Genomic DNA, 57386 nt, shown 5'->3' on the forward strand with positions numbered 1-57386 from the left:
GTCGTTAGCTCAGTTGGTAGAGCAGTTGACTTTTAATCAATTGGTCGCAGGTTCGAATCCTGCACGACCCACCAGTTTTAAAGGTGGTTACTGGTAGAGAACGTGAAGGATAACGTTGCGTCAGCAACGGCCCGAAGGGCGAGGCGAAGCCGAGTCATCCTGCACGACCCACCATCCTGAATGATTAAGCAGTAAAATCCCGCAAGGGGTCGTTAGCTCAGTTGGTAGAGCAGTTGACTTTTAATCAATTGGTCGCAGGTTCGAATCCTGCACGACCCACCAATTTTAACATCGCTCTCAGGTGTTAAACGTGAAGGATAACGTTGCGTCAGCAACGGCCCGAAGGGCGAGGCGAAGCCGAGTCATCCTGCACGACCCACCAATGTAAAAAGGCGCCCTAAAGGCGCCTTTTTGCTATGCGCAGAATTTGTGCCTGATGGCGCTGCGCTTATCAGGCCTACAGCGATACACTCGTTCAGGTCGGATAAGACGTCAGTCGGCGACCCGTAGGCCGGATAAGGCGCTTGCGCCGCCATCCGGCATTATCAAGCGCAATTGTTGTGACTTTTGCCAGCCAATCGGCTATCTTGTTTAGCATATAAAACAAATTTAACCGATTGTGGCGTGGGTTACGCTTTATATCGGTTATTTCGTTAAGCCAGTAAAACGAGAAAGCATGATGAGCGTAATGTTTGACCCGGAAGCCGCAATCTATCCGTTTCCGCCGAAACCGACCCCGCTAAGCGTGGATGAAAAGCAATTCTACCGCGAGAAAATCAAACGTCTGCTGAAAGCGCGCGATGCCGTCATGGTGGCGCACTATTACACCGATCCCGAAATCCAGCAACTGGCTGAAGAAACCGGAGGATGCATTTCCGACTCGCTGGAGATGGCGCGATTTGGCGCGAAACATCCTGCCTCCACGTTGCTGGTCGCTGGCGTCCGTTTTATGGGCGAGACGGCCAAAATTCTCAGCCCGGAAAAAACCATCCTGATGCCGACTCTACAGGCGGAATGCTCGCTGGATCTGGGCTGTCCGATTGACGAATTTAGCGCGTTTTGCGACGCCCACCCGGACCGCACAGTAGTGGTTTACGCCAACACGTCTGCTGCCGTCAAAGCCCGCGCTGACTGGGTTGTTACCTCCAGTATCGCCGTTGAACTGATTGAACATCTGGACAGTCTGGGTGAGAAAATTATCTGGGCGCCGGATCGTCACCTGGGACATTACGTGCAAAAGCAGACCGGCGCGGATGTGCTCTGCTGGCAGGGAGCCTGTATCGTTCATGATGAATTTAAAACCCAGGCGTTGACCCGGATGAAAGGTTTGTACCCGGATGCCGCCGTGCTGGTGCATCCTGAGTCGCCACAATCGATTGTCGATATGGCGGATGCCGTCGGGTCTACCAGCCAGCTGATTAATGCCGCCCGCACGCTGCCGCATAAGCAGCTTATTGTGGCGACCGACCGGGGCATTTTCTATAAAATGCAGCAGGCGGTGCCTGATAAAGAGTTGCTTGAAGCGCCGACAGCCGGAGAAGGGGCGACCTGCCGTAGCTGCGCGCATTGTCCGTGGATGGCGATGAACGGCCTTAAGGCAATTGCTGAGGGGTTAGAGCAGGGCGGGCAGGCCCATGAGATTCACGTTGACCAGGCGTTGCGAGAAGGGGCGCTGCTGCCGCTCAACCGTATGCTGGAATTTGCGGCTACACTACGAGCGTAAAACATAAAACGCTCTGGGGGAAAGATGGATTTTTTTAGCACACAGAACATTCTGGTTCATATTCCAATTGGCGCTGGCGGTTACGACCTGTCATGGATTGAAGCTGTTGGCACTGTTGCGGGTTTGCTGTGTATCGGGCTTGCCAGCCTGGAAAAGATCAGCAACTATTTTTTCGGCCTGATTAACGTGACGCTATTCGCGATCATCTTTTTTCAGATCCAACTCTACGCCAGCCTGTTGCTTCAGGTATTTTTCTTTGCCGCCAATATTTACGGCTGGTATGCCTGGTCCCGCAAAACAAGCCAGCATGAGATTGAATTGAAAATTCGCTGGCTGCCGCTGCCAAAAGCGCTGGCCTGGCTGGCGGTATGCGTGGTGGCGATAGGCCTGATGACCGCGTATATCGATCCGATATTTGCTTTCCTGACTCGCGTCGCCGTCAACCTGATGCAGGCGCTGGGATTGTCGGTCGCCGTACCGGAATTGCAGCCTGATGCCTTCCCGTTCTGGGACTCCTGCATGATGGTGCTGTCGATTGTGGCGATGATCCTGATGACGCGCAAGTATGTCGAAAACTGGCTGCTGTGGGTGATTATCAACGTGATAAGCGTGGTGATCTTCGCACTGCAAGGCGTCTATGCGATGTCGCTGGAGTATCTGATCCTGACCTTCATCGCCCTGAATGGCAGCCGGATGTGGATCAACAGCGCGCGCGAACGAGGCTCACACGCGCTTTCCAGTTAGTGGTGATGGTGCGAATGGCCGGATAGCCCCTGATTCAGGTGGCAGTCCGGCCCGTTGCACGGCTGATATTCCATCTGAATGGTGGCGTGCTCAATCTGGTAATGGTGAATCAGGAAATGCTGGATGCGCGCCAGCAACGCGTCATGATCGTGCGGCGGGATCACCTGCACATGCAGCGTCATCACGGGTTTTTCTCCTATCATCCAGACATGGACGTGATGCACATTGCGTACTTCGGGAATATCCCGGCTGAGATGGCGACGCAACGCCGCGATATCCAGCGAAACCGGCGCGCCTTCCAGTAATTCATTTACGCTGTCTTTTAACAGACGCCAGGCGCTGCGTAACACCAGTATGGAAACCAGGATCGAGAGAATCGGGTCCGCTGGCGTCCAGCCTGTCCAGATGATAATCAGTGCGGCAAAAATGGCGCCGACCGATCCCAGTAAATCCCCCATCACATGCAGCGCGGCGGCACGCACATTGAGGTTTTTTTCTTCATTCCCCCGGTGCAGGAGCCAGAACGCGAACACGTTGGCGAGCAAGCCCGCCACTGCGATAGTCATCATCATGCCACCTGCGACAGGTCGTGGCGTATAGAAGCGCTGAATGGCTTCCCAGACGATTAAAAGGGTAATCACCACTAATGCGATGGCGTTAACAAACGCGGCCAGCGTTGTCAGTCTCAGCCAGCCGAAAGTGTGGCGAATGGTTGGAGGACGACGGGAAAACTGTACGGCCATCAGAGCGAACAACAGGGCTGCGGCATCGGTAAGCATATGCCCGGCATCGGCCAGCAGCGCCAGCGATCCTGAAAGAATGCCGCCCACCACTTCAACCAGCATAAATCCGGCGGTGACACAAAATGCGAACAGCAACCGACGGGCGTTCTTATCTTCCGGCAGATGCGAAGCAGTATGAGAGTGTGAATGTGCCATCGTGTCATCCCTTTGTTATTTTCATTATTACTGTATGACATCATACAAGTTTTGGGCTGACAAAATAAAAAGGAGAGCGTCAGCTCTCCCGTTACCTGGCCTTTTTTCAGGCTTACTGTGTGGTGCCATCGGTTTTAGTATCAACGTCGTTGTTGATGCCGTCGCCGGTCTCCACTTTCTTATTCACGTCCGGGCAGCGGCCGTCCTTACACATGGTGTTTTTATGCACTTCATCGGAGGTCATGCCGTCGTGGTTCATTGATGAGCCATCCGGGTGAAGCATGGTGCCGCCGGAATTAATTTGGCTGTTGTCCACATTGTTTGGCGCGACGTTTTCGCGGGCGTCAGGGGCGACCTGTCCGGCATCCGCCGAAGAGTTTGCCTGTCCGTTGTTGGACTGCGTATTCGCGTCAGCGGCCAACGCTGCGCCACTGGCAAGGCTGAGTATGGCAGTAAGAAAAAGTGTGGCCAGTTTTGTCATTTTCATAAGATGCTCCTGTTATGGTCGATATGTCGGATAACTCTTCCAACAGTGCATGTGCCAGTAAAATCTCAGAGAGGGGTTAAAGATCCCGCACTGGCGATTTAGCCCAGCAGAGAATCTTGAAAAAACTCACAAAAAGAGTGTTTGCAGTTAAAAATTGTAGGTTAGATCTCGTTTTTCGCTACTTTCTGGCGTTTTTTTTCCTAATTCCAGGATTAGTCCGTTCGAAGTGTAAAAGTCAGTTTACACTTTTTAGCCAAAGAGATAGATTGAAGGGATTGCATTTAATTAGATAAGTATGGCAACACTGGAATAATCATGAATTATCAGAACGACGATTTACGTATTAAAGAGATCAACGAGTTATTACCGCCAGTCGCACTCCTTGAAAAATTTCCCGCTACAGAGAATGCAGCAAACACCGTTGCCCATGCCCGCAAAGCGATTCATAAAATCCTGAAAGGGAATGACGATCGCCTGCTGGTGGTGATTGGGCCGTGCTCAATTCATGATCCGGTTGCCGCCAAAGAGTATGCCGCTCGTTTAATGACGTTGCGTGAAGAGTTAAAAGGCGAGCTTGAAATTGTCATGCGCGTCTATTTTGAAAAACCGCGCACCACGGTGGGCTGGAAAGGGCTGATCAACGATCCGCATATGGATAACAGCTTCCAGATTAACGATGGTCTGCGTATTGCCCGCAAGCTATTGCTCGACATTAACGACAGCGGATTACCCGCTGCGGGTGAGTTCCTTGATATGATCACCCCGCAATATCTGGCGGATCTGATGAGCTGGGGCGCGATTGGCGCACGTACCACGGAGTCTCAGGTACACCGCGAGCTGGCCTCCGGTCTTTCCTGCCCGGTCGGCTTTAAAAATGGCACCGACGGCACCATCAAAGTGGCGATTGACGCCATCAATGCCGCCGGTGCGCCTCACTGCTTCCTCTCCGTCACTAAGTGGGGGCACTCCGCCATTGTGAATACCAGCGGCAACGGCGACTGCCACATTATTCTGCGTGGAGGCAAAGAGCCAAACTACAGCGCGCAACATGTGGCAGAAGTAAAAGAAGGTCTTGCTAAAGCGGGGCTTGCGCCGCAGGTTATGATCGATTTCAGCCATGCGAACTCCTCCAAACAGTTTAAAAAGCAGATGGACGTTTGTGCGGATGTTTGCCAGCAGATTGCGCGTGGCGAAAACGCGATCATTGGCGTGATGGTGGAAAGCCATCTGGTGGAAGGTAATCAGAGCCTGGAAAGCGGCGAACCGCTGACCTACGGTAAGAGCGTTACCGACGCCTGCATCGGCTGGGAAGATACGGATGCGCTGCTGCGTCAGTTGTCGAATGCGGTGAAAGCCCGTCGCGGATAATTTCTCCTGCCAACGCACGTTGCGCAATTGAAAAACCGGCAAATCAGGCCGGTTTTTTTCTACTAACTGTTTGTAATCCAAAAGAGTTAGTTCTTTGTTTAAAAGTTTTGATGTGATCGTGATCAACTTTTTACACTTATATCGGTCGTAATATAAATTTTTACATAACGATTGATAATACAAATGAATAAGCCCACTCAACTGGCAACGCTGTTGCCTCTTCTCATTTCCCTGGCGCCGCACAGCGCACATGCGGCAAACACCTCTGAAGATGAAATTATCGTCACCAGCCAGCCTTCTGCCGATACCACGCATGCCGCTTCCGGCGCTGGATTCAAAACCAATGATATCGATGTCGGGCCGCTGGGCAATAAAGCCTGGGTTGATACACCGTATTCGACCACGACCGTCACCAAAGAGATGATTGAGAACCAGCAGGCGCAAAGCGTGAGCGAACTGCTGAAATACTCGCCCAGTACACAAATGCAGGCGCGCGGCGGCATGGATGTCGGCAGACCGCAAAGCCGGGGGATGCAGGGCAGCGTGGTTGCCAACAGCCGCCTGGATGGGTTGAACATCGTCTCAACCACCGCTTTCCCCGTTGAGATGCTGGAACGCCTGGATGTGCTCAACAGCCTGACTGGCGCGCTGTACGGCCCGGCAAGTCCGGCCGGGCAGTTTAATTTTGTCGCCAAACGCCCAACGGAAGAGACGCTGCGCAAAGTCACTCTGGGTTATCAAAGTCGGAGCGCCTTCACCGGGCATGTTGATTTGGGCGGACACATTGATGATGACAACCGTTTTGGCTATCGCGTGAATGTGCTGAATCAGGAAGGTGAAGGGAATCTGGATGACAGTACGCTGCGCCGTAAGTTGCTTTCCGTGGCGCTGGACTGGAATATTCAGCCAGGCACGCAATTGCAGCTGGATGTCAGTCACTATGAGTTTATTCAAAAAGGCTATCCGGGAAGCTTCAGCTATGGCCCGAACATTAAATTGCCTTCCGCACCCGATCCCAAAGATAAAAATCTGGCGCTCAGCACGGCCGGGAACGATCTGACAACCGACACGGTGAGCACGCGTCTTATTCATTATCTCAATGATGACTGGTCCGTAACGGCGGGCGTTGGCTGGCAGCAGGCGGATCGTGCGATGCGTAACGTATCCAGCAAAATTATCAATAACCAGGGCGATATCAGCCGTTCGCTGAAAGACTCTACTGCCGCAGGACGTTTTCGCGTACTGAGCAATACCGCCACGCTTAACGGTCATGTTGATACCGGTTCTGTCGGGCATGATATTGCGCTCTCGACCACCGGTTATGTCTGGTCGCTGTACAGTGCGAAAGGGACGGGGCCGTCTTATAGCTGGGACACCACCAATATGTACCACCCCTCTGAGATGTACGAAAAGGGCGATGGCAAAATCATAACCGGTGGGGATCGTTATAAATCCAGCGTCAACACGCAACAGAGCATTACCCTTGGGGATACCGTGACTTTCACGCCGAAATGGTCGGCGATGTTCTACTTGAGCCAGAGCTGGATTCAGTCGCAGAACTACAATAAAAGCGGTCATAAAACCGGCCAGATTGATGAGAACGGTTTAAGCCCGAATGCGGCGTTGATGTATAAAATCACCCCGAATGTGATGGCCTACGTCAGCTATGCGGAGTCGCTGGAACAGGGCGGGACGGCGCCAACCAATAGCGACGTGAAAAATGCCGGGCAAACCCTCGACCCGTATCGCAGCAAACAATATGAGATGGGGCTAAAAGCCGATGTCTCCGGGATGAATCTGGGGGCGGCGCTGTTCCGTCTTGAGCGTCCATTTGCCTATGTCGATCCCGGCGACAATGTCTATAAGGAACAGGGGAACCAGGTCAATAACGGTCTGGAATTGACGGCCTCCGGTAATGTCTGGCAAGGGCTGAATATCTACAGCGGCGTGACGCTCCTCGATCCGAAACTGAAAGATACGGTGAGCGATACCACCAGCGATAAACGGGTGGTAGGCGTACCGAAAGTACAGGCGAACGTGCTGGCGGAGTACAGCTTACCGTCGATGCCGGAATGGGTATACAGCGCTAACGTTCACTATACCGGCAAGCGTGCCGCCAACGATACCAACACCGCATGGGCCAGCAGCTACACCACCTGGGACCTGGGCACCCGCTACACCACGAAAATCAGCAACGTGCCGACCACCTTCCGCGTGGTGGTTAACAACGTGTTCGATAAACACTACTGGGCATCAATCTTCCCGTCAGGCACCGATGGCGATAACGGTTCACCCAGCGCCTTTATCGGCAGCGGGCGTGAAGTTCGCGCCTCCGTCACGTTTGATTTTTAAAGGATGGAGTCATGACGCTAACCCGCATTTTCCCCGCGCTGGCCTGGCTGGTGGCGGGGAGCCTGTTTGCCGCGCAGCCGCACAACGATGTGCGCATCGCTTCGCCGTGGCCGGCGCAAAACACCATCATCACCATGCTGGGGTATGGCGATAATATTGTTGGCACGTCGATGATTGCAAAGACGATTCCGCTTTTTCGCCAGAGTCTGCCGCGTATTGAGAATGTCGCCGTTGTCAGCGTCAACAGCGGTCACGAACTGGACCCGGAGCAGATCATCTCGCTCGGTACGCAACTGCTGTTTGTGCCAAAATCGATGACGGTGCCGAGGGCGTCGCTGCTCCAGCAGGCGGGGGTGCGCGTACTGGCGTTTGAGGCGAACTCCATGCAGGCGCTGACCGCCCGGGTGCATAAAACAGCGGAGGTGCTGGGGCCGGATGCGCAGGATAAAGCGCAGCGGTATCAGCAGTATTTTGATCGCAATGTGGAGCGGGTAAAGGCGCGCTTAAGCGATCTTCCTGAAGATCAGCGAATGACCCTCTATCACAGCATGGGCAATCCGCTGACCACTTCCGGCAGGCCGTCGCTTAATCAGGACTGGATGGATCTGGCCGGTGCAAAAAACGTCGCCGAGCGCTGGTTTAGCCACAAGCAAAACCGGACGGGGGAAGTTGCTCTTGAGCAGATTGTCGCGGCAAATCCGGCGGTGATTGTCGCCATGAATAAGCGGGATGCGGATGCCATCCTGACTTCTCCCCAGTGGGCGCAGGTGGATGCCGTGATTCATCATCGCGTGTATGTGAACCCGAAAGGGATGTTCTGGTGGTGTCGGGAGACCAGCGAAGAGGCGTTACAATTCCTCTGGCTGGCAAAAACGCTCTACCCGCAGCGCTTTGCCGATATGGATATGCGCAAGGAGACCCGCCGCTTTTACCAGGACTTCTTTGGCATTACACTCAGCGACGCGCAGATTAGCGATGTGCTCAATCCGCCGAAATGACTCTACAGGTAAGGAACGTTATGTCGCTATCCGCTAATGCTCCGTCGATCGACGATCGCTACCGTCTTGTGGTACGCAAGCGGTTGATGCTGGCGCTGCTGATTATTGCGGCGATAGTCGCCTCGCTGGTGCTGGACTCTACGCTTGGCCCGTCTGGTCTGTCGCTCGGCGAGCTCTGGCAAACGCTGCTGCACCCGGCAAGCGTTAATGCGGGGACGCGCGTTATCGTCTGGGATATCCGTTTACCCTATGCGCTGATGGCGTTACTGGTGGGAATGGCTTTGGGGCTGGCGGGCGCCGAAATGCAGACAATCCTGAACAACCCGCTGGCGAGTCCGTTCACGCTGGGCGTTTCTTCCGCTGCGGCCTTTGGCGCTGCGCTGGCGATCGTGTTGGGTATCGGCATTCCCGGCGTTCCTGCCGCCTGGTTTATTCCCGCGAATGCCTTTGCTTTTGCGCTGCTGTCTGCCCTGCTGCTGGACGGGATTACTCGCTGGACGCGCGTGGCGACCTCTGGCGTGGTGCTGTTCGGTATCGCGCTGGTGTTTACTTTTAATGCGCTGGTGTCGATGATGCAGTTCGTTGCCGATGAGGACACGCTACAGGGGCTGGTGTTCTGGACGATGGGCAGCCTGGCGCGCGCGTCGTGGGAAAAGCTCGGCGTGCTGGCGTTGGTGTTTGCCATTGTGCTGCCGTGGTCGATGCGTAGTGCCTGGCAATTGACGGCGCTGCGGTTGGGGGAAGATCGGGCGATGAGTTTTGGCATTGACGTGCGGCGCCTGCGCCTGTCATCGCTGCTGCGCATCAGCCTGCTATCGGCGCTGTCGGTGGCGTTTGTCGGGCCAATCGGTTTTATCGGTCTGGTCGCGCCGCACATTGCGCGAATGCTGTTTGGTGAAGATCACCGGTTCTATCTGCCGGGCAGCGTGTTGACGGGGGGGCTGGTGCTGTCGCTGGCCTCGATCGCGTCGAAGAATATTGTTCCTGGGGTGATCATTCCGGTAGGCATCGTAACGTCGCTGGTGGGTGTGCCGTTCTTCCTGAGCATTATTTTGCGCCACCGGAGGAGTATGTCATGAGCGGGTTGATCCTCAAGGGAATAAGCGCCGGTTATCCGAAACATCCGGTTATCCGCGATCTCAGCGTGCCTGAGCTGCCGCGCGGTAAAATTACCGTTCTGCTGGGGCCGAACGGCTGCGGGAAATCAACGTTATTACGCGCGCTGGCCGGGCTGAATAAAGCCCGTGGCGAGGTCATGCTGGACGGTGAGAACCTGATGTCGCTGCCGTTTGCCCGACGTGCGGAAAAGGTGGTGTTTTTACCGCAGTCGCTGCCGCAGGGCGTACATCTGCATGTGCTGGAGTCGATTATCGTGGCGCAGCGGGCGTCCGGCGGGCGGGATGGCGCGAACAGTCACTCGCAGGTGCTGGCAATCCTGGATCAACTCGGCATTGCACATCTGGCGCTGCACTATCTTGACCAGCTTTCCGGCGGCCAGCGGCAACTGGTGGGGCTTGCGCAGTCGCTGATTCGCTACCCGGAACTTTTGTTGCTGGACGAGCCGCTTAGCGCGCTGGATCTGAACTATCAGTTTCACGTTATGGATCTGATCGCGCGGGAAACGCGGGCGCGCAATATGGTGACGGTTGTGGTGGTGCATGACATTAATATCGCGCTACGTCACAGCGAACATGTGCTGATGCTGAAGGAGGGCAAACTGGTGGCCAGCGGCGCGCCGGAAGCGGTTATTACCGCAGAAAGCCTGGCGGAAGTGTATAACGTTCGGGGTCGTGTGGAACGTTGTTCACAGGGCAGGGCGCAGGTGGTGCTCGACGGGGTTATCGGGGTTTAAGTGCATGTATTGCCGGATGGCGGCTTACGCCTTATCCGGCCTACAGGACGCATATTGCCAACCCGTAGGCCCGATAAGCGAAGCGCCATCAGGCAAATCAGATTACTTCGCTTTACCCTGGTTCGCTACGGCCGCCGCTTTTGCCGCGATCTCGTCAGCGTTACCCAGATAGTAATGTTTGATCGGTTTGAAGTTTTCGTCGAACTCGTACACCAGCGGTACACCGGTCGGGATGTTCAGTTCGAGAATCTCTTCTTCGCTCATGTTATCCAGGTATTTCACCAGCGCACGCAGAGAGTTACCGTGAGCGGCGATGATGATGCGCTCACCGCTTTTCATGCGCGGCAGAATGGTTTCGTTCCAGTAAGGGATCACGCGATCGATAGTCAGCGCCAGGCTTTCAGTCAGCGGCAGCTCTTTCTCGGTCAGTTGCGCATAACGCGGATCGTGGCCCGGGTAACGCTCGTCATCTTTGGTCAGCTCCGGCGGGGTCACGGCAAAACCACGACGCCACTGTTTAACCTGCTCATCACCGTATTTTTCAGCGGTTTCCGCTTTGTTCAGACCCTGTAGTGCGCCGTAGTGACGTTCGTTCAGCTTCCAGGATTTCTCAACCGGCAGCCAGGCCTGATCCAGTTCGTCCAGGACGTTCCACAGCGTGTGGATGGCACGTTTCAGCACGGAGGTATAAGCAAAATCGAAGCTATAGCCTTCCTCTTTCAGCAGTTTACCTGCCGCTTTTGCTTCACCCACGCCTTTCTCGGACAGGTCAACATCGTACCAACCGGTGAAACGGTTTTCGTTGTTCCACTGACTTTCGCCGTGACGTACCAGAACCAGCTTAGTTACAGCCATACTCTCACTCCTCAAGCTTTATTGAATGATAATAATTCTCATTATATTGCCGTGACAGGTCAGCGGCAACGCTTACGCATAACCATAGCGAAAATAGTGACGCAGTGTAAGGTTCTTGTGAACCCGGAGTTGCGATTTTGTCTTTGAGTGGTGGGGATTTGAGCAAAGCGACGCGCCACAGGCCCGATAGCTGGCACCATCGGGCCTGTTATGGCTCATCGTCAGGCCGGAATAAACTGATATTCCGTCAGGCTGGCGTACTCGTCGCCGGGATGCAACACGCAGTCAGGTTGCGGCCATTCCGGGTGGTTCGGGCTGTCTGGCAGAAATTCGCTTTCCAGCGCCAGGCCTTGCCAGTCGGCATAAGGTTCAGGCCCGCGCGACGGTGTGCCGCCCAGATAGTTGCCGGAATAGAATTGCAGCGCCGGAGCGGAGGTATAAACCTTCATCTGCAATTTCTCATCCTGCGACCACAGATGCGCGGCTGGCTGGCTGGCATCGCCTTTGGTCTGCAATAAAAAGGCGTGATCGTAACCTTTTACCTTGCGCTGATCGTCATCGGCAAGAAACGCGCTGGCGATGGTTTTTGCGCTGTGGAAGTCGAACGAGGTTCCGGCAACGGATTTCAGCCCGTCGCGTGGAATACCACTTTCATCAACCGGCAGGTACGTATCAGCCAGAATCTGTAGCTTGTGCTGGCGTACGTCTGACTGCTCGCCGTCCAGGTTAAAGTAGACGTGATTGGTCAGGTTCACCGGGCAGGGCTTATCTACCGTCGCTCGATAGGTAATGGAGATTCGGTTATCGTTGGTGAGACGATACTGCGCGGTGGCGCAGAGATGGCCGGGGAAGCCCTGATCGCCATCGTCAGACGTCAGTGCAAACAGCACCTGACGATCGTTCTGGTTGACTATCTGCCAGCGACGTTTGTCAAAGCCGTCCGGCCCGCCGTGCAGTTGGTTTTCACCCTGGCTCGGCAGCAGACTGACGGTTTCACCCGCCCAGGTGTAACGGCTGTTGGCAATGCGATTGGCGTAGCGGCCAATCGATGCACCAAGAAAGGCGGCCTGATCCTGGTAATATTCCGGGCTGGCGCACCCCAGCAACGCTTCACGGACGCTGCCATCGGTTAGCGGGATACGGGCGGAAAGTAGTGTGGCGCCCCAGTCCATCAGCGTGACCACCATCCCTGCATCGTTGCGCAGGGTGAGCAGGCGGTACGGCTGACCATCGGGCGCCAGTGCGGGCGTTTCGTTTAGCACTGTCCGGCTCCTTGTGAGGGTTTGCATACGTAAAACGTTTCTTTGATTCCGGTTTTCGCTTCATACTGCGTGGCTACGGCCTGCTGTACGGCAGGAACCAGCGCTTCCGGGATCAACGCGACGACGCAGCCGCCGAAGCCGCCGCCGGTCATGCGTACGCCGCCTTTATCGCCGATGGTCGCTTTCACAATTTCGACCAGCGTGTCGATCTGCGGGACGGTGATTTCGAAGTCATCGCGCATTGAGGCGTGAGATTCCGCCATCAATTCACCCATGCGTTTCAGGTCGCCTTTCTCCAGCGCGCTGGCGGCTTCAACGGTACGGGCGTTTTCGGTCAGTACGTGGCGAACACGTTTGGCGACAATCGGGTCCAGCTCGCTGGCCACCGCGTTGAACGCCGCAAGGCTGACATCGCGCAACGCCGGTTGCTGGAAGAAACGCGCGCCCGTTTCACACTGCTCGCGGCGGGTATTGTACTCGCTGCCCACCAGCGTACGTTTAAAGTTACTGTTGATGATCACCACCGCCACGCCTTCCGGCATGGAAACCGCTTTCGTACCCAGCGTGCGGCAGTCAATCAGCAGGGCATGATCTTTTTTACCCAGCGCGGAGATCAGCTGATCCATAATGCCGCAGTTGCAGCCGACGAACTGATTCTCCGCTTCCTGGCCGTTGAGCGCGATTTGCGCGCCATCCAGCGGCAGATGGTACAACTGCTGGAATACGGTGCCGACCGCGACTTCCAGCGACGCAGAAGAACTGAGTCCCGCGCCCTGCGGCACGTTGCCGCTGATAACCAGATCCGCGCCGCCAAATGCGTTATTTCGTTTTTGCAGATGCTTTACCACGCCGCGCACGTAGTTTGACCACTGCTGGCTGTCGTGGGTAACGATCGGCGCATCAAGGGAGAATTCATCAACCTGGTTGTCGTAGTCAGCCGCAATCACGCGCACTTTGCGATCGTCACGCGTGGCGCAGCTAATCACCGTCTGGTAGTCGATAGCGCAAGGCAGCACGAAGCCGTCGTTGTAATCGGTGTGCTCGCCGATCAGATTGACGCGACCAGGCGCCTGAATGGTGTGGGTAGCAGGGTAGCCGAAAATTTCTGCAAACAGAGATTGTGTTTTCTCTTTCAGACTCATTATTTAAACTCCTGATTCGCGAAAATGAATGTCGCTGACCGCGCGCAGACGCTCCGCCGCTTGTTCTGCCGTCAGATCGCGCTGGGTCTCCGCCAGCATTTCATAACCGACCATAAATTTACGGACGGTCGCGGAACGCAGCAGCGGTGGATAAAAGTGCGCGTGCAGCTGCCAGTGCCCGTTCTCTTCACCGTTAAACGGCGCGCCGTGCCAGCCCATGGAGTAGGGGAAGGAGCACTGGAACAGGTTGTCATAACGACTGGTCAGCTTTTTCAGCGCCAGCGCCAGGGAGTCGCGCTGATCGTCGGTCAAATCGGTAATGCGCAGCACATGCGCTTTGGGCAGCAGCAGCGTTTCAAACGGCCAGGCCGCCCAGTAAGGCACGACCGCCAGCCAGTGCTCGGTTTCAACCACCGTACGGCTGCCGTCCGCCAGTTCGCGCTGCACATAATCCACCAGCATTGGGGAGTGCTGTTCGGCGAAGTAGGCTTTTTGCAAACGATCTTCACGCTCGGCTTCGTTCGGCAGGAAGCTGTTGGCCCAAATCTGGCCGTGCGGATGCGGGTTGGAGCAGCCCATCGCCGCGCCTTTATTCTCAAAAACCTGCACCCAGGGGTAGGTTTTTCCCAGATCGGCAGTCTGTTCTTGCCAGGTTTTGATGATGTCCGTCAGCGCGGGGAGGCTCAGTTCCGGCAGCGTCTTGCTGTGGTCGGGAGAAAAGCAGATCACGCGGCTGGTGCCGCGGGCGCTCTGGCAACGCATCAACGGGTCATGGCTGCCCGGCGCGTCCGGGGTGTCAGACATCAGCGCGGCAAAGTCATTTGTAAAGACATAGGTGCCGGTGTAATCCGGGTTTTTATCTCCGGTTACCCGCGTATTGCCCGCGCACAGGAAGCAGTCCGGGTCATGGGCGGGAAGCGCCTGCTGAGATGGCGTTTCCTGCGCCCCCTGCCAGGGGCGCTTTGCGCGATGCGGTGAAACCAGAATCCACTGTCCGGTTAGCGGGTTAAAACGGCGATGTGGATGATCGACAGGATTAAATTGCGTCATGACATGTCCTTAGTCTGGATATCCCTGCGGATGGCGTGACTGCCAACGCCAGGTGTCCTGTGCCATTTCGTCAAGAGTGCGGGTTACGCGCCAGTCCAGTTCGCGGTCGGCTTTGCTGGCGTCCGCCCAGTAGGCCGGAAGGTCGCCTTCACGGCGTGGGGCAAAATGATAAGCAACGGGTTTACCGCAGGCTTTGCTGAAGGCGTTAACCACATCCAGCACGCTGTTGCCAACACCGGCGCCAAGGTTGTAAATATGCACGCCTTGTTTGCCAGCCAGTTTTTCCATCGCGGTTACGTGGCCGTCGGCAAGATCCATCACATGGATGTAATCGCGCACGCCGGTGCCGTCTTCGGTAGGGTAGTCGTTGCCAAAGACCGCGAGCGATTCGCGACGGCCAACGGCGACCTGGGCGATGTACGGCATCAGGTTGTTAGGAATGCCCTGCGGATCTTCGCCCATATCACCTGACGGATGCGCGCCGACCGGGTTGAAGTAGCGCAGCAGGGCGATGCTCCAGTCCGGCTGCGCTTTTTGTAGGTCGGTCAGGATCTGTTCGACCATCAGTTTACTTTTGCCATATGGGCTCTGCGGCGTGCCGGTCGGGAAGCTTTCGACATAAGGAATTTTGGGCTGATCGCCGTAGACGGTGGCGGAGGAGCTGAAGATGAAGTTTTTGACATTGGCGGCGCGCATGGCGCTGATTAAACGCAGCGTACCGTTGACGTTGTTGTCATAGTATTCCAGCGGTTTGGCGACGGATTCGCCCACGGCTTTCAGACCGGCAAAGTGAATGACGGCGTCAATCGCGTGGTCATGCAGAATTTCAGTCATCAGCGCTTCGTTACGAATATCGCCTTCAACGAAAGTTGGGTGCTTACCACTTAATCGCTCGATAACAGGCAGTACGCTGCGCTTACTGTTGCAGAGGTTATCAAGGATGATGACATCGTGACCGTTTTTCAGTAACTGTACACAAGTATGACTTCCAATGTAACCGCTACCACCGGTGACCAGTACTCTCATAATTCGCTCCGTTAAGCCTATGGTATGGAATAACCATAGCATAACAAAGATGCGAAAAGTGTGACATGGAATATATTAGTGGAATCGTTTACACTTCGGTTTTTTCACCCGCCGACGACTGTTATTTAATGATAAATCATATGCTTTAAGAATGATTGCGCCTTTTATCTGAAAAAGCAGTGAAAAAAGGGGCGTGGTCGCACGCCCCCAGTGAACCGCTAACGCAGCGTCGTCTGTTGATAGCGGTAACTCTCGCCTTCCGGTACAAACTCCAGCCGATGGGTAATGCAGCCTGGGGCGTCTTCCGCGTGATGGGAGACAAACAGCAACTGCGTTTCTCCCTCGCTAATCAGTACATCGACAAAGCGGCGAACGAGTTGACGATTCAGCGGGTCCAGGCCTTGTAATGGCTCATCAAGAATCAGCAGCGTAGGGTGTTTGACCAGCGCACGGGCGATCAGCGCCAGCCGTTGTTGCCCCCAGGACAGGCTGTGGAAAGGCGCATCCGCAGTGCGTTTGTCCATTCCCAGAATATCCAGCCATTGCTGCGCCAGCTTGTGCTGCCTGTCGGAAACCGCCTGGTAGATGCCAATCGAGTCAAAGTAACCGGAGAGAATGACATTACGCACCGTGGTGCTGACGCGGTAATCCAGATGCAGGCTGCTGCTGACATAGCCGATATGTTTTTTGATATCCCAGATTGTTTCACCACTCCCGCGACGGCGGCCAAACAGCGTCAGGTCGTTGCTGTATCCCTGCGGATGGTCGCCGGTGATTAAACTTAGCAGGGTGGATTTTCCCGCGCCGTTAGGCCCGACAATCTGCCAGTGTTCACCCGGATTCACCTGCCAGCTCAGATGATTAAGAATAGGGCGGTCGTTATAGGAGACGACGCCATCGTTGAGAATAATGCGCGCCGCGCCGTCCGGCAGGGCGTGACGGGCAGAAGGTTCATCCGGTTCGGGCAACTGTACGCCTTCCAGTCGTTCGCTATGCGCGAGTTGGGCAATCAGCGCCCGCTGGAGCAAATCCGCTTTTTCCCCCGTTTCCGTTAACGTACAGTCGGCAAGGACTCCCGCATACTGAACGAATTCGGGGATCTCATCGAAGCGGTTTAACACCAGCACCAGCGTGTAGCCCGACTGGTGCAGCGTGGCGAGAAGATCCGCCAGTTGCTGGCGGGAGGCGACATCCAGCCCGTCAAACGGTTCATCGAGGATTAATAAATCCGGTTCTGACATCAGCGCCTGACAAAGCAGCGTTTTGCGCGTTTCGCCCGTAGAAAGGTATTTAAAACGTCTGTCGAGCAGAGAAGAAATGCCAAACTGCTGCGCCAGTTCGGCACAGCGGGCGGGATCGCTCACCTCATCCTGAATGATTTCTGCCGTAGTACGTCCGGTGTCGTCTTCGCCAGGGCTGAGCAGGTCGGTGTTATTGCGCTGCCATTCATCGCTGACCAGTTTTTGCAACTGTTCGAATGAGAGGCGGGTGACGCGCGCGAACTGAGACTGGCGCTCGCCTTTCAGTAGCGTCAGTTCTCCCGCCAGCGCGCGGGCCAGCGCCGATTTCCCGCTTCCATTGGTGCCGACAAAAGCCCAGCTATCCCCCGCCTGCAACGTCAGCGCACTTAACTGAAGTGTTTTTGTGTCGCTCAGGCGAAACGTACCTTGCGAAATATGCAATGATGACATTTTGTATCCCATTTTTTGCAGCGATGAATGACAGGGATACGTGTTCAAAGAACAGATGTCAATGCACTTAGCACAACGTAGCGATAATCACTCTGTCAGCATTAAAATATGCCGTCACGTTAGCACCTTCTTCCAGCGTGGCGGTCTCTTCAACAGGCAGGGTGGCGCATAACGTCTGGCCGTCAGGTAATGTCATGAGGACTTCGCACTGCTCGGCGCCGCGTTCAATATGGCTGATGGTTCCCTGAAGCTGGTTGTCGGCAGCCCGGGCAATCGCCTCGTCCTGGGTAATGCCAACCCACGGCGCTTTCAGCAGGATCAGGACTTCTTTACCTTCATCAAGGCCAAGACGCTCGCCGCTTTGCGCAGTAATGGCGACCTTCAGTCGCGTTTCGCCGTCGGCCAGCAGCACATCGACATGCTGTTGAACCTGATCGTGATCGCGCGCGGTAATGGTGCCGAACCACTGGTTACGGGCGCTGGTTTGCAAAGAGAAACGGGAAATGGCGGCCAGCAGGCTGTCGAGCGGCAGGGCGTCGTCGTCGCTCAGCACGTCGAACGCTTTTTGCTGAATCTGGGCGAGCAAATCGTAAAGCTGGATCAGGCGCTGACCGTAGCGAGTCAGTATCGCGCCGCCGCCGCCTTTGCCGCCCGTTGCGCGCTCGACGAGCGTCTGCTCGCTGAGTTGGTTCATCTCGTTAATGGCATCCCAGGCGCTTTTGTAGCTGATGCCCGCATCTTTCGCCCCCTGGCTGATGGAGCCGGAAAGCGCGATATGCTTGAGCAGCGAAATGCGGCGGGGGTCCGCAAACAATTTTTGTTGAAGTTTGAGTGTAAGGAGGATTTCGGCCTGCATAACAAGATCCTGGCAAAAGGGTTATTGTGACGGAAAACCGCTTCCGCGCAAAGTCGACCGCACAAAAGGGGAGTGCTTTTCTCATTTATGCAGTTAGAATATCAAAAGAATCCTATCTGGAGTTGACCATGTTAGAGTTATTGAAAAGTCTGGTATTCGCCGTAGTCATGGTTCCGGTGGTCATGGCCATCATTCTGGGGCTGATTTACGGTCTGGGTGAAGTGTTCAACATTTTCTCCGGTATCGGTCAGAAAGACCAGTCCAGACAGAACCATTGATTTTTAAACGCCCGCTCAGTCGGGCGTTTTACTTTCTTCGACTTTCAGGCCGCATTTTTGTTGGCTGTGCCTGTGAGTCTCAGCGCAACCCGAAATCCATTGGGTAGCGCCCCTCAAGATCCTGCTTTTCCTGCCGATATTTTCTTTGCGTAACCTCAATTGGGTATCAATAACTTCTGGGAAAAACCTTATTTTCTCGCTATATTTGCGCCTACATAACGACACTCAAAGGAGTTACAGATGGCACGTACATGGTTACGCCTGTTTGCTGGGGCAACATTATCTCTGACTGTTGCCGGACATGCGCTGGCGGATGAAGGGAAAATCACCGTATTCGCGGCGGCTTCGCTGACCAACGCAATGCAGGATATTGCGGTTGAATACAAAAAAGAGAAGAACGTTGACGTTGTCTCTTCATTTGCCTCTTCTTCTACGCTGGCTCGCCAGATTGAAGCGGGAGCACCAGCGGATCTGTTTATCTCTGCTGACCAGAAATGGATGGACTACGCGGTAGACAAAAAAGCGATTGATACCGCAACGCGTGAAACGCTGCTTGGCAACAGCTTGGTTGTGGTCGCGCCAAAAGCCAGTGAACAGAAAGACATCACCATCGACAGCAAAACCAACTGGACGACTCTGCTGAATGGCGGTCGTCTGGCGGTGGGCGACCCGGAACACGTTCCGGCTGGCATTTATGCAAAAGAAGCGCTGCAAAAACTGGGCGCATGGGATACCCTGGCGCCGAAACTGGCTCCTGCGGAAGACGTGCGTGGCGCACTGGCGCTGGTGGAGCGTAGCGAAGCACCGCTGGGCATCGTTTACGGTTCTGATGCCGTTGCCAGCAAAGGCGTGAAAGTGGTTGGCACGTTCCCGGAAGATTCCCATAAGAAAGTGGAATACCCGATCGCGATTGTTGATGGACACAAAAACGCAACGGTCAGCGCGTTCTATGACTACCTGAAAGGACCGCAGGCTTCCGAAATCTTTAAACGTTATGGATTTACGACGAAGTAATGATACTGACTGATCCAGAATGGCAGGCCGTTCTACTGAGCCTGAAAGTTTCTTCCCTGGCCGTGTTGTTTAGTCTGCCGTTTGGGATCTTTTTTGCCTGGTTACTTGTGCGATGCAAGTTTCCAGGCAAAGCGTTGCTCGACAGCGTACTGCATCTGCCGCTGGTTTTACCGCCCGTGGTGGTCGGTTATCTGCTGCTTGTCGCGATGGGCCGACGCGGATTTATTGGTCAGTGGCTTTATGACTGGTTCGGCATTACCTTTGCCTTTAGCTGGCGAGGCGCCGTGCTGGCGGCGGCGGTGATGTCTTTCCCGTTAATGGTTCGCGCTATTCGTCTGGCGCTTGAAGGGGTCGACATTAAGCTGGAGCAGGCCGCCAGAACGCTGGGCGCAGGACGCTGGCGTGTTTTCCTCACCATTACGCTACCGCTGACATTGCCTGGCATCATCGTCGGAACCGTGCTGGCGTTTGCCCGTTCGCTCGGCGAGTTCGGCGCTACCATCACTTTCGTGTCTAACATTCCGGGTGAAACCCGCACCATTCCTTCCGCGATGTATACCCTGATCCAGACCCCTGGCGGCGAAAGCGCGGCGGCGAGATTGTGCATTATTTCTATTGTGCTGGCGCTGATCTCATTGTTGATTTCGGAATGGCTGGCGCGTATCAGCCGTGAGCGCGCGGGGAGATAAACATGCTGGAACTCAATTTCTCCCAGACGCTGGGCACCCACTGTCTGACGCTCAATGAAACGCTACCTGCCAATGGGATCACCGCTATTTTTGGCGTTTCCGGCGCCGGGAAAACATCGCTGATCAATGCCATCAGCGGACTGACGCGCCCGCAAAAAGGGCGCATTGTGCTCAATGGTCGCGTGCTTAATGATGTTGAAAATGGCATCTGCCTGACGCCGGAAAAACGGCGCGTCGGTTATGTGTTCCAGGATGCCCGACTGTTTCCGCATTACAAAGTGCGTGGCAATCTGCGCTATGGCATGGCGAAAAGCATGGCCGGACAGTTCGACAAGCTGGTGGATCTGCTCGGTATCGAACCTTTGCTGGAGCGTTTGCCTGGCAGCCTTTCCGGCGGGGAAAAACAGCGTGTGGCGATTGGCCGCGCGTTGCTGACCGCGCCGGAGCTACTGTTGCTTGATGAGCCGCTGGCTTCGCTGGATATTCCGCGCAAACGCGAACTGCTGCCGTATCTGCAACGCCTGGCGCGCGAAATTAATATCCCCCTGCTGTACGTCAGCCACTCGCTGGACGAGATTTTACATCTGGCGGACAGAGTCATGGTGCTGGAAAACGGGCAGGTGAAAGCGTTTGGCGCGCTGGAAGAGGTCTGGGGCAGCAGTGTGATGCACCCGTGGCTGCCGAAAGAGCAGCAGAGCAGCATCCTGAAAGTGAGCGTGCTGGAGCATCATCCGCATTATGCAATGACCGCGCTGGCGCTGGGCGATCAGCACCTGTGGGTCAACAAACTGGAAGAGCCGCTGCAAACCGTGCTGCGTATTCGTATTCAGGCCTCGGACGTGTCGCTGGTATTACAACCACCGATGCAAACCAGTATCCGTAATATCCTGCGGGCAAAAGTGGCAAACTGTTATGACGATAACGGGCAGGTGGAAGTCCAGCTTGAAGTCGGCGGGAAAACGCTGTGGGCGAGAATCAGCCCGTGGGCCAGGGATGAGCTGGGCATCAAACCTGGCCTGTGGCTGTACGCGCAAATCAAGAGTGTTTCAATTACCGCCTGATTACAGCAGGTGGGTATAAATAAACTTCGCAATGCTGTCCGTGGTGTTATCGCCGATCACGATATTCGCCCGCGTTTTCACCGCGTCGTCAGCATTGCCCATCGCGACGCCGGTGCCTGCCGCTTCCAGCATACTGATATCATTGTAGTTATCGCCAAACGCCACCACATTCTCCATCGACCAGCCCTGCGCTTCAATCCACTGGGTAAGGCGCTTCCCTTTGCTGTTCCCTTTACGCGCGATATCCACCTGATCGTGCCAGGACCATTCGCACTCCAGACCCAGCTGATGCTCAACCTGCTGCACGAACTGTTGCAGTTTTGGCAGATTTTCATCGGTCAGCGCGAATTTCCAGACGGCGTTGACGTCGCGTGCCGACTGTGCCAGCGACGGCACCTGAGTAAAGGTCGGGCGCTGTTCCGGCGGCAGCGTCTGCGCCCAGTTAGCGGTACGGATCACATGGCCGGTCGGGCGTTCATAAACCATCGCGTCATCAACGTACATCAGACCGTGAATCTGATGCGTATCCAGCAGATCAATCAATTGCAATGCCTGATCGACAGGCAGCGGATCGGCCTCAAGAACATTTTTTGCTTGATAATCATACAAGTAAGTGCCATTACAGCAAATTGCAGGTGTATCCAGCGCCAGTGCCTGATAAAAAGGATGAATCGCAACGTGATGACGGCCAGTGACGATGATAAGTTGGTAGCCTGCCTCTCTGGCGCGAGAGAGCGCCTCAAGCGAGGAGGGGAGCAATGTTTTTTTCGGCGTCAGTAAGGTGCCGTCTAAATCCAGGGCAATCACACGAGCGGTCATAGGGAGTTCCAGATTAAGGTTGAGAATTTTGCCTGTGGGAATGGTACACCGAGACGGTTGGCCGGACAAAATTCTGAGCGTTAATTCAGCATTCACCGTTAAAAGCGTCTACGTTAAGCTGTATTCCGCAATTGCAGACAGTTGCCATAAGGAAGGAGTAGTCATGAAGCAAACCGTTTATACCGCCAGCCCTGAGAGTCAGCAAATTCACGTCTGGAGCCTGAATCATGACGGCTCGCTGAAGCTGGTGCAGGTGGTTGATGTGCCGGGGCAGGTTCAGCCGATGGTGGTCAGCCCTGATAAGCGCTATCTCTATGTTGGCGTCCGTCCTGAGTTCCGCGTGCTGGCTTACCGTATTGCGCCGGATGACGGCGCGCTGACCTTCGCGGCGGAGTCCGCTCTGCCGGGTAGCCCAACCCATATCTCTACCGATCATCAGGGCCGTTTTGTGTTTGTTGGCTCGTACAATGCCGGTAACGTCAGCGTGACCCGTCTGGATGATGGCCTGCCGGCTGGCGTGGTGGATGTCGTTGAAGGGCTGGAAGGGTGCCACTCAGCGAATATCTCGCCGGATAACCGGACGCTGTGGGTGCCTGCGCTGAAGCAGGATCGCATTTGCCTGTTTACGCTCAGCGACGACGGCAAACTGGTCGCCCAGGAACCGGCGGAAGTCACCACCGTTGAGGGGGCCGGGCCGCGCCATATGGCGTTCCACCCGAACCAGCAATATGCCTACTGCGTGAATGAACTGAACAGCTCTGTTGATGTCTGGGAGCTGAAAGATCCGCACGGCAATATTGAATGCGTGCAGACGCTGGATATGATGCCTGCCGATTTTTCTGACACGCGTTGGGCGGCGGATATCCATATTACGCCGGATGGCCGTCATCTGTATGCCTGCGACCGTACCGCCAGCCTGATTACCGTTTTTAGCGTTTCTGAAGACGGCAGCGTACTGACGAAAGAGGGCTTCCAGCCGACCGAAACGCAGCCGCGCGGCTTTAACGTCGATCATAGCGGTAAGTACCTGATTGCCGCCGGGCAGAAGTCACACCATATTGCGGTGTATGCCATTGCCAGTGAGCAGGGGCTGTTGACGGAGAAAGGCCGTTATGCGGTAGGCCAGGGGCCAATGTGGGTCGTGGTTAACGCGTATTAATATTCCGTGACGTTGTGCCCGGTGGCGCTCGCTTACCGGGCCGTCGGCCGGATACGGCGTTATTGTTGCCGCTGTGGTTCAGCAAAAGGCGTCCACAGCGTGTCTTTATCATCAGCCCAGACATTTAAAAGCAGAGAGAAAAAACGCTCTGCCGGAGGAGAGAGAACGGCGTCCTTGCGCCGGATAATCCCTAACGTGCGTCTGATAACGGGTTCGATCAACGGGATCCCGATAAGCGTGGGATGCACTGTCTGAGGCATTGCCAGCCCCGGCAGCGCAGAAATACCCAGCCCGGCCTCAACCAGGCCAAGCGAGGTCGATAAATGACGAACCTCGTAAAACCAGTCCAGCTTCCAGGGTTTATCCGCCAGATTGTGCTCAATAAGCAGCCTGTTACCGCTGGATGACCGCACGCCAATCAATTTGTAGCCCACCAACTCCTGCCATTCGACCAGTTGCTTACTGGCTAAGGGATGGTTTCGTCGACAGGCCAGAACAAACGGTTCATTCACCAGCGGGGTGAAGTCAATAGCAGAATTTGTGATGCTGTTCATATTTATGCCGAAATCAGCTTCGTTACCCAACACCGATTCCATGCAGTTGTTCGTACCTTTTTCAAGAATTCGTATTTTGATATTGGGGTACAACTCATTAAATTTTCCGATAGCAAGGGGTAGAAAATAGAAAACAGCGGTCGGAATACAGGACAATGTGATCGTGCCGTGGTGATAAGCATTCATTTCGCGAACATTAAAAAGAGCTTCATCCAGTTTTCTTATTAATTCTCTGGCTTCCGGTAACAGCATCCTCCCCGCTTTTGTTAATTCTACTTTACGTGTTGTTCTCTCAAAAAGCAGGGTATGTAAATCATCTTCCATCTTTTTTATTCTGCGAGTTAATGCAGGTTGCGTAATGTTAAGTAATTTAGCGGCTTTGTTAAATGATCCTGCCTCTGCCAGTGTGACAAATGCCTTCATACTTGATAATTCGTGTTTCATCATAACTCCAGAAAATAGAATCCAGGGATTCCCTGATTTGCTGCCCCAGGAGAGAAAAACGTAGTTTATATGTAAATTATCCGTCTTGATTAATGCAAATAAATTATCAATCATAAATTTAAAGTCATTAGCCTCTCTATTCTGCGCGTGCAACCATGTCCTCATTAACGCTAATGTTTTTTAATTGAGGGCAATGTTATGAAAAAAATTCCCTGCACGTTGATGCGAGGGGGAACATCCAGAGGGGCGTTTTTATTAGCAGAACACCTTCCTGAGGAGAGACAGCGGCGCGATGCCATATTGATAGCAATTATGGGATCGGGGAATGAGCTGGAAATAGATGGCATTGGCGGCGGTAATCCGTTGACCAGTAAAGTGGCCATTATCCGTCGTTCGGATGACTCGAAAGCAGATATCGACTATTTATTTGCTCAGGTTCTGGTACATGAACACCGCGTTGATACCACGCCGAACTGTGGAAATATGCTTTCCGCGGTAGGCGCATTTGCGATTGAACATGGCTTAATTGAGACTACGCCGCCCGTCACGCGCGTGCGTATACGTAATGTAAATACAAATACGTATATCGAAGCGGACGTGCAGACGCCGGACGGCGCCGTTGAGTACGAAGGCCAGGCAAAAATCGATGGCGTACCGGGAACGGCTGCGCCCGTGGCACTCACGTTTTTGAACGCTGCTGGCGCCAAAACCGGGCAAATTTTCCCGACCGGTCATCGTGTCGATCATTTTGATTCCGTTGCCGTCACCTGTATTGATATGGCGATGCCGGTGGTCATCATCGCTGCCGAAGATATCGGTAAAACGGGTTATGAATCCCCTGCGGAACTTGATGCCGATACTGAATTATTGCGCCGCATTGAATCCATCCGTTTGCAGGCGGGTAAAGCGATGGGGTTAGGCGACGTCAGCAATATGGTTATTCCTAAACCGGTGCTTATTTCCCCGGCCAGACGGGGTGGGACGATCAATGTGCGCTATTTTATGCCGCACTCCTGCCATAAGGCGCTGGCGATTACTGGTGCTATCGCGCTTGCCAGTAGCTGTGCGACAGACGGGACGGTCGCCCACCGGATGACGCAATTGACGGACTATGGCGATATAAATATCGAACATCCGGGCGGGTGCCTTGATATTCATTTAACAAATGAAGGTAATGAGCCTTCTTCAATACGCGCTTCTGTTATTCGCACAGCAAGAAAGATTTTTGCAGGTGAAGTTTATATTCCTGAATGATGTTGATCTCATTTCGCTGTGATTAAGGAAAATCAAACAATGCCTTTTCTGTATAACGAATACAGATAAATCAGGGTGCAAAAAAATGAATAAAAAATCTATATGGAAGCTAATTATTATATTAGCGATCCCGTGTATTATTGGCTTAATTCCTGCGCCAGCCGGTCTGAGTGAACTCGCCTGGGTTCTCTTTGGCATCTATCTTGCGGCAATCGTGGGGCTGGTGATAAAACCGTTTCCTGAACCCGTCGTATTATTGATTGCCGTCGCGGCATCGATGGTCGTGGTCGGAAATTTAAGTGAAGGGGCGTTTAAAACGACCAGCGTGCTCAGCGGTTATGCCTCTGGAACGACGTGGCTGGTATTTTCTGCGTTTACGTTAAGCGCCGCGTTTGTCACTACTGGCCTGGGCAAACGCATTGCGTATATTCTGATTGGTAAGATTGGGAATACCACGCTGGGGCTGGGCTACGTTACGGTTTTTCTCGATCTGGTTCTCTCTCCGGCAACGCCGTCAAACACGGCGCGCGCAGGCGGCATTGTTTTACCTATCATCAACAGTGTGGCCGTCGCGCTGGGTTCAGAGCCTGAAAAAAGCCCCCGTCGTGTCGGTCATTACTTAATGATGTCCGTGTATATGGTCACGAAAACGACCAGTTATATGTTTTTTACCGCAATGGCAGGGAACATACTGGCGCTGAAAATGATCAACGATATTTGCCATCTGCAATTAAGCTGGGGGGGATGGGCGCTGGCAGCAATGGTGCCGGGTATCATTATGTTACTGGTGACGCCGCTGGTGATTTATACCATGTACCCACCGGAAATTAAAAAGGTTGATAATAAGACGATCGCGAAAGCCGGGCTTCAGGATCTCGGGCCAATGAAAGGCCGTGAGAAATTACTGCTGGGTATTTTTGTCCTCGCGCTGTCAGGCTGGATTTTCAGTAAACAGCTTGGCGTGGATGAATCAACCGTTGCGATTGTGGTGATGGGCGCGATGTTGTTACTGGGCGTGGTGAGCTGGGATGATGTCGTTAAAAATAAGGGCGGCTGGAATACATTAATCTGGTACGGCGGTATCATTGGCTTAAGCTCTTTATTATCGAAAGTGAAGTTTTTTGACTGGCTGGCTGAACTGTTTAAAAACAATCTCTCTTTTGATAATCATGGTAACGTGGCGTTCTTCGTCATTTTGTTCCTGAGTATTATTGTCCGTTATTTCTTTGCCTCCGGTAGCGCTTATATTGTGGCGATGATGCCGGTATTCGCCATGCTGGCGAATGTCTCTGGCGCGCCATTAATGCTAACCGCGCTGGCCTTATTATTCTCCAACTCTTATGGCGGAATGGTCACGCACTATGGCGGTGCCGCTGGCCCGGTTATTTTCGGGGTCGGTTATAACGATATTAAGTCCTGGTGGCTCGTCGGCGCGGTTCTGACCATCTTAACGTTCCTGGTACATATCACGATTGGTATCTGGTGGTGGAACATGTTGATTGACTGGAACATGCTGTAATCAACCGTCAGCGTTCATTTTTATTATTAATGACATGGTCTGTTGTCCGTGCATGGAAACATGCACGGCAATGTGGAGTAATGAATGATTAAGTTATATGACAAAGGGATTTATCTCTCCGGTAACAATGAGATAATTGCAGAAGAACAGTATTGCGGTAATGTACAAAAAGAGGAAGCCCAAAAAGGCACCATAGCATGGTCCATTTTTGCGTCTCATAATACGTCAGGAAATATGGATAAACTTAAAATCAAGTTTGATTCGTTAACCTCCCACGATATTACCTATGTAGGCATAATTCAGACCGCAAAAGCGTCCGGGATGGCGCGTTTTCCATTACCTTATGTTCTCACAAACTGTCATAACTCATTATGCGCCGTTGGTGGAACCATTAATGGCGATGATCATCTTTTTGGACTCTCCGCCGCGCAGCGCTATGGCGGTATTTATGTGCCGCCCCATATTGCGGTCATCCACCAATATATGCGTGAGATGATGGCGGGCGGTGGAAAAATGATTTTAGGCTCAGACAGCCACACGCGCTATGGCGCGCTGGGGACGATGGCCGTAGGGGAGGGCGGAGGTGAACTCGTCAAACAACTGTTGAATGATAGCTGGGATATCGATTATCCGGGCGTCGTGGCGGTATATCTGACGGGAAAACTGGCGCCAGGCGTTGGCCCGCAGGATGTGGCGTTAGCCATCATTGGCGCCGTATTTAAAAATGGCTATGTCAAAAATAAGGTCATGGAATTTGTGGGGCCGGGCATTAGCGCAATGTCCACGGACTTCCGTAACAGTGTTGATGTCATGACCACGGAGACGACCTGCCTGAGTTCGGTGTGGCAAACGGATGATGAAACCCGTAGCTGGCTGGCGTTACATGGCCGTGAACCGGACTATCGACAGCTGAATCCGCAGCCAATGGCCTGGTACGATGGCTGTATTTATGTTGATTTGAGCACAATTAAACCGATGATCGCGCTACCTTTCCATCCGAGCAATGTGTATGAAATCGACACATTAAATGAGAATTTGACGGATATTCTGCACCAGGTAGAAATTGAGTCTGCGCGCATTGCCCGTGGGAAAGCCAAAATCTCGCTGCTGGATAAAGTTGAGAAGGGGAGATTAAAGGTGCAGCAGGGAATTATTGCCGGATGCTCAGGCGGTAACTATGAGAACGTCATTGCGGCGGCGAATGCGTTGCGCGGTAAATCGTGTGGTAACGAGACGTTCTCACTCGCGGTTTACCCCTCTTCACAGCCTGTATTTATGGATCTGGCGAAAAAAGGCGTGGTGGCCGATTTAACTGGCGCGGGCGCAATCATCAGAACCGCTTTCTGCGGCCCATGCTTTGGCGCTGGCGATACGCCCGTTAACAACGGGCTGAGCATTCGCCACACCACCCGTAACTTCCCGAACCGTGAAGGTTCGAAACCGGGTAATGGTCAAATGTCCGCGGTTGCGCTGATGGATGCGCGTTCTATTGCGGCGACGGCAATAAATGGGGGCTATCTGACATCCGCCGCTGAACTGGACTGCTGGGAAAACGTTCCTGACTATGCGTTTGATCCCACTCCGTACAAAAACCGTGTCTATCAGGGTTTTGTTAAAGGGGCGACGCAGCAATCGCTCATCTATGGCCCGAATATCAAAGACTGGCCGGCGCTGGGGGCGCTGACGGAAAATATTCTGCTCAAGGTGGCGTCAAAAATTCTTGATGAAGTCACAACGACGGATGAGCTGATCCCGTCCGGGGAGACCTCGTCTTTCCGCTCAAACCCGGTTGGTCTGGCGGAGTTCACCCTGTCACGCCGCGATCCAGACTATGTTGGCCGAAGCAAAGCAACCGCGACGCTGGAAAAACAGCGTCTGGCAGGCGAGGTGAGTGAGCTGGAGCCGGTCTTTGCCCGTATTCGCACGATTGCGGGCCAGGAAAACACCGATCCGTTAGCCACCGGGATTGGCAGCATGATTTATGCCGTTAAGCCGGGAGACGGTTCCGCGCGTGAACAGGCGGCAAGCTGTCAGCGCGTGATTGGCGGTCTGGCGAATATAGCTCAGGAGTATGCGACGAAACGCTACCGTTCGAATGTGATCAACTGGGGAATGTTGCCGCTGCAAATGGCGGGTGAGCCTGGGTTTGACGTCGGGGATTATATTTACATTCCTGGCGTCCGTACGGCGCTGGATCAATGCGCAACCACCTTAAAAGGCTATGTGATTCATGACGATGAAATCACGGAAATCAGTCTGTATCTGGAAAGCCTGACCGCCGAGGAACGTGAAATTATCAAAGCGGGAAGTCTGATTAATTTCAATAAAAACCGTCAGATGTAAAAAAAGGTCGTCACGCCCGGCGTGACGACCTTTTCTCTTTTATCTGGCCTGAAGAATAATCGTCAGCAGATATTATTGCTTCGGTTCGGCAACCACTTTACTGCCTAAACCCCGGTTGTTGTATTCCCACATCCGGTTAAAGTTCGTGTCGTTCAGGTTACGCTGTACCTCGTCTTTATCATCCTTCGCGCCAGTATTCCCGGCAAAAGGACGTTTGGAGATAACGGCGTCAGCCCACGGTTTCGCCATATTGAACCCTTCGTTAATCACGCTATCGCGGATAACGACCTGACCGTTGGTGTTGGCATCCACATCCAGCGAACGACCTAGTTGCGCGACGCCATCACCTGCGGCGGTAAAGCGGCTGTTGGTGGCGAGGAAACCGTAATAAATATTCGACAGCGTTGCCGGAGCGAAAACATACGCTTCCTGCTGGGTACGGGAGTTCACCACACGGAAATCGGTGTTATCGAACACCACTGCGCCGCGACCGGAAACCATATCCACATCCCCTTCAATGTAACTGTTCGTCACCAGCGTGCGTGGTTGGCGATCGTTTTGCAGACGGTTCTGCACGCCGCTGTTGGTCACGAAGAAGGTATTCTGGCGACCCAGAATGTTCACTTTATTAATCTGCACTTTGTCGCCGTCAGTGCGTAAGGCCACTGCCGGATGGTTGCCGGCGTCAACGCTGTCACCGAGATTGTTTTCGATGGTCAGATTTTGTAACTGCAAGCCGTCATTCTGTGACCAGACTACCGCAGAACACATCACGCCAATGCTGGCGCCGCGTTTGCTCTGGCAGTTATCAAACATATACCACGCAGGTTTGCCCGGCATGTATTTACCGCCCGGGTTCACTGAACGACGCCAGTCGGTCGTGCTCATTTCGCCGTCAATCGCCTGGCCGATTTTCACATCAATCGCGTTCTCGCCCGTGCCGTACAGCGTCAGGCTGCCAGGCGCCGCCGGGATATACACGGTTCCCTGATACTCGCCCGGCATAATGGCGATGTACAGACGCTTGCTGCTGCGCTGCGTAATTGCTGCATCTACCGCCGCCTGAATGGTGGTGTGCGTCACGCCTGGCGTGCCAGCCGGGCCGACAACGAAGTCAGGTTGCGCAGGCAGCGTAATGGCGGAAGGCGTCCACGGCGCCGTATTCGGCGTCAGTGACGAGAAATAGTGTGCAGCAACGAAATTTTGCGCTTCGTTCGCCGACAGGATCGGACGCGAGGAGGTGCCTGGCGCGGTCTGATCGGATGGGATTTGATCGGGCGGCGTAGAGCTACAGGCGGTCAGCGTCACGCCAAAAGCCAGTGCCAGCGCCAGACGGGAAACCGAAAATGTGTTCACAGGTTGCTCCGGGCTTTGAAAGTTAAATTAATTCCATTGAAGCCTGCTTTTTTATACTAAGTTGAGCGAAACGGGAAGGTGAAAAGGTAAAAAGTTCTTTTTTAGACGCCGCGCACCCGATGTTCCAGGCAAGTACATCACAAATAAATAACATTCATGGCCTGTAAGATTGACAACCCCGGCAGAATAAAAAATAAATGTATAGACAACCCATGACAAGTGATGAACCCAATGGCGCAACTTTTACCTGATGACACGATCTGGCGGAATGGCCGACTGGCGACGATGGATACTGAACGCGGTAGCCCTTATGGGATGGTGGACGATCATGCGCTTGTCGTCCGCCAGGGCCGGATTCTGGATATTGTGCCTGCGTCGTCGCTCAACGCCGCGCACCGCAATACCGTGGATCTGCAAGGCCGACTGGTCACGCCCGGATTGATTGACTGTCACACCCACCTGATTTTTGGCGGCACGCGCGCCGGGGAGTGGGAGCAGCGGCTTAACGGCGTGTCGTACCAGCAGATCAGCGCGCAGGGCGGCGGTATCAACGCGACCGTCGCCGCGACCCGGACGGCCTCTGAAGATGAACTTTTAACTGTTGCGCGCGCGCGGATGGCGCGATTGCTGCAAGAAGGCGTTACGTTGCTGGAGGTGAAATCCGGCTATGGCCTGAATTTCGCCACGGAAGAGAAAATGTTGCGCGTTGCCGCTGCGCTGGCGCATGAAAACAGGGTGGAAATCAGTCCTACCCTGCTGGCGGCACACGCGACGCCAGCAGAATACCGTGACGATCCCGACGGCTATATCACGCTGGTTTGCGAAAGTATTCTGCCCGGATTATGGGCAAAAGGGCTGTTTGAGTCGGTGGATCTTTTCTGTGAAAGCGTGGGGTTTAACCTGGCGCAGAGTGAGCGGGTATTTCAGGCCGCTCAGGCGTTGGGCATTCCGGTAAAAGGGCACGTTGAGCAGCTCTCCTTGCTGGGGGGCGCGCAACTGGTGAGTCGTTATCAGGGGTTATCCGCCGACCATATTGAGTATCTGGATGAGGCTGGCGTGGCGGCGATGAGTCGCAGCGGCACCGTGGGCGTTCTGCTGCCGGGGGCGTTTTATTTCCTCAAAGAGACGCAGCGCCCGCCGGTGGCGTTGCTCCGCCACTATGGCGTGCCAATGGCGGTTGCTACGGACTTTAACCCCGGCACCAGTCCGTTTATCAGTTTGCATCTGGCGATGAACATGGCCTGCGTACAGTTTGGCTTAACGCCGGAAGAGGCGTGGGCGGGCGTGACGCGGCATGCTGCGCGCGCGCTGGGTCGGCAGACGACGCATGGGCAATTGAAAGCGGGATATGTCGCTGACTTTGCCGTATGGGACGCTGAGCTTCCGGTTGAAATCCTTTATGAACCGGGGCGCAACCCGCTCTGTCACCGTGTATTCAGAGGAGAAGTAACATGACGCAATGGCAACCCGCATCTCCCACGCTCTGGCAGGGGCGTGATGACAGCGCCGAGGCGGCTAACGCGCTGCGTCTCTTTCAGACGGTGACGCGCAGCCCGACGTTTTCTCCCGAAATGTATCGTGAAAAAATCGCCTTGCTCGGCTTTGCCTGTGACGAAGGCGTGAAGCGAAACCAGGGGCGGCCTGGCGCCGCTGGCGCGCCGGATGCCCTGCGCCGGGCGCTGGCGAACCTGGCCTCTCACCACGGCCACGATCGGCTGGTGGATTTAGGCAACATTATTGCGCAAGCCCCCGATCTGGAAGGCGCGCAGCAGGCGCTTCGCGATGCGGTACGGCGCTGCCAGCAGGCGGATATGCGCACGTTTGTGCTAGGCGGCGGACATGAAACGGCGTTTGGGCATGGCGCGGGGCTGCTTGATGCGTTCCCGCATGCCAGAGTCGGCATTATTAATCTTGATGCGCATCTGGATCTGCGTCGGGCTGACCACGCCACCTCCGGTACGCCGTTTCGCCAGTTGGCGCAATTATGCGATGAACAACAGCGTGAGTTTCATTACGCCTGCTTTGGCGTCAGTCGGGCGGCAAATACGCAGGCGTTATGGGATGAGGCGCAACAACGCGGAGTGACCATCGTAGAAGACGTGGATTGTGATACCGCTCAGGCGCCGTTGGCGCAGGTTATCGACAGCGTGGATAAGATCTACCTGACCATCGATCTTGATGTGCTGCCCGCCTGGGAGATGCCCGCAGTGTCTGCGCCCGCAGCGCTCGGTGTGCCGTTGGCGACGGTGATGCGGCTTGTCGATGCCGTTTGTCGCAGCGGTAAGCTACAGGCGGTGGATATGGTTGAATTTAATCCGCGCTTTGACGATGATGGCAACGCCGCGCGTGTTGCGGCACGCCTCGGCTGGCAAATCGCACACGGGTGGCGTTAATCGCGATGTTTGTCCGGCACAAAATCGCGTTACAGGCCGGATAATGCCATCCGGCAAATAAAATCATACGCTTAAGGAAGGCTTACGCATGCTCCCATCCCGTTCTGCCCCTGTGCCTTTCTATGAAAAGGTCAAACAGACGATCAGCGACAACATCGCCAGCGGCGTCTGGCGCCCGCATGACCGTATTCCCTCGGAAGCGGAACTGGTGGCGCAATTTGGCTTCAGCCGGATGACAATCAACCGGGCGTTGCGGGAATTAACGGATGAAGGGCTGCTGGTGCGTTTACAGGGCGTCGGCACATTTGTGGCGGAACCGAAAGGGCAGTCCGCACTGTTTGAAATTCGCAGCATTGCCGATGAAATCGCCGCCCGTCACCATCAGCACCGCTGTGAGGTGCTGACGCTGGAACAGACGCAGGCGAATGCGCTTCAGGCCACGGCCCTGAATGTGCGTGAAGGCACGCTGATTTTTCATTCGGTGATGGTGCACTATGAAAACGATCTGCCGGTGCAGATTGAGGATCGCTGTGTGAATGCCGGCGTTGTACCGGATTATCTGGCGCAGGATTACAGCCAGACCACGCCTCATGCATACCTGTCGCTGATCGCCCCGCTAACGGAAGGGGAGCACATTGTGGAAGCCGTGCGCGCCACGGCGGAAGAGTGCGCGCTGCTGAACATTAAGGAGCACGATCCCTGCCTGTTAATTCATCGGCGCACCTGGTCTGCGTCGCACATTGTTTCTCACGCTCGCCTGCTTTTTCCCGGTTCTCGCTACCGGTTGCAGGGCCATTTTATGTCCTGAATGACGGCGCGATAAAAAGCGTGATTGCTGACGCAATATAACAAAAATGTATCTCAGTTGTTAAAATCAGCCTTGCGACAAGTTGTATAGACAAGTATATGTTACCTATCTGTCCGATCATCGTAAGGAGTCTGGTGTCATGCCTCAAAGCAAGTATCGTCAGCAGGATATCCGCGCCCCGAGGGGAACAACCCTGACGGCAAAAAGCTGGTTAACCGAAGCGCCGCTGCGCATGTTAATGAACAACCTCGATCCCGATGTTGCCGAGAATCCGCATGAACTGGTGGTTTATGGCGGCATTGGCCGCGCGGCGCGCGACTGGGAGTGCTATGACGCCATCATCAATGCGCTGACCAAACTGGAGGCCGATGAAACCCTGCTGGTGCAGTCCGGTAAACCGGTCGGCGTGTTTAAGACCCACGAAAACGCGCCGCGTGTCCTGATCGCTAACTCCAACCTGGTGCCGCACTGGGCGACCTGGGAACATTTCAATGAGCTGGACGCCAAAGGGCTGGCGATGTACGGCCAGATGACCGCCGGAAGCTGGATCTACATCGGCAGTCAGGGCATCGTGCAGGGTACCTATGAAACCTTTGTTGAAGCAGGACGGCAGCACTATCAGGGGAATTTGTCCGGGCGCTGGGTGCTGACCGCCGGGCTTGGCGGTATGGGCGGCGCACAGCCGCTGGCCGCGACGCTGGCGGGGGCGTGCTCGCTGAATATCGAATGCCAGCAAAGCCGTATCGATTTCCGTCTGCGTACTCGCTATGTTGATGAACAGGCCACCTCGCTGGACGACGCGCTGGCGCGAATTGAAAAATATACCCGCGAAGGTAAAGCCGTCTCCGTTGCGCTGTGCGCCAACGCGGCGGACGTCGTGCCGGAACTGGTAAAACGCGGCGTTCGCCCGGATCTGGTGACCGACCAGACCAGCGCGCACGATCCGCTGCACGGTTATTTGCCCTCTGGCTGGCGTTGGGAGGAGTATCAGGCGAAAGCGGCGTCAGATCCACAGGGCACGGTACAGGCGGCGAAACGCTCAATGGCGAAGCACGTACAGGCGATGCTGGCGTTCAGTGAAATGGGCGTCCCGACCTTTGATTACGGCAACAATATCCGCCAGATGGCGAAAGAGATGGGCGTAGAGAACGCCTTTGATTTTCCTGGGTTCGTTCCGGCCTATATCCGCCCGCTTTTCTGTCGGGGGATCGGCCCATTCCGTTGGGTGGCGCTTTCCGGCGATCCAGAAGATATTTATAAAACCGATGCCAAAGTCAAAGAGATTGTGGCGGATGACAAACATCTGCATCACTGGCTGGATATGGCGCGCGAACGTATTAACTTCCAGGGCTTACCGGCGCGTATTTGCTGGGTGGGGCTGGCGTGGCGGCAAAAACTGGGTCTGGCGTTTAACGAAATGGTACGCCGTGGAGAGGTCTCCGCGCCGATCGTCATTGGTCGCGACCATCTGGATTCCGGCTCTGTCGCCAGTCCAAACCGGGAAACGGAAGCGATGCGCGACGGTTCTGATGCGGTATCCGACTGGCCGTTACTGAACGCGCTGCTCAATACCGCCAGCGGTGCGACCTGGGTTTCGCTGCATCATGGCGGCGGCGTCGGCATGGGGTTCTCGCAACATGCCGGAATGGTGATTGTCTGCGACGGCACCGATGAAGCGGCGGCGCGTATCGCCAGAGTGCTGCATAACGATCCGGCGACAGGCGTGATGCGTCATGCTGACGCCGGGTATGAGATTGCGGTTGAATGCGCCGCAGAACAAGGGCTGAACTTGCCGATGATCGCGGCTACTCAAGGAAAACGCTGATATGAATACGCTTACGTTAACGCCGGGTCATCTGAGTTTTGCGCAGCTTCGCGCCGTCTGGCAGCAGCCAGTGCAACTGCGTCTTGATAGCAGCGCGGTTGACGGTATTAATGCCAGCGTCGACTGCGTGAACAATATCGTCGCCGAGGGGCGCACGGCCTACGGTATCAATACCGGTTTTGGTCTGCTGGCGCAGACGCGCATCGCCACGGAGGATCTGCAAAACCTGCAACGTTCGCTGGTGCTCTCCCACGCGGCGGGTATTGGCGAGCCGCTGGACGACGCGATGGTGCGTCTGATCATGGTGCTGAAAATCAATAGCCTGGCGCGAGGTTTCTCGGGCATCCGCCTGAGCGTGATTGAAGCGCTGATTGCGCTGGTCAACGCAGAAGTCTGGCCGCTGATCCCGGCGAAAGGTTCTGTAGGGGCATCGGGCGATCTGGCGCCGCTGGCGCATATGTCGTTGACGCTGCTTGGCGAAGGGAAAGCCCGCTGGCAGGGGGAGTGGCTTCCGGCGAAAGAGGCGTTGAAAAAGGCTGGACTGGAACCGATCACGCTGGCGGCGAAAGAGGGACTGGCGCTGCTGAATGGCACCCAGGCCTCCACCGCCTTTGCGCTGCGTGGGCTGTTCGAAGCGCAGGCGCTGTTCGCCTCTGCGGTGGTCTGCGGGGCGTTAACCACCGAAGCCGTTCTGGGGTCGCGCCGACCGTTTGATGCGCGCATTCATGCCGCGCGCGGTCAGCGTGGGCAGATCGACGCCGCCGGGCTGTTCCGCCACGTTCTGACGGAGACCAGCGCGATAGCACAGTCGCACCATAACTGTGAAAAGGTGCAGGACCCGTACTCGCTTCGCTGTCAGCCGCAGGTGATGGGCGCGTGCCTCACACAACTGCGTCAGGCGATGGAGGTGCTGCTCGTTGAAGCCAACGCCGTTTCGGATAACCCGCTGGTGTTTGCCGAAGAGGGGGATGTGATTTCCGGCGGTAACTTCCATGCCGAACCGGTGGCGATGGCGGCGGATAATCTGGCGCTGGCGATTGCGGAAATCGGCGCGCTGTCGGAAAGGCGCATCGCGCTGATGATGGATAAACATATGTCGCAGTTGCCGCCTTTCCTGGTGAAAAACGGCGGCGTCAACTCCGGTTTTATGATTGCGCAGGTGACCGCTGCGGCGCTGGCCAGCGAGAACAAAGCGCTGGCGCATCCGCACAGCGTGGACAGCCTGCCGACGTCGGCCAATCAGGAAGATCATGTGTCGATGGCGCCCGCTGCGGGTCGGCGACTATGGGAAATGGCGGCAAACACGCGTGGGGTCATTGCGGTAGAGTGGCTGGCGGCCTGTCAGGGTATCGACCTCCGGGAAGGGTTAACCTCAAGCCCGCTGCTGGAGCAGGCGCGAAAAGCGCTGCGCGAGCAGGTGCCGCATTATACTCAGGATCGTTTCTTCGCGCCGGATATTGAGTGCGCGACCGAACTGCTGGCGCGTGGGGACTTGTTCCGGTTATTACCTGATTTCTTGTAAAAAAATGCCGGATGGCGCTGACGCTTATCCGGCCTACGGCGCTGGATGTTAGGTGCCGCAGGCCGGATAAGACGCTTTAGCGTCGCCATCAGGCAACAACGGCACTTAGCTGAACATTGCGGTAATTGACGCGCTGGCGAGCGCATGGAAATGGACGTTAAAGCCCACCATCGCGCCGCTGGCGCCTGCATCGACATCAATGCGCTCCACATCCAGCGCGTGAACGGTAAAGATGTAGCGGTGCGTTTCCCCTTTCGGCGGAGCTGCGCCGCCGTAGCCTGCTTTACCAAAATCGGTGCGCGTCTGGAGAGTCCCTTCCGGCATCGCCACCAGGCCGGAACCAAACCCTTGCGGCAGTACGCGGGTATCGGCTGGCAGGTTGGCGACAATCCAGTGCCACCAGCCTGAGCCGGTTGGCGCATCGGGATCGTAGCAGGTCACGACAAAGCTTTTCGTACCGGCGGGCACCTCGTCCCAGGCCAGGTGCGGGGAGATGTTGTCCCCGTCATAGCCCATGCCGTTAAACACATGGCGATGGGGCAGTTTTTCCCCGTCGCGCAGGTCGTTGCTGATAAGTTTCATACCGCCTCCATTAATCTACTGATTAGCAAGGAAGTGTAGCCAGAACCGCTACAGCTTACCGCTGATTAATGGATAAAAAATGTTTCATTGCGCACAGCGTCGTTCACCGCCTGTGTCAGACGATGCAATTGTTCCGGCTGGATGATATAGGGCGGCATCAGGTAGATCAGTTTACCGAACGGGCGCACCCAGACGCCTTGCCCGACAAAGAAACGCTGCAACGCCGCCATATTGACCGGGTGCGTGGTTTCCACGACGCCGATGGCGCCGAGTACACGCACGTCAGCAACCCAGGACGATGCGCGCGCGGGCGCTAATTCCTGGCGTAACTGCGTTTCAATCGCCGCCACCTGCTGCTGCCACTCGCCCGTTTCCAGCAGAGAAAGACTGGCGCAAGCCACGGCACATGCCAGCGGATTGCCCATAAAAGTCGGGCCATGCATAAAGCAACCGGCTTCGCCGTTGCTGATGGTTTCAGCGACCAGACGGGTGGTTAGCGTGGCGGAAAGCGTCATCGTGCCGCCGGTGATGGCCTTACCGAGACACAAAATATCCGGCGTAATGTCTGCATGTTCGCAGGCAAACAGTTTACCTGTGCGGCCAAATCCGGTGGCGATCTCATCGGCAATCAGCAGAATCCCTTCGCGATCGCACATCTTACGGATGCGGCGAAGCCACTCCGGGTGATACATCCGCATCCCGCCTGCGCCCTGGACAATGGGCTCCAGAATCACCGCTGCAATCTCATGCCGGTGCGCCGCCATCAGGCGGGCAAAGGCCACCATATCCCGCTCGTCCCATTCGCCATCCATCCGGCTTTGCGGGGCGGGGGCAAAGAGGTTTTCCGGCAGATAGCCCTTCCACAGGCTGTGCATTGAGTTATCTGGATCGCATACCGACATCGCGCCGAAGGTGTCCCCGTGATAGCCGTTGCGAAAGGTCAGAAAACGCTGACGAGACTCGCCTTTCGCCTGCCAGTATTGCAGCGCCATTTTCATCGCCACTTCCACCGCCACCGAACCGGAGTCCGCCAGGAATACGCACTCCAGCGCTTGCGGCGTCATCGCCACCAGCTTGCGACACAGGTTGACCGCAGGGGCATGGGTAATGCCGCCAAACATCACATGCGACATGGCGTCAATTTGCGTTTTCATCGCGGCGTTGAGCTGTGGATGGTTGTAACCGTGGATCGCCGCCCACCATGACGACATGCCGTCGATCAGACGGTCGCCGTTGGCCAAAATCAGTTCGCAACCCTCGGCGCGCGCAACCGGATAAACCGGGAGCGGGGAGGTCATGGAGGTATAGGGATGCCAGATATGGCGTTGGTCAAAGGCAAGATCGTCCGTTGTCATAATCGACTTGTAAACCAAATTAAAAACATTTAGGTTTACGAGTCTACACCGAATCAAGAATTAACAACACCCTTTGGAGAGGCCCTATGGCTCACCACCCACGCTGGACATTGTCGCAAGTTACCGAATTATTTAATAAACCGCTGCTGGATCTGCTATTTGACGCGCAGCAAATCCATCGTCAGCATTTCGATCCGCAACAGGTGCAGGTCAGCACGCTGCTGTCGATTAAAACCGGCGCCTGCCCGGAAGACTGCAAATATTGCCCGCAGAGTTCCCGCTATAAGACGGGGCTGGAAGCGGAACGTCTGATGGAAGTGGAGCAGGTGCTGGACTCCGCGCGCAAAGCGAAGAACGCCGGTTCAACCCGTTTCTGCATGGGCGCGGCATGGAAAAACCCGCACGAGCGCGATATGCCGTATCTGGAACAGATGGTGCAGGGCGTGAAGGCGATGGGGCTGGAAGCCTGTATGACCCTCGGCACGCTCAATGAATCTCAGGCGCAGCGCCTCGCCAACGCCGGGCTGGACTACTACAACCACAACCTGGATACCTCCCCGGAATTTTACGGCAACATCATCACGACCCGCTCGTATCAGGAACGTCTTGATACGCTGGACAAAGTGCGTGAAGCGGGGATTAAAGTCTGCTCTGGCGGTATCGTTGGCTTAGGCGAAACGGTCAAAGATCGCGCCGGGCTGCTGTTGCAACTGGCGAATTTGCCGACCCCGCCGGAGAGCGTGCCGATCAACATGCTGGTGAAGGTCAAAGGTACGCCGCTGGCGGATAATGAGGATGTGGATGCGTTTGATTTCATCCGCACGATCGCTGTCGCGCGGATTATGATGCCAACCTCCTACGTGCGTCTTTCTGCGGGTCGCGAACAGATGAACGAACAGACGCAGGCGATGTGCTTTATGGCGGGGGCGAACTCCATCTTCTACGGCTGCAAGCTGCTGACCACGCCGAACCCGGAAGAAGACAAAGATCTCCAGCTGTTCCGCAAACTGGGGCTGAATCCGCAGCAAACGTCGGTGCTGGCTGGCGACAACGAACAGCAACAGCGTCTGGAACAGGCGCTGATGACCCCGGATACAGACGACTATTACAACGCGGCAGCAGTATGACCTGGCAGCAAAAAATTGACGATGCGCTTATGGCGCGTCGTTCTGCCGATGCGTTGCGTCGCCGCTATGCGGTGGCGCAGGGGGCAGGGCGTTGGCTGGTGGCTAACGAACGCCAGTATCTGAATTTCTCCAGCAATGACTACCTCGGTTTAAGTCACCATCCGCAGATTATTCGCGCCTGGCAACAGGGTGCGGAGCGCTTTGGCGTCGGCAGCGGCGGCTCCGGCCACGTCAGCGGCTACTCCGTGGCGCATCAGGCGCTTGAAGAGGCGCTGGCAGGCTGGCTTGGCTATTCGCGGGCGCTGCTGTTTATCTCTGGCTTTGCGGCGAATCAGGCGGTTATCGCCGCGCTGATGGCGAAAGACGATCGGATTGTCGCGGACCGTCTCAGCCACGCCTCATTGCTGGAAGCGGCAAACCTCAGCCCGGCGACGCTTCGCCGCTTTACCCACAACGATCCTCAACACCTGGCGCGCCTGCTGGACGCCCCGTGCGGCGGGCAGCAGCTGGTGGTGACAGAGGGCATATTCAGTATGGACGGCGACGGCGCGCCGCTGGCGGAGATCCACCGTGTCGCACGGCAGCGTAACGCCTGGCTGCTGGTGGATGATGCGCACGGTATTGGCGTTACGGGCGATGAGGGGCGCGGAAGCTGCTGGCGACAGCAGGTCAAACCTGAACTGCTGATTGTGACGTTTGGCAAAGGTTTTGGCGTCAGCGGGGCGGCGATTCTCTGCTCTGAAAGCGTTGCGGATTATCTGTTGCAGTTTGCCCGCCATCTGATCTACAGCACCAGTATGCCGCCGGCGCAGGCGCAGGCGCTGAGCGCGGCGCTGGCGGTGATCCGAAGCCCGGAAGGCGCAGATCGCCGGGAGAAACTGGCTGTGTTAATTCAGCGCTTCCGTTCGGGCGTTAAGGCCAGCGATTTTACGCTGGCAAATTCGCACAGTGCGATTCAGCCGCTGATTGTCGGAGACAATGCGCGCGCGTTACGGCTGGCGGATACTCTGCGGGAGCAGGGATGCTGGGTGAGCGCGATCCGACCGCCTACCGTTCCGGCCGGTACTGCCCGGTTGCGCCTGACGCTCACTCAGGCGCACGAAGCGCAGGATATTGATCGCTTACTGGAGGTGCTGGATGGCGCAGGTTGATAAGCAGGCGATTGCGGCCGCGTTTGGGCGCGCTGCGTCGCATTATGAACAGCACGCTGAACTGCAACGCCAGAGTGCGGACGCGCTGTTGGCGCTGCTGGCAGGGCGTGAATGTGCGCACGTTCTGGACGCCGGTTGTGGGCCTGGGCGGATGAGCCGCTTCTGGCGAGAGCAGGGATGCGAGGTTACGGCGCTCGATCTCTCGGCGCAAATGCTGGATGAGGCGCGTCGTCAGCAGGCTGCTCACCATTACCTTGCGGCGGATATCGAAGCCATCCCGCTGGCGGCGGCGCGGTTTGATTTGGCATGGAGCAACCTGGCGGTGCAGTGGTGCGGCGACTTGCGCGGCGCGCTAAGCGAACTGTATCGCGTGGTGCGTCCTGGCGGCGTGGTGGCGTTTACCTCGCTGGCGCACGGATCGCTGCCGGAACTGCGTCAGGCCTGGCAGGCGGTAGATAACCGGGGGCATGCCAACCATTTTTTGTCGCCGGAGACGATCGGCAATGCGATGCACGGCTGGCGCGTCCGTCAGCAGATCCAGGCGATCACTCTGTGGTTTGATGATGCGCTCAGCGCGATGCGTTCGCTTAAGGGTATTGGGGCGACGCATCTGCACGAGGGGCGTGAACCGCGCGTGTTAACGCGTTCGCAGTTGCGGCAGTTGCAGTTGGCCTGGCCGCAGCAGCAGGGGAAATATCCGCTGACGTATCAGCTTTTTTTGGGAGTCATTGAACGTGATTAAACGGTATTTTGTCACCGGGACGGACACTGAAGTTGGAAAAACGGTCGCCAGTTGCGCCCTGTTGCAGGCTGCCGCGCAGAGCGGCTTTCGGACGGCAGGCTACAAGCCCGTGGCGTCGGGCAGCGAGATGACGGCGCAGGGGCTGCGCAATAGCGATGCCCTGGCGCTACAGTGCAACAGCACGCTGACGCTGGCCTATGAAGCGATCAATCCCTACACCTTTGCGGAACCGACCTCGCCGCACATTGTGAGCGCAGAGGAGGGGAGACCCGTTCAGGCCTCGGTGATGTCCGCCGGTTTACGCACGCTGGAACGGCAGGCCGACTGGGTGCTAGTGGAAGGGGCGGGCGGCTGGTTTACTCCGCTTGGCGAAACGCTGACGTTTGCCGACTGGGTCGCGGCGGAGCACCTGCCGGTGATTCTGGTGGTGGGCGTGAAGCTTGGGTGTATCAATCATGCCATGCTGACGGCGCAGGCCGTGCAGCAAGCCGGGCTGACGCTTGCCGGGTGGGTAGCCAATGACGTGACGCCGCCCGGAAAGCGCCATGCGGAATACATAGCGACGCTAACGCGGGTGATTACGGCTCCTCTGCTGGGCGAAATCCCCTGGCTTTCCGGGAAGGCGGAAAGCGCATCGACAGGACAATATCTCGACCTGACGCGCCTGAAGGCGGTGTAAAACAGGTGAAAATGCGAGCAGGATCTCGCCTGCCGACCGCGTTTCGTTAGCTGATAAAAATCAAAAAAAAGCGATAATTTTTTTTTAGCCCCTCATCAAAGGGCGTCCGCGCGATTTTGCCAGGCGGCAGTCCATACGGGCTGGACGCAGTTATCCACCATTCCTGTGGATAACCTTGTGTATTAGAGTTAGAAAACACAATGTAAGCGAGAGAAGACGCGGCCTGCGACTAAATTGATGCGAAAGGCGTCTTAAGTAAATAGTGCTTATGAAACAATTTGTTAGATAAAAGCAATGGCTGTAAGGAAAGTGTCACGGGTTGCCACAAATCTTTCATCACACATCTTGACAAGTGTTAAAAAAGTCTTTGGTTTGGGGATAACCGCATCTCACTGGTTTTTTATCTCGTCAGGGTCTACATTTTACGTCGCAATGCCGGGTGTTATCCCTTATTTGAGTAATACCTTAAGTCGCCACTGTTTTTTCATCCAGTATATTTTGCTGGCAATATTAGCGGCTCCGGGTAAAATTAGTGTCCTGCCCGCCCATTCCTTCAGGTAGCTGCCCATGAGTAAACCGTTCAAACTGAATTCCGCTTTTAAACCCTCAGGCGATCAGCCGGAGGCGATACGTCGTCTGGAGGAAGGTCTTGAAGATGGTCTGGCGCACCAGATGCTGTTGGGCGTAACGGGGTCAGGGAAAACGTTCACCATCGCCAATGTGATTGCCGATTTACAGCGCCCGACGATGGTGCTTGCGCCCAATAAAACGCTGGCGGCCCAGTTATACGGCGAAATGAAAGAGTTCTTCCCTGACAACGCGGTGGAATATTTCGTCTCTTACTATGACTACTATCAGCCAGAGGCGTATGTGCCCAGCTCCGACACCTTTATCGAAAAAGATGCGTCGGTGAACGAACACATAGAACAGATGCGACTGTCGGCGACCAAGGCGCTGCTTGAGCGGCGGGACGTTGTGGTCGTGGCTTCGGTTTCCGCTATCTACGGTCTGGGCGATCCCGATTTATACCTGAAGATGATGCTGCACCTGACGGTGGGGATGATCATCGATCAGCGCGCTATCCTGCGCCGTCTGGCGGAGTTGCAATATACCCGCAACGATCAGGCCTTCCAGCGCGGCACTTTCCGCGTACGCGGCGAGGTCATCGACATCTTCCCGGCGGAGTCTGACGATATTGCGCTGCGGGTTGAGCTGTTTGATGAAGAGGTTGAACGTCTGTCGCTGTTTGACCCGCTGACCGGGCAGGTTGAATCGACTATCCAGCGCTACACCATCTACCCGAAAACGCACTACGTTACGCCGCGCGAGCGCATCGTACAGGCGATGGAGGAGATCAAAGACGAACTGGTGGACAGACGCAGGATCATGCTGGAAAACAATAAGCTGCTGGAAGAACAGCGCTTAACCCAGCGTACGCAGTTCGATCTGGAAATGATGAACGAGCTGGGATATTGCTCGGGGATTGAAAACTACTCCCGCTACCTTTCCGGGCGCGGGCCTGGCGAGCCGCCGCCGACGCTGTTTGATTATCTGCCTGCCGATGGCCTGTTAGTCGTGGATGAATCTCACGTCACGATTCCGCAAATCGGCGGGATGTTTCGTGGGGACAGGGCGCGCAAAGAGACGCTGGTGGAGTACGGTTTCCGTCTGCCGTCAGCGCTGGATAACCGTCCGCTAAAATTTGAAGAGTTTGAAGCGCTGGCCCCGCAAACTATCTACGTTTCCGCCACGCCGGGCAACTATGAGCTGGAGAAATCCGGCGGCGAGGTGGTGGATCAGGTGGTGCGTCCCACCGGGCTGCTGGACCCGATCATTGAAGTTCGGCCGGTGGCGACGCAGGTTGATGATCTGCTCTCTGAGATCCGCCTGCGGGCGGCGATTAACGAACGTGTGCTGGTGACGACGCTGACCAAGCGAATGGCGGAAGATCTTACCGAATATCTCGAAGAACACGGCGAGCGCGTACGTTACCTGCACTCGGACATCGATACCGTTGAACGTATGGAAATCATTCGTGATTTGCGTCTGGGCGAGTTTGACGTGCTGGTGGGGATCAACCTGTTGCGAGAAGGGCTGGACATGCCTGAGGTCTCGCTGGTGGCGATTCTGGACGCAGACAAAGAAGGCTTCCTGCGTTCAGAGCGTTCGCTGATTCAGACCATCGGCCGTGCGGCGCGTAACGTCAACGGGAAGGCGATCCTCTATGGCGATAAGATCACCCCGTCGATGGCGAAAGCGATAGGCGAAACCGAACGTCGTCGCGAGAAACAGCAGTTATACAATGAAGAGCACGGTATCGTTCCGCAGGGGCTGAATAAAAAAGTGGTCGATATTCTGGCGCTGGGTCAGAACATCGCGAAAACCAAAGCGAAGGGCAAAGGGAAGTCCCGCGCAGCGGCGAAATCGGGTGTGGTTGAGATGGATATGACGCCGAAAGCGTTGCAGCAGAAAATTCATGAGCTGGAAGGTCAGATGATGCAGCATGCGCAAAACCTGGAGTTTGAAGAAGCCGCAGAGATCCGCGACCAGCTGCATCAGCTACGTGAGCTGTTTATCGCGGCGTCCTGACGATGCCGGATGGCGACGTAAAGCGTCTTATCCGGCCTACGGTTGTGCCGCCTGTTGTGTGTAGACCCGGTAAGCGAAGCGCCACCGGGCAAATCTGAACGCTTACCCCAACGCCTGTATCGCTTTCTCCAGCGCGTTATGCAGCAGCTGTCGGTCATGGCGATACGGAATATCGCTGGCTTCCAGCACTTCCTGAATCACAATCCGGCCCGTCACCGCCGAGGCATCCACTTTCGGGCCAACCACAATGGCGTCGATAACCTGTTTCCCGACGTATTGCTCCATAATCGCCAGTTTGTCGACAAGCGTTAAGCTGGCGGCGGGCAGACTCAATTCGCGCCCCAGATTACCGATATAGACCATCGGCGCCGGAGTACGGCGCAGCGCCTGCGCCAGCTCATCAAGCAGCAGAATCGGCATCAAACTGGTGTAGAAACTTCCGGGGCCAATCAGAATCAAATCGGCTTCGCTAATGGCCTGCACCGCTTCCCGGGTGGTGGGGACTTTCGGTGACAGCATCAGCTCCTGCGGCGGGGTCGCCAGTTGATCGATATTCACCTCGCCGTATACTTCATGCCCCTGATCGTCGATGGCCATCAGGTCTACCGGCAGCTCCGACATAGGGATTAAATGCGCATCCACCTTCAACAAATTGCGAATTAAATTTATCGCTTCGAGAGGCCGCACGCTCAGGTGGTCCAGCGCCTTTAACATCAGATTTCCGAGGTTATGGCCGGAAAGTTCACCATTACCGCCAAAACGGTACTCAAACATCGCCGACGCGACGCTGGGTTCGGTAATTAACTGGTTCAGACAGTTGCGCATATCGCCCCAGGCGATGCCCCCTTCAGAGCGGCGAATACGGCCTGTGGAACCCCCGTTATCGGTGGTGGTGACAATACCGGTCAGGCGTGAGCCTAATGAAGAGAGTGAAGAGAGAACGCGTCCTAATCCATGCCCTCCGCCGAGAGCGACAACACGATCCAGGTCTGCCAGCGTACGATTGCGCATACAAATTCCTAATATCAGAGGTACTGCGCTACAGTAGCGCAAATAGCGCCTTTTCAGCAATTAGCCAACGAACAACGATGGAAAATAAATCCATCCCCTCTACCTCTTTCGGATAGGGTTAGCCTGATGGCTAACTGATGTATATCAATGCAAAAGTGTGATTTTTGCTTATTCTGTAGCGAAATAGCACGATCATGACGCTATATACATGATTATATAGCGTAAAGTGGGAATGGCAAAAATGCTATTTACACGCTAGTATCGGCATAACCACCTTTTTAAGCGATGCTTAAAAAGACACTCTAGCCTCTACGCCTGTGTCAAATTGATATGGTGTTTTGGCCGTGACAAGCCTCGAAAGAGTTTGCCACCAGGGCGCAGGAAGAAATGACTCCGCCTCCCGTATTTGGAAAGGTGTACATGGCCTCACAACTTACCGATGCTTTCGCACGTAAGTTTTATTACTTACGTCTGTCGATTACTGATGTGTGTAACTTTCGTTGCACATACTGCCTGCCGGATGGCTACAAGCCTGGCGGTGTCACCAATAACGGCTTTCTGACCGTCGATGAAATTCGCCGTGTGACGCGCGCGTTTGCCAGTCTGGGCACCGAAAAAGTGCGCCTTACCGGCGGTGAACCGTCGCTGCGTCGCGACTTTACCGACATCATTGCCGCCGTGCGTGAAAACGACGCGATTCGCCAGATTGCGGTGACCACTAATGGGTATCGTCTGGCGCGTGATGCGGCGAACTGGCGCGACGCGGGTCTGACGGGCATCAACGTCAGCGTCGATAGCCTCGACGCCCGTCAGTTTCACGCCATTACCGGGCAGGATAAATTCCAGCAGGTGATGGCGGGTATTGACGCCGCGTTTGACGCCGGTTTCGCAAAGGTCAAAGTGAACACCGTGTTGATGCGCGATGTGAACCATCATCAACTGGACACCTTTCTCGCCTGGATTCAGGCACGCCCCATTCAACTGCGCTTCATTGAACTGATGGAGACGGGAGAGGGGAGCGAACTCTTTCGTAAACACCATATTTCTGGACAGGTGCTGCGTGATGAACTGCTGCGTCGCGGTTGGATTCATCAGCTGCGCCAGCGCAGCGACGGCCCGGCGCAGGTTTTTTGTCATCCTGACTATGCCGGTGAAATCGGTCTCATCATGCCGTATGAAAAAGATTTCTGCGCCACCTGCAACCGTCTGCGCGTTTCCTCGGTCGGTAAACTCCATCTTTGCCTGTTTGGCGAAGGCGGCGTAAGCCTGCGCGACCTGCTGGAAGACGATGCACAGCAACATGCGCTGGAAGAACGCATTTCAGCCGCGCTGCTGGAGAAAAAGCAGACCCACTTCCTGCACCAGAACAATACCGGTATTACGCAAAATCTATCGTACATAGGCGGTTAACGCCTTAACGGACAAGGAGTTTTTATGAGTCAGGTAAGCGCTGAGTTTATCCCTACCCGCATTGCTATTCTTACGGTTTCCAGTCGTCGCGGCGAAGAAGACGACACTTCCGGTCATTTTCTGCGCGACGCCGCGCTGGAAGCAGGGCATCAGGTTGTGGACAAAGCCATCGTTAAAGAGAACCGCTACGCCATTCGCGCGCAGGTTTCCGCGTGGATCGCCAGCGATGACGTTCAGGTGGTGCTCATCACCGGCGGCACCGGGCTGACCGATGGCGATCAGGCGCCGGAAGCGTTACTGCCGCTCTTTGATCGCGAAGTCGAAGGGTTTGGCGAAGTGTTCCGCATGTTGTCGTTTGAAGAGATTGGCACATCGACCCTGCAATCGCGCGCGGTGGCCGGCGTTGCCAACAAGACGCTGATTTTTGCGATGCCGGGCTCCACAAAAGCGTGCCGCACCGCCTGGGACAACATCATCGCGCCGCAGCTTGATGCTCGCACACGCCCGTGTAACTTCCACCCACATTTGAAGAAATAAGTATGTCGCAACTGACCCATATTAATGCCGCTGGCGAAGCGCACATGGTGGACGTCTCCGCCAAAGCGGAAACCGTACGTGAGGCGCGCGCCGAAGCGTTTGTGACGATGCGCAGTGAAACGCTGGCGATGATTATCGACGGCAGTCACCATAAGGGCGATGTTTTCGCGACCGCGCGTATCGCCGGTATTCAGGCGGCTAAACGTACCTGGGAGCTGATCCCGCTGTGCCATCCGCTGTTGTTGAGTAAGGTCGAAGTGCAATTGCAGGCGGAGCCTGAACACAACCGGGTACGCATTGAATCGCTGTGCCGCCTGACGGGGAAAACCGGCGTGGAGATGGAAGCGCTGACTGCCGCTTCCGTGGCAGCATTGACGATCTACGACATGTGCAAAGCGGTGCAAAAAGATATGGTGATTGGCCCGGTGCGCTTGCTGGCGAAAAGCGGCGGTAAATCTGGCGATTTTAAGGTGGATGCGCATGATTAAGGTTCTGTTTTTCGCTCAGGTGCGTGAACTGGTGGGAACGGATGCGTTAGAGGTCGCCGCCGATTTCCCAACTGTAGAAGCGCTGCGTCAGCATCTGGCGGCGCAAAGCGATCGCTGGGCGCTGGCGCTGGAAGACGGCAAGCTGCTGGCCGCCGTCAATCAGACGCTGGTCAGTTTTGAACATCCGCTGACGGCGGGTGATGAAGTGGCCTTTTTCCCACCGGTGACAGGAGGCTGAGATGGCTGAAACGCGAGTGATCGTTGGCCATGCGCCGTTCAGCGTCGGGGAGGAGTACCCCTGGCTGGCGGAGCGTGATGAAGATGGCGCAGTCGTGACCTTTACCGGTAAAGTCCGCAATCATAATCTGGGCGACAGCGTTAAAGCGCTGACGCTGGAACATTACCCGGGGATGACGGAAAAAGCGCTGGCGGATATCGTGGACGAGGCGCGCTCGCGCTGGCCGCTGGGGCGCGTGACGGTGATCCATCGCATTGGCGAACTGTGGCCGGGCGATGAGATTGTCTTTGTCGGCGTAACCAGCGTGCACCGCAGCAGCGCGTTCGAGGCCGGGCAATTCATTATGGATTATCTGAAAACCCGCGCGCCGTTCTGGAAGCGTGAAGCGACGCCGGAAGGCGAGCGCTGGGTGGAAGCGCGCGATAGCGATCGGCAGGCGGCAAAACGCTGGTAGCAGAATGTGATACCCTTATTCAGGGGTATCACTTTTAATCAGGAGATCATCATGGACCGATTCCCACGATCCGATTCTATCATACAGACCCGTTCCGGCCTGCAAACGTATATGGCGCAGGTATATGGCTGGATGACGGTTGGGCTGCTGCTGACCGCATTTATCGCCTGGTATGCGGCGAATACGCCTGCGGTGATGATGTTTGTCTTTTCCAGCAAAATCACCTTCTTTGGCTTGATTATCGCCCAGCTTGCGTTGGTTATTGCGCTGTCGGCAATGGTGCAAAAACTTAGCGCCGGGATGGCGACCACGCTGTTTATGCTCTATTCGGCGCTGACGGGCCTGACGCTGTCGAGCATTTTTATCGTTTATACCTATTCGTCTATCGCCAGCACGTTTGTCGTGACCGGCGGGATGTTTGGCGTGATGAGCCTGTATGGCTACACCACGAAACGCGATCTCAGCGGCTGGGGCAGCATGCTGTTTATGGCGCTGATCGGCATTATTCTGGCATCGTTGGTCAACTTCTGGCTCAAAAGCGAAGCGTTGATGTGGGCGGTGACCTATATCGGGGTGGTTGTCTTTGTCGGTCTGACCGCCTATGACACGCAGAAGCTGAAAAACATTGGCGAGCAGATTGATGTTCGTGACAGCTCGACGCTGCGGAAATACTCGATTCTCGGCGCGTTAACGCTGTATCTGGACTTCATCAACCTGTTCCTGATGCTGCTGCGTATTTTCGGTAATCGCCGTTAATTGGCGTTGCGCCAGCGGGCGGCGTGAACGCTGTATCCGGCCTACAGGTTAGGCCGGTAATACACCTGATAAGCAGCAAATAACCTGTCACTTCGCTAAGGCTTTCTCGTTTTTCGCCCGCAGCTTCTTTGCCCGACTTTCCAGCAGCAGATAGCAAATCAACGCCAGCAATAGCGGAATAAAATAATAGAGCACACGCCAGGCGAGCAGGGCGGCGATAATGGTGCCTTGCGACGTATGCTCACCCGCCAGCAGCGCCATAAACACGGCCTCCAGAACGCCGATCCCGGCCGGGATATGCACGATCACTCCGGCAATACTGCTCACCAGCAGCACGCCAAGTACAAAGAAATAATTAACGTCTTGCCCCATCAGCAGCCAGATAATGGCGCCCATCACCATCCAGTTAGCGCTGGAAATCCCCATCTGCGCGAGGGCGAATTTCCATGACGGAAGCATCAGCTTTTGGCCTTTAATCGTGATATGACGCCGTTTCGCAAAGGCGCAAAACCACAGGTAGACGGCAATCACCAGCAACAACACAATACCGAGAATGCGCAGCGTATTTTCATCGATATACCAGTGGGCCGGGAGTTGCACGACGCCGAAGGTAAAAATAATTCCGCCCAGCAGAATATAGCCCAGCCAGTTGGTGGTAATGCTCAGCGAAAAAATACGCGTGATGGTGCTCCCCGGTAAGCCGAGGCGGGAGTACAGACGGTAGCGCATACCGATTCCGCCGACCCAGGTGCTTAACGTCAGATTGAAGGCGTAACAGATAAACGACACCAGCATGACCTGCCGCTTCGCCAGCTTGTGGCCGCAGTAAAAACGTCCCAGCAGATCGTAGCAGCCGTAAAGAAGGTAGCTGACAATCACCAGCCCAACCGCGCTCAACAGCGCAATCCGGTTGTAATCCCGGATCACCGTCCAGACATCTTCCCAGTTGACCTTTCCGGCATAAATGACCAGCAGGACAATCACCGCGATAAAAAACAGCCAGGTGAGGATCTTTTTCGCCAGCCGCCATCGCGGGTGTGATGTTGACATCAGGGCTTCACCCCCGTGTTTTCCGCTTCGACCCGATCCTGCGTTTCCATCGTCGGTTGGGCGGGCGGTTCAACCTGCGCCAGATGCGGCGTGTGCGCCGGCAGCCAACCGACCAGCGCCGGGAAGTGGCGCAGGAAGTGGAACGCCAGCACGCTTTTGCTCAGATTCCACCAGGTGCGCTTCGGCAGCATAGACTCGTCCACCTGCTTGCAATCATTGGCGATAATGGCGTTCAGGTTGTCGCGCAGCGTCTGGTTAAACGTGCGGTCATGAATAATGACGTTTGCTTCAAGGTTAAGCGACAGACTGAGCGGATCGAGGTTGCTGGAGCCGACGGTCGCCCAGTGATCGTCCATCAACGCCACTTTGCCGTGCAGCGGGCGACGGCGATATTCATAGACATGGACGCCGCCTTTCACCAGATAGTTGTACAGCAGACGCGCGCCGACTTTGACGATGGGCATATCGGGTTCCCCCTGGATTACCAGTTTTACCCGCACGCCGCGTCGGGCGGCTTTGCGCATGGCATGCAGCAGGCGATAGCCGGGAAAGAAATAGGCATTGGCGATAATCACTTCACGTTTCGCCTGCGTAAGCATCTTCAGATAGTGACGTTCAATATCGTTGCGATGTTCATCATTATCGCGCCAGATAAACAGCACCTGCGCTTCGCCGGGTTTCCGGTTTTCTTCGGCGCGATGATGGCGTCGCCACCAGCGGCGCGCGGCGCTTTGCCCCGGCAGGTTTTCCAGCTCAAACTGCAAAATATCCTCCACGACCGGCCCTTCGACGCGAACGGCGTAATCCTGTTTGGCTTCCGGGCCGTAATCGGACATATGTTCTGCGGAGTAATTCAGCCCGCCGACAAACGCGACCCGATCGTCAATAACCACGATTTTACGGTGCATACGGCGAAAGAGGTTGGTGCGCATGCCGAACAGGGGAGGACGCGGATCGTAATAGCGGAAGATTATCCCTGCTGCGGTCAGCTCCCCGACAAACGCCTCGCTGAGGTCAGGTGAGCCGTAGCCGTCTAACACACTTCCGCTTTTACGCCGCGTCTGGCCGCTTTAAGCAGCGCCGCGTGTAGCTGCTTACCTACGTCATCTTCAAACCAGATGAAGGTTTCCAGGATGATCCTCTGCTGTGCCTGCGCGATGGCGTCAAACACGGCGGGATAGAACTGGTCGCCGTTTTCCAGTAGCTGAATCTGATTGCCTTCACGCCATCCACATTTCATAGATGTATCTCCGCGCTAAGAGGGGCATGGTCAGATAAATGTCGCCAGTTACGCAACGGCAACGCCGCAGGAGAGCTGGCATTGGCATTCTTGACGTATATACGATCGAGTCGCAGTATCGGCAGCCTGACCGGAAAGGTGCGCGCCGGGCGGCCATGTGCGCGGGTGAAAATCTCCTCCAGCCCCGCAGACGCTTTTAACGGATAGTTGGCTTTCTGCCGCCAGTCGTTGAAATCCCCGGCGACCACCACGGGTTCGGATTCGGGAAGGGCGTTAACCCATTCAACCAGCATATCCAGCTGCGCCTGGCGGTGGCCTTCCCGTAAGCCGAGATGCACGCACATTACATGAATTGGCTGAGCCAGCATCGGCGGAACAATACGGCAATACAGCACGCCGCGTTTTTCACTGCCGCCGACGGAGACATCGCGATTTTCATAGTGTTCAATCGGATAGCGCGACAGCACCGCGTTGCCGTGATGCCCTTCCGGGTAGACGGCATTACGACCATAGGCGAAATCGCTCCACATGGTGTCGGCAAGAAATTCGTAATGGGTGGTATCAGGCCAGTTCTCGACGTGCAGCGGATGAACTTCATGCGCGCCCATCACTTCCTGTAGGCAGACAATATCCGCGCTGACGGTTCTGACGGCGTCGCGCAGCTCCGGCAGAATAAAGCGCTTATTAAAGGCGGTAAAACCCTTATGCGTGTTAATTGTGAGCACTTTGAATGAAAAATTTCGCGTTTGTTGGATCATTTTCTTCCTGTCCGCGTCACTATCCTGATTGAAATAGTGTAGTCGTCGTCACAAAAAGATGCGGTCTTACGGAATTTTCCGTAAAGTTCGGTACTCTGAATAATTAGATAAAAATCCTTCAGGAGAAAAAGCCATGAGGTGGCAACAACGTGTTCGTGTCGCAACGGGTCTTAGTTGCTGGCAGATAATGTTGCATTTACTGGTAGTGGCGCTGCTGGTAATGGGCTGGATGAGCGGCGCTTTAGTCCGCGTCGGCCTGGGATTATGCGTGCTTTATGGCGTGACGGTGCTGCTGATGCTGGCGTTACAACGCCACCACGAACAGCGCTGGCGCGACGTTGCGGATGTGCTGGAAGAGCTGACGACCACCTGGTATTTCGGCGCCGCGATGATTGCCCTGTGGCTGTTGTCCCGCGTACTGCACAACAACCTGCTGCTGGCGCTGGCTGGGCTGGCGATCCTTGCCGGGCCTGCTGTGGTTTCGCTGCTGGCGAAGGAGAAAAAGCTACATCACTTTGCGTCTAAACATCGCATACGCCGCTGACCCCGTTGTGGCCGTGATCACCAGTAGCGGCCACAAACTCCCCCAGACGATCTTCAGACTCGCATCTTTCAAATAAATCTGCTTGGTGATGTCCGTAAAATGGCGGATAGGGTTTATCCACGTCAGATTTTGTAGCCATACCGGCATGTTCTCGACCGGAGAAACATATCCCGATAGCAGGATAGCAGGCATCATAAAGACGAATACGCCGATGAAAGCCTGCTGTTGGGTGGAGCAGAGCGACGAGATTAACAAGCCAAATCCAACCAGCGACAGCCCGTAAATCACCATTGTGAAGTAGAACAGCGCCAGCGAACCGGCAAAGGGGATGTGGTACGCCCAGATGCCAATAGCCAGTACGATTGTGGCCTGAAAAGTGGCGACAATCAGCGCGGGCACCGCTTTACCGATGAAAATTTGCCAGGTGGTGAGAGGGGAAACCAGCAGTTGATCCAGCGTACCCTGTTCACGCTCGCGGGCAACGGAGAGCGAGGTGACGATCATGACGCCTATCGTGGTGATCATGGCGATCAGGGACGGCACCACAAACCACTTATAGTCCAGATTCGGGTTGTACCAGTTGCGCACCACCAGCTCACTGTTGTTGGGCTTGGGTTTGCCCTCTATCAGCTCCTGCTGATAATCCTTGACGATCTGCTGGAGATAATTGGCGGCGATTTGCGCGCTGTTGGAGTTACGGCCATCAAGAATGAGCTGTAGCGGCGCGGGCTGGAGGTTATCCAGGTGACGGGAAAAATCGGCCGGAAAGCGCACCAGCAGCAACGCTTTTTGCGTGTCGATCGTCGGCTGGATTTCCTGCGGGCTTTTCAGCAGCAGGATATGGGTAAACGCTTTGGCGCGCGCGAACCGTTGCGTCAGCTCGACGGCATGTTTGCCATTATCTTCGTTATAAATGGCAATGGTGGCATTGGTCACTTCCAGCGTGGCGGCAAAGGGAAACAGCAGCACCTGGATCAGCACCGGTAAGATCAGGATCGCGCGGGTCTGCGGCTCGCGTAACAGCGATTGCAGCTCTTTGCGGATTAATGTCCACAGGCGATGAAACATGTTTCTCTCCCTATGCATGCCATGCCGGATGGCGGCGTAAACGCCTTATCCGGCCTACAAAATATGTGGTCGTAGGCCTGATAAGCGAAGCGCCATCAGGCAGAAAATTTAATCCAGCCGGCGTTTGGTCTTCATCCACGTCAGGCCGATAAACATGGCTGCCGAAGCGATTAAAAATAACGTATTAACGATCAACACAATGGGGATGTTCCCCGCCAGAAACAGGCTTTGCAGGGTGCTGACGAAATAGCGCGCCGGAATAATGTAAGTCACCGCGCGGATGACGGCAGGCATACTGTCTATCTGAAAAATAAAGCCTGACAGCATAATCGACGGTAAAAAAGCGGCGTTCAGCGCGACCTGCGCGGCGTTAAACTGGTTACGGGTAATGGTGGAAATCAGCAGCCCCATTCCCAGCGTACTGAGCAGAAACAGGCTGGTGATAAGAAACAGAATCACCAGCGAGCCGCGCCAGGGCACGCCAAGAATAAACACCGACACCAGCATACACAGCAGCATCGCCAGCATGCCGAGGAAGTAGTAGGGGATCAGTTTGCACAGCAACAACTCTGCGCGCGTCACCTCGGTCGAGAGCAGCGCCTCCATCGTCCCGCGTTCCCACTCGCGCGCAACCACCAGCGAAGTGAGAATGGCGCCAATCACCGTCATGATAATGGTGACTGCGCCGGGAATGATAAAGTGCTGGCTGATGGCCGCCGGGTTAAACCAGTAGCGGGTCTGCACGTCGATCAGCGGTTCAAATTCCTCCCCACGATCTTCAGCCCGCTGCATTTGCCAGATCTGCCAGACCCCCTCCACGTAACCCTGCACGAAGTTGGCGGTGTTCGGTTCGCTGCCGTCGGTGATAACCTGTATCGGCGCGGTGTCATTCTCTCGCGCCATCTTTTGCGCAAAATCGACAGGGATCACCACCAGCCCGCGAATGCGCCCGGCCTGCATTTTCTCAATAAGCTCATGGCGGCTATCGCTGATGGTGGCGTCGATATACGGCGAACCGGTCATAGCGTGGGTGAAATCCAGCGCCTCCTCGCTCTGTTGTTCGAGCAGAATGCCGACCCGCAGCTTGCTGGAGTCGAGGTTAATCCCGTAGCCAAAAATAAACAGCAACAGCAGCGGGATCACCACGGCGATCAGCCAGCTACTGGGATCGCGGATAATCTGACGCGTCTCTTTCACGCACAGCGCGCGTACGCGCCGCCAGGAGAGCAGGGCGTTACTCATGAGTATGCTCCTTATCCCAGTCGTGAATGAGCGTGATAAAGGCCTGCTCCATCGTCGGGTCCGGCGTGTCGTCGTCTGCCGCCTGCGCTTTCAGATCGTCCGGCGTCCCGCTGGCGATCAGCTTGCCGCGATAAACCAGCCCGATACGGTCGCAGTATTCCGCTTCGTCCATAAAGTGGGTGGTGACCATCACCGTGACCCCTTTTTCTACCATGCTGTTGATGTGCAGCCAGAACTCACGGCGGGTGAGGGGATCGACGCCGGAGGTGGGTTCGTCGAGAAACAGAATGTCGGGCTCATGCATCAGCGAACAGGCCAGCGCCAGACGCTGTTTAAAACCGAGCGGCAGCGCATCCGTCGCATGAGAGGCGATGCTTTTCAGGCCGAAGGCTTCGCTCATGCGGGTGATTTTTTCGTTTTGCGCCCGGCCTCGCAGGCCATAAACCCCGGAGAAAAAGCGCAGGTTTTGCTCTACCGTCAGGTTGCCGTACAGGGAAAATTTTTGCGCCATATACCCTAAATGCTGGCGCGCCTTGCCGGAGCTGACTTTCAAATCCATATCCAGCACCAGCGCTTTGCCGGAAGTTGGCACCAGCAAACCGCACATCATCTTGAACGTGGTGGATTTCCCCGCGCCGTTGGGGCCGAGCAGACCGAAGATTTCTCCGCGCTCAACGGCGAAGTTAACGTGGTCGGTGGCGGCGAAGTCGCCGAATTTTTTGGTCAGTTCTTTGGCCTCAATGACCGTCTCACCCGGCGTGCCGTCAACGGTATGCAGGATCGCGCCGAGCGGAGACTCCGACGTACCCGCGCCGCCAAGCAGGTCGATAAAGGCATCTTCAAAGCGCGGCGTGGTGTCGTTAATCGTTATCTCCGGCATCCCTTCGGCCCGGCGGATATCCTCTGCGGTAGCCTCTTTTTTCAGGATCAGCCGTACCGATTTCCCCTGAATCATACCGTCGCTGACCTGCGGCAGTTTCAAC

The 57386-nt window shown here is 55.5% G+C and carries 52 protein-coding genes, 1 tRNA gene, 1 other RNA gene, 1 pseudogene and 1 riboswitch (1 of these 56 running past the window's edge); of the genes and pseudogenes, 34 read left to right on the top strand and 21 right to left on the bottom strand.

Annotated features, from left to right (window positions below; translation table 11 throughout):
* Positions 1–5: 5 nt before the first annotated feature.
* The 4 genes from OGV82_RS07260 (at position 6) to pnuC (ending at position 2467) form a co-directional block, all read left to right on the top strand.
* A non-coding RNA gene (locus tag OGV82_RS07260) (RtT sRNA) lies at positions 6–174 on the top strand.
* A gap of 32 nt (positions 175–206) precedes the next feature.
* A tRNA-Lys gene (locus OGV82_RS07265) sits at positions 207–282 on the top strand.
* 397 nt (positions 283–679) lie between these two features.
* Positions 680–1723, top strand: coding sequence for a quinolinate synthase NadA (nadA, locus tag OGV82_RS07270; RefSeq protein WP_024130522.1), 1044 nt, complete (start codon positions 680–682; stop codon positions 1721–1723).
* 24 nt (positions 1724–1747) lie between these two features.
* On the top strand, positions 1748–2467 hold the full coding sequence (gene pnuC / locus OGV82_RS07275) for a nicotinamide riboside transporter PnuC (RefSeq protein ID WP_286462648.1): 720 nt from the start codon (positions 1748–1750) through the stop codon (positions 2465–2467).
* On the opposite strand, the gene zitB is transcribed toward pnuC, so the two are convergent.
* Together zitB and OGV82_RS07285 are read right to left on the bottom strand one after the other, a co-directional pair.
* On the bottom strand, positions 2464–3405 hold the full coding sequence (gene zitB / locus OGV82_RS07280; RefSeq protein ID WP_047458052.1) for a CDF family zinc transporter ZitB: 942 nt from the start codon (positions 3403–3405) through the stop codon (positions 2464–2466). The genes pnuC and zitB overlap by 4 nt on opposite strands.
* 112 nt (positions 3406–3517) lie before the next feature.
* Positions 3518–3892, bottom strand: coding sequence for a YbgS-like family protein (locus OGV82_RS07285; RefSeq protein WP_047458049.1), 375 nt, complete (start codon positions 3890–3892; stop codon positions 3518–3520).
* 315 nt (positions 3893–4207) lie between these two features.
* Between OGV82_RS07285 and aroG the strand changes: the two genes are divergently transcribed.
* The 5 genes from aroG to OGV82_RS07310 all read left to right on the top strand — a co-directional run bounded on the left by aroG (position 4208) and on the right by OGV82_RS07310 (position 10462).
* A complete protein-coding gene (gene aroG / locus OGV82_RS07290) occupies positions 4208–5260 on the top strand; it encodes a 3-deoxy-7-phosphoheptulonate synthase AroG (protein ID WP_012133235.1) in 1053 nt (350 codons plus the stop codon).
* Between the two features lie 183 nt (positions 5261–5443).
* Entirely contained in the window at positions 5444–7612 is a 2169-nt protein-coding gene (locus tag OGV82_RS07295) for a TonB-dependent receptor (protein ID WP_047458046.1), read from the top strand.
* Positions 7613–7623: 11 nt separating this feature from the next.
* Positions 7624–8610, top strand: coding sequence for an ABC transporter substrate-binding protein (locus tag OGV82_RS07300; protein WP_047458043.1), 987 nt, complete (start codon positions 7624–7626; stop codon positions 8608–8610).
* A complete protein-coding gene (locus OGV82_RS07305) occupies positions 8607–9689 on the top strand; it encodes a FecCD family ABC transporter permease (protein ID WP_286462649.1) in 1083 nt (360 codons plus the stop codon). The genes OGV82_RS07300 and OGV82_RS07305 overlap by 4 nt, the downstream gene beginning before the upstream one ends.
* A complete protein-coding gene (locus OGV82_RS07310; RefSeq protein WP_012133231.1) occupies positions 9686–10462 on the top strand; it encodes an ABC transporter ATP-binding protein in 777 nt (258 codons plus the stop codon). Before OGV82_RS07305 ends, OGV82_RS07310 begins: the two co-directional genes overlap by 4 nt.
* 102 nt (positions 10463–10564) lie before the next feature.
* Here OGV82_RS07310 and gpmA read toward each other — a convergent pair whose 3' ends face one another.
* From gpmA to modE, 7 genes are all read right to left on the bottom strand, one after another.
* On the bottom strand, positions 10565–11317 hold the full coding sequence (gpmA, locus tag OGV82_RS07315; protein ID WP_012133230.1) for a 2,3-diphosphoglycerate-dependent phosphoglycerate mutase: 753 nt from the start codon (positions 11315–11317) through the stop codon (positions 10565–10567).
* Between the two features lie 221 nt (positions 11318–11538).
* On the bottom strand, positions 11539–12579 hold the full coding sequence (galM, locus tag OGV82_RS07320) for a galactose-1-epimerase (protein WP_047458037.1): 1041 nt from the start codon (positions 12577–12579) through the stop codon (positions 11539–11541).
* Positions 12573–13721, bottom strand: a complete 1149-nt coding sequence (gene galK / locus OGV82_RS07325; RefSeq protein ID WP_047458033.1) for a galactokinase — start codon at positions 13719–13721, stop codon at positions 12573–12575. The genes galM and galK overlap by 7 nt, the downstream gene beginning before the upstream one ends.
* Positions 13722–13724: 3 nt before the next feature.
* The gene (gene galT / locus OGV82_RS07330) at positions 13725–14771 is read right to left on the bottom strand and encodes a galactose-1-phosphate uridylyltransferase (protein WP_047458030.1); all 1047 of its coding nucleotides are present in this window, start codon (positions 14769–14771) and stop codon (positions 13725–13727) included.
* A gap of 9 nt (positions 14772–14780) precedes the next feature.
* The gene (gene galE / locus OGV82_RS07335) at positions 14781–15797 is read right to left on the bottom strand and encodes a UDP-glucose 4-epimerase GalE (RefSeq protein ID WP_024130520.1); all 1017 of its coding nucleotides are present in this window, start codon (positions 15795–15797) and stop codon (positions 14781–14783) included.
* Between the two features lie 218 nt (positions 15798–16015).
* The gene (modF, locus tag OGV82_RS07340) at positions 16016–17488 is read right to left on the bottom strand and encodes a molybdate ABC transporter ATP-binding protein ModF (protein WP_047458028.1); all 1473 of its coding nucleotides are present in this window, start codon (positions 17486–17488) and stop codon (positions 16016–16018) included.
* Positions 17489–17555: 67 nt separating this feature from the next.
* Entirely contained in the window at positions 17556–18344 is a 789-nt protein-coding gene (gene modE, locus OGV82_RS07345) for a molybdenum-dependent transcriptional regulator (RefSeq protein WP_012133223.1), read from the bottom strand.
* 128 nt (positions 18345–18472) lie between these two features.
* Between modE and OGV82_RS07350 the strand changes: the two genes are divergently transcribed.
* From OGV82_RS07350 to modC, 4 genes are all read left to right on the top strand, one after another.
* Positions 18473–18622: an AcrZ family multidrug efflux pump-associated protein gene (locus OGV82_RS07350; RefSeq protein WP_024130518.1), complete on the top strand. Its 150-nt coding sequence runs from the start codon at positions 18473–18475 to the stop codon at positions 18620–18622.
* Positions 18623–18862: 240 nt separating this feature from the next.
* Positions 18863–19636: a molybdate ABC transporter substrate-binding protein gene (gene modA / locus OGV82_RS07355; RefSeq protein WP_012133221.1), complete on the top strand. Its 774-nt coding sequence runs from the start codon at positions 18863–18865 to the stop codon at positions 19634–19636.
* A complete protein-coding gene (modB, locus tag OGV82_RS07360) occupies positions 19636–20325 on the top strand; it encodes a molybdate ABC transporter permease subunit (RefSeq protein WP_047458025.1) in 690 nt (229 codons plus the stop codon). The genes modA and modB overlap by 1 nt, the downstream gene beginning before the upstream one ends.
* 2 nt (positions 20326–20327) lie before the next feature.
* Entirely contained in the window at positions 20328–21386 is a 1059-nt protein-coding gene (gene modC / locus OGV82_RS07365) for a molybdenum ABC transporter ATP-binding protein ModC (protein ID WP_012133219.1), read from the top strand.
* Here modC and OGV82_RS07370 read toward each other — a convergent pair whose 3' ends face one another.
* On the bottom strand, positions 21387–22205 hold the full coding sequence (locus tag OGV82_RS07370; protein WP_101744301.1) for a pyridoxal phosphatase: 819 nt from the start codon (positions 22203–22205) through the stop codon (positions 21387–21389).
* Between the two features lie 163 nt (positions 22206–22368).
* On the opposite strand from OGV82_RS07370, the gene pgl reads away from it, so the two are divergent.
* Positions 22369–23364, top strand: coding sequence for a 6-phosphogluconolactonase (gene pgl, locus OGV82_RS07375; protein WP_047458023.1), 996 nt, complete (start codon positions 22369–22371; stop codon positions 23362–23364).
* Between the two features lie 59 nt (positions 23365–23423).
* Here pgl and OGV82_RS07380 read toward each other — a convergent pair whose 3' ends face one another.
* Entirely contained in the window at positions 23424–24362 is a 939-nt protein-coding gene (locus tag OGV82_RS07380; RefSeq protein WP_047458020.1) for a LysR family transcriptional regulator, read from the bottom strand.
* Between the two features lie 198 nt (positions 24363–24560).
* Here OGV82_RS07380 and OGV82_RS07385 point away from each other — a divergent pair, with 198 nt between their 5' ends.
* The 3 genes from OGV82_RS07385 (at position 24561) to OGV82_RS07395 (ending at position 29478) form a co-directional block, all read left to right on the top strand.
* On the top strand, positions 24561–25616 hold the full coding sequence (locus tag OGV82_RS07385) for a 4-oxalomesaconate tautomerase (RefSeq protein ID WP_047458015.1): 1056 nt from the start codon (positions 24561–24563) through the stop codon (positions 25614–25616).
* A gap of 85 nt (positions 25617–25701) precedes the next feature.
* Positions 25702–27135 (top strand): anion permease, encoded by a 1434-nt coding sequence (locus tag OGV82_RS07390; protein ID WP_012133213.1) that lies wholly within the window; start codon positions 25702–25704, stop codon positions 27133–27135.
* An 84-nt stretch (positions 27136–27219) separates the two neighbouring features.
* Entirely contained in the window at positions 27220–29478 is a 2259-nt protein-coding gene (locus tag OGV82_RS07395; RefSeq protein WP_101744302.1) for a hydratase, read from the top strand.
* A 72-nt stretch (positions 29479–29550) separates the two neighbouring features.
* Here OGV82_RS07395 and OGV82_RS07400 read toward each other — a convergent pair whose 3' ends face one another.
* On the bottom strand, positions 29551–30834 hold the full coding sequence (locus tag OGV82_RS07400; protein WP_012133211.1) for a putative acyl-CoA thioester hydrolase: 1284 nt from the start codon (positions 30832–30834) through the stop codon (positions 29551–29553).
* A 231-nt stretch (positions 30835–31065) separates the two neighbouring features.
* On the opposite strand from OGV82_RS07400, the gene hutI reads away from it, so the two are divergent.
* From hutI to hutH, 5 genes are all read left to right on the top strand, one after another.
* A complete protein-coding gene (gene hutI / locus OGV82_RS07405; RefSeq protein WP_047463727.1) occupies positions 31066–32289 on the top strand; it encodes an imidazolonepropionase in 1224 nt (407 codons plus the stop codon).
* Positions 32286–33227: a formimidoylglutamase gene (hutG, locus tag OGV82_RS07410; protein WP_012133208.1), complete on the top strand. Its 942-nt coding sequence runs from the start codon at positions 32286–32288 to the stop codon at positions 33225–33227. The genes hutI and hutG overlap by 4 nt, the downstream gene beginning before the upstream one ends.
* Positions 33228–33315: 88 nt before the next feature.
* Entirely contained in the window at positions 33316–34035 is a 720-nt protein-coding gene (locus OGV82_RS07415; RefSeq protein WP_012133207.1) for a histidine utilization repressor, read from the top strand.
* A gap of 139 nt (positions 34036–34174) precedes the next feature.
* Entirely contained in the window at positions 34175–35860 is a 1686-nt protein-coding gene (hutU, locus tag OGV82_RS07420) for a urocanate hydratase (protein WP_012133206.1), read from the top strand.
* A 1-nt stretch (position 35861) separates the two neighbouring features.
* Positions 35862–37382, top strand: a complete 1521-nt coding sequence (hutH, locus tag OGV82_RS07425) for a histidine ammonia-lyase (protein WP_012133205.1) — start codon at positions 35862–35864, stop codon at positions 37380–37382.
* A 105-nt stretch (positions 37383–37487) separates the two neighbouring features.
* Here hutH and OGV82_RS07430 read toward each other — a convergent pair whose 3' ends face one another.
* Together OGV82_RS07430 and bioA are read right to left on the bottom strand one after the other, a co-directional pair.
* The gene (locus OGV82_RS07430) at positions 37488–37964 is read right to left on the bottom strand and encodes a kinase inhibitor (protein WP_047458005.1); all 477 of its coding nucleotides are present in this window, start codon (positions 37962–37964) and stop codon (positions 37488–37490) included.
* Positions 37965–38029: 65 nt separating this feature from the next.
* The gene (gene bioA, locus OGV82_RS07435; protein ID WP_047458002.1) at positions 38030–39319 is read right to left on the bottom strand and encodes an adenosylmethionine--8-amino-7-oxononanoate transaminase; all 1290 of its coding nucleotides are present in this window, start codon (positions 39317–39319) and stop codon (positions 38030–38032) included.
* Positions 39320–39405: 86 nt separating this feature from the next.
* Between bioA and bioB the strand changes: the two genes are divergently transcribed.
* From bioB to uvrB, 5 genes are all read left to right on the top strand, one after another.
* On the top strand, positions 39406–40446 hold the full coding sequence (bioB, locus tag OGV82_RS07440) for a biotin synthase BioB (protein ID WP_012133202.1): 1041 nt from the start codon (positions 39406–39408) through the stop codon (positions 40444–40446).
* On the top strand, positions 40443–41597 hold the full coding sequence (gene bioF, locus OGV82_RS07445; RefSeq protein ID WP_047457999.1) for an 8-amino-7-oxononanoate synthase: 1155 nt from the start codon (positions 40443–40445) through the stop codon (positions 41595–41597). Before bioB ends, bioF begins: the two co-directional genes overlap by 4 nt.
* Entirely contained in the window at positions 41584–42339 is a 756-nt protein-coding gene (bioC, locus tag OGV82_RS07450; RefSeq protein WP_047457995.1) for a malonyl-ACP O-methyltransferase BioC, read from the top strand. The genes bioF and bioC overlap by 14 nt, the downstream gene beginning before the upstream one ends.
* Positions 42332–43018, top strand: coding sequence for a dethiobiotin synthase (bioD, locus tag OGV82_RS07455; protein ID WP_047457993.1), 687 nt, complete (start codon positions 42332–42334; stop codon positions 43016–43018). The genes bioC and bioD overlap by 8 nt, the downstream gene beginning before the upstream one ends.
* 567 nt (positions 43019–43585) lie before the next feature.
* Positions 43586–45607 (top strand): excinuclease ABC subunit UvrB, encoded by a 2022-nt coding sequence (gene uvrB / locus OGV82_RS07460; RefSeq protein WP_286462650.1) that lies wholly within the window; start codon positions 43586–43588, stop codon positions 45605–45607.
* Positions 45608–45709: 102 nt separating this feature from the next.
* On the opposite strand, the gene yvcK is transcribed toward uvrB, so the two are convergent.
* Positions 45710–46618, bottom strand: a complete 909-nt coding sequence (gene yvcK, locus OGV82_RS07465) for a uridine diphosphate-N-acetylglucosamine-binding protein YvcK (protein WP_024130513.1) — start codon at positions 46616–46618, stop codon at positions 45710–45712.
* 286 nt (positions 46619–46904) lie between these two features.
* Positions 46905–47051, top strand: a riboswitch (molybdenum cofactor riboswitch).
* Between yvcK and moaA the strand changes: the two genes are divergently transcribed.
* The 6 genes from moaA to OGV82_RS07495 all read left to right on the top strand — a co-directional run bounded on the left by moaA (position 47039) and on the right by OGV82_RS07495 (position 50501).
* Positions 47039–48028: a GTP 3',8-cyclase MoaA gene (gene moaA, locus OGV82_RS07470; protein ID WP_024130512.1), complete on the top strand. Its 990-nt coding sequence runs from the start codon at positions 47039–47041 to the stop codon at positions 48026–48028. Its footprint overlaps the riboswitch before it by 13 nt.
* A 24-nt stretch (positions 48029–48052) precedes the next feature.
* A complete protein-coding gene (gene moaB / locus OGV82_RS07475; protein ID WP_047457988.1) occupies positions 48053–48565 on the top strand; it encodes a molybdenum cofactor biosynthesis protein B in 513 nt (170 codons plus the stop codon).
* Positions 48566–48567: 2 nt separating this feature from the next.
* Positions 48568–49053 (top strand): cyclic pyranopterin monophosphate synthase MoaC, encoded by a 486-nt coding sequence (gene moaC, locus OGV82_RS07480; protein ID WP_012133192.1) that lies wholly within the window; start codon positions 48568–48570, stop codon positions 49051–49053.
* Positions 49046–49291 carry a molybdopterin synthase sulfur carrier subunit gene (moaD, locus tag OGV82_RS07485; protein ID WP_012133191.1) on the top strand — a complete coding sequence of 82 codons (246 nt, stop codon included), beginning with the start codon at positions 49046–49048 and terminating at the stop codon, positions 49289–49291. The genes moaC and moaD overlap by 8 nt, the downstream gene beginning before the upstream one ends.
* Position 49292: 1 nt before the next feature.
* Positions 49293–49745: a molybdopterin synthase catalytic subunit MoaE gene (gene moaE / locus OGV82_RS07490; RefSeq protein WP_047457985.1), complete on the top strand. Its 453-nt coding sequence runs from the start codon at positions 49293–49295 to the stop codon at positions 49743–49745.
* Between the two features lie 51 nt (positions 49746–49796).
* Complete coding sequence (locus OGV82_RS07495; RefSeq protein ID WP_047457981.1) at positions 49797–50501, top strand: Bax inhibitor-1/YccA family protein; 705 nt, start codon at positions 49797–49799, stop codon at positions 50499–50501.
* An 87-nt stretch (positions 50502–50588) separates the two neighbouring features.
* Here the strand turns inward: OGV82_RS07495 and OGV82_RS07500 are convergent, their stop codons facing one another.
* From OGV82_RS07500 to OGV82_RS07510, 3 genes and pseudogenes are all read right to left on the bottom strand, one after another.
* On the bottom strand, positions 50589–51551 hold the full coding sequence (locus OGV82_RS07500) for a lysylphosphatidylglycerol synthase domain-containing protein (RefSeq protein WP_047457979.1): 963 nt from the start codon (positions 51549–51551) through the stop codon (positions 50589–50591).
* Positions 51551–52791, bottom strand: a pseudogene (gene clsB, locus OGV82_RS07505) (cardiolipin synthase ClsB). Before clsB ends, OGV82_RS07500 begins: the two are co-directional and overlap by 1 nt.
* Positions 52788–53549 (bottom strand): endonuclease/exonuclease/phosphatase family protein, encoded by a 762-nt coding sequence (locus OGV82_RS07510; RefSeq protein ID WP_012133186.1) that lies wholly within the window; start codon positions 53547–53549, stop codon positions 52788–52790. Before OGV82_RS07510 ends, clsB begins: the two are co-directional and overlap by 4 nt.
* A gap of 133 nt (positions 53550–53682) precedes the next feature.
* Between OGV82_RS07510 and OGV82_RS07515 the strand changes: the two genes are divergently transcribed.
* Positions 53683–54093: a YbhQ family protein gene (locus OGV82_RS07515; protein ID WP_024130510.1), complete on the top strand. Its 411-nt coding sequence runs from the start codon at positions 53683–53685 to the stop codon at positions 54091–54093.
* On the opposite strand, the gene OGV82_RS07520 is transcribed toward OGV82_RS07515, so the two are convergent.
* From OGV82_RS07520 to OGV82_RS07530, 3 genes are all read right to left on the bottom strand, one after another.
* Entirely contained in the window at positions 54055–55161 is a 1107-nt protein-coding gene (locus OGV82_RS07520; RefSeq protein ID WP_012133184.1) for an ABC transporter permease, read from the bottom strand. The genes OGV82_RS07515 and OGV82_RS07520 overlap by 39 nt on opposite strands.
* A 108-nt stretch (positions 55162–55269) precedes the next feature.
* On the bottom strand, positions 55270–56403 hold the full coding sequence (locus OGV82_RS07525) for an ABC transporter permease (RefSeq protein ID WP_012133183.1): 1134 nt from the start codon (positions 56401–56403) through the stop codon (positions 55270–55272).
* Positions 56396–57386, bottom strand: the 3' portion of a protein-coding gene (locus OGV82_RS07530; protein WP_012133182.1) for an ATP-binding cassette domain-containing protein. The gene runs 746 nt beyond the window's last position; the window shows 991 of its 1737 coding nt (coding positions 747–1737); its start codon lies beyond the right edge, outside the window — the gene reads right to left on this strand; its stop codon occupies positions 56396–56398. The genes OGV82_RS07525 and OGV82_RS07530 overlap by 8 nt, the downstream gene beginning before the upstream one ends.

The organism is Citrobacter sp. CK191, assembly GCF_030333435.1.
GTDB lineage: Bacteria > Pseudomonadota > Gammaproteobacteria > Enterobacterales > Enterobacteriaceae > Citrobacter_B > Citrobacter_B koseri.

Bases quoted from the DNA above. Each gene is read 5' to 3' on its own strand.
- nadA (WP_024130522.1), top strand. From the start codon at position 680: ATGAGCGTAATGTTTGACCCGGAAGCCGCAATCTATCCGTTTCCGCCG.
- pnuC (WP_286462648.1), top strand. From the start codon at position 1,748: ATGGATTTTTTTAGCACACAGAACATTCTGGTTCATATTCCAATTGGC.
- zitB (WP_047458052.1), bottom strand. From the start codon at position 3,405: ATGGCACATTCACACTCTCATACTGCTTCGCATCTGCCGGAAGATAAG.
- OGV82_RS07285 (WP_047458049.1), bottom strand. From the start codon at position 3,892: ATGAAAATGACAAAACTGGCCACACTTTTTCTTACTGCCATACTCAGC.
- aroG (WP_012133235.1), top strand. From the start codon at position 4,208: ATGAATTATCAGAACGACGATTTACGTATTAAAGAGATCAACGAGTTA.
- OGV82_RS07295 (WP_047458046.1), top strand. From the start codon at position 5,444: ATGAATAAGCCCACTCAACTGGCAACGCTGTTGCCTCTTCTCATTTCC.
- OGV82_RS07300 (WP_047458043.1), top strand. From the start codon at position 7,624: ATGACGCTAACCCGCATTTTCCCCGCGCTGGCCTGGCTGGTGGCGGGG.
- OGV82_RS07305 (WP_286462649.1), top strand. From the start codon at position 8,607: ATGACTCTACAGGTAAGGAACGTTATGTCGCTATCCGCTAATGCTCCG.
- OGV82_RS07310 (WP_012133231.1), top strand. From the start codon at position 9,686: ATGAGCGGGTTGATCCTCAAGGGAATAAGCGCCGGTTATCCGAAACAT.
- gpmA (WP_012133230.1), bottom strand. From the start codon at position 11,317: ATGGCTGTAACTAAGCTGGTTCTGGTACGTCACGGCGAAAGTCAGTGG.
- galK (WP_047458033.1), bottom strand. From the start codon at position 13,721: ATGAGTCTGAAAGAGAAAACACAATCTCTGTTTGCAGAAATTTTCGGC.
- galT (WP_047458030.1), bottom strand. From the start codon at position 14,771: ATGACGCAATTTAATCCTGTCGATCATCCACATCGCCGTTTTAACCCG.
- galE (WP_024130520.1), bottom strand. From the start codon at position 15,797: ATGAGAGTACTGGTCACCGGTGGTAGCGGTTACATTGGAAGTCATACT.
- modF (WP_047458028.1), bottom strand. From the start codon at position 17,488: ATGTCATCATTGCATATTTCGCAAGGTACGTTTCGCCTGAGCGACACA.
- modE (WP_012133223.1), bottom strand. From the start codon at position 18,344: ATGCAGGCCGAAATCCTCCTTACACTCAAACTTCAACAAAAATTGTTT.
- OGV82_RS07350 (WP_024130518.1), top strand. From the start codon at position 18,473: ATGTTAGAGTTATTGAAAAGTCTGGTATTCGCCGTAGTCATGGTTCCG.
- modA (WP_012133221.1), top strand. From the start codon at position 18,863: ATGGCACGTACATGGTTACGCCTGTTTGCTGGGGCAACATTATCTCTG.
- modB (WP_047458025.1), top strand. From the start codon at position 19,636: ATGATACTGACTGATCCAGAATGGCAGGCCGTTCTACTGAGCCTGAAA.
- modC (WP_012133219.1), top strand. From the start codon at position 20,328: ATGCTGGAACTCAATTTCTCCCAGACGCTGGGCACCCACTGTCTGACG.
- OGV82_RS07370 (WP_101744301.1), bottom strand. From the start codon at position 22,205: ATGACCGCTCGTGTGATTGCCCTGGATTTAGACGGCACCTTACTGACG.
- pgl (WP_047458023.1), top strand. From the start codon at position 22,369: ATGAAGCAAACCGTTTATACCGCCAGCCCTGAGAGTCAGCAAATTCAC.
- OGV82_RS07380 (WP_047458020.1), bottom strand. From the start codon at position 24,362: ATGAAACACGAATTATCAAGTATGAAGGCATTTGTCACACTGGCAGAG.
- OGV82_RS07385 (WP_047458015.1), top strand. From the start codon at position 24,561: ATGAAAAAAATTCCCTGCACGTTGATGCGAGGGGGAACATCCAGAGGG.
- OGV82_RS07390 (WP_012133213.1), top strand. From the start codon at position 25,702: ATGAATAAAAAATCTATATGGAAGCTAATTATTATATTAGCGATCCCG.
- OGV82_RS07395 (WP_101744302.1), top strand. From the start codon at position 27,220: ATGATTAAGTTATATGACAAAGGGATTTATCTCTCCGGTAACAATGAG.
- hutI (WP_047463727.1), top strand. From the start codon at position 31,066: ATGGCGCAACTTTTACCTGATGACACGATCTGGCGGAATGGCCGACTG.
- hutG (WP_012133208.1), top strand. From the start codon at position 32,286: ATGACGCAATGGCAACCCGCATCTCCCACGCTCTGGCAGGGGCGTGAT.
- OGV82_RS07415 (WP_012133207.1), top strand. From the start codon at position 33,316: ATGCTCCCATCCCGTTCTGCCCCTGTGCCTTTCTATGAAAAGGTCAAA.
- hutU (WP_012133206.1), top strand. From the start codon at position 34,175: ATGCCTCAAAGCAAGTATCGTCAGCAGGATATCCGCGCCCCGAGGGGA.
- hutH (WP_012133205.1), top strand. From the start codon at position 35,862: ATGAATACGCTTACGTTAACGCCGGGTCATCTGAGTTTTGCGCAGCTT.
- OGV82_RS07430 (WP_047458005.1), bottom strand. From the start codon at position 37,964: ATGAAACTTATCAGCAACGACCTGCGCGACGGGGAAAAACTGCCCCAT.
- bioA (WP_047458002.1), bottom strand. From the start codon at position 39,319: ATGACAACGGACGATCTTGCCTTTGACCAACGCCATATCTGGCATCCC.
- bioB (WP_012133202.1), top strand. From the start codon at position 39,406: ATGGCTCACCACCCACGCTGGACATTGTCGCAAGTTACCGAATTATTT.
- bioF (WP_047457999.1), top strand. From the start codon at position 40,443: ATGACCTGGCAGCAAAAAATTGACGATGCGCTTATGGCGCGTCGTTCT.
- bioC (WP_047457995.1), top strand. From the start codon at position 41,584: ATGGCGCAGGTTGATAAGCAGGCGATTGCGGCCGCGTTTGGGCGCGCT.
- uvrB (WP_286462650.1), top strand. From the start codon at position 43,586: ATGAGTAAACCGTTCAAACTGAATTCCGCTTTTAAACCCTCAGGCGAT.
- yvcK (WP_024130513.1), bottom strand. From the start codon at position 46,618: ATGCGCAATCGTACGCTGGCAGACCTGGATCGTGTTGTCGCTCTCGGC.
- moaA (WP_024130512.1), top strand. From the start codon at position 47,039: ATGGCCTCACAACTTACCGATGCTTTCGCACGTAAGTTTTATTACTTA.
- moaB (WP_047457988.1), top strand. From the start codon at position 48,053: ATGAGTCAGGTAAGCGCTGAGTTTATCCCTACCCGCATTGCTATTCTT.
- moaC (WP_012133192.1), top strand. From the start codon at position 48,568: ATGTCGCAACTGACCCATATTAATGCCGCTGGCGAAGCGCACATGGTG.
- moaD (WP_012133191.1), top strand. From the start codon at position 49,046: ATGATTAAGGTTCTGTTTTTCGCTCAGGTGCGTGAACTGGTGGGAACG.
- moaE (WP_047457985.1), top strand. From the start codon at position 49,293: ATGGCTGAAACGCGAGTGATCGTTGGCCATGCGCCGTTCAGCGTCGGG.
- OGV82_RS07495 (WP_047457981.1), top strand. From the start codon at position 49,797: ATGGACCGATTCCCACGATCCGATTCTATCATACAGACCCGTTCCGGC.
- OGV82_RS07500 (WP_047457979.1), bottom strand. From the start codon at position 51,551: ATGTCAACATCACACCCGCGATGGCGGCTGGCGAAAAAGATCCTCACC.
- OGV82_RS07510 (WP_012133186.1), bottom strand. From the start codon at position 53,549: ATGATCCAACAAACGCGAAATTTTTCATTCAAAGTGCTCACAATTAAC.
- OGV82_RS07515 (WP_024130510.1), top strand. From the start codon at position 53,683: ATGAGGTGGCAACAACGTGTTCGTGTCGCAACGGGTCTTAGTTGCTGG.
- OGV82_RS07520 (WP_012133184.1), bottom strand. From the start codon at position 55,161: ATGTTTCATCGCCTGTGGACATTAATCCGCAAAGAGCTGCAATCGCTG.
- OGV82_RS07525 (WP_012133183.1), bottom strand. From the start codon at position 56,403: ATGAGTAACGCCCTGCTCTCCTGGCGGCGCGTACGCGCGCTGTGCGTG.